Raw genomic sequence first — 57671 nt, forward strand, 5'->3', positions numbered from 1 at the left:
CCCTCGACTGAGCAGGGGCCGCCGATCACGGCGATCTTTTCATGACCGCCGACCTTGACGCCGCTGACGTCGATCACCGAGTCCTGCGGATGGAACATCCGGTTGGCCAGTTTGTATGGAGCGGCAATCCGTGTGACGTCTTCAATCCATTCGTTCGCCATAATCCGCCGCTCATCCAGCTTCGCCGTATCGCCGACCAATCCAAACACGTTGTAATTGGCGCCGGAGATCATGTTGACCTGAACGCCCTGTTTTTCAAAGTTCTGGATCAGCCGGTCGATTTCCGGCTGCGGCGTATTCTTTTTTAATGTGATAATCATGGTTTTATTCCCCCTGTTATTTCAATCTCCATTCGGTCCTTTGATCAAATATAATTCGATCTTTCCATGGTGTGATTCCTTCCATGTCCGTGACCGCTGTTAAGTTTCTCCACTCGTTTTTGCTGTCAGACTTGTTTCTTAGTCCTTCCTTATTCCAATTCAATGAGGGTGGATCCTCGCTTTTATTTTAGTTAATTCTGATCAATCAATCCCGTCGTTTCCATCAGCCAGTCCTGCCATAACCTGCGGGCGGTTTCATCAGCGCTGCCGTTGTTTTCGATCTGTTGGTCGCAGGCTGCCCGGTATAAATCAATCCGCTGGTCATAGAGCTGCCGCAGGGCTTCGCGGCTGGAGCTCAGCGGCCGGCTCGGATCGGTTTCCAGCTGATCCAGACTGCGGTCCAAAAAATAAACCTTGCCGCTCTGCCGCAGCCGTCTGACGTTTTCCCAATCCTTGACAATGCCGCCGCCCGTGGCGATAATCTGCCCTGTCTGCAGCGTGACTTCCGCCAGAATTTCCGCTTCGATCTGACGGAATCGGGCTTCGCCTTGTTGGGCAAAGAAGTCCCGGATCGGCATGCCGATCCGCTCAACGATCCGCTGATCAATATCAACTGCCGGACGGCCGCTGATTTCCGCCAATTTCCGGGCGATCGTGCTTTTGCCGCAGCCCGGCATCCCAATTAAGACGAGATTCATTTTCTCCCGCGCCAGTTCCGCCGTCATGCGCAGAATGGATTTTGGAGCGACCGGCTTGCCGATAAACGCTTCAATCGCCTCGGCAGCCTGCGCCGTTAACATGCTTAATCCCGTCGCTGTCCGACAGCCGCGTTTCTGTGCTTCGACAATCAGGCGGGTGCGGTGGGGATTGTAGATCACATCCGCAACGCTTTCCAGCTGAGGGAACCGATCCAGCTCCACGGGAATGCCTTCCTGAGCCGGAAACATGCCGACCGGACTGGTATTGACGATGACCTGCGCGCCGCTGTGATCGCGGTACGCTTCTTCGTAGGTCAGTGTTTCCGGCGACGGATTGCGCTTGACCTTGACGATCGCCGCTGCGCCTAAATCCTCCAGCACCGCCTGTACGGCCTGCGCCGCCCCGCCGTTGCCTAACAGGATCACTTTCCGGTCCTGAATTTCAATGCCCGCTTGTTCCAGCATGAACCGACAGCCGTAATAGTCGGTATTTTTGCCGATCAGGCGGCCGTGGTCATTGACGATCGTGTTGACGGCCCCGATCCGCCGTGCCCGTTCATCCAGTTCTTCTAAATAAGGAATCACAGCTTTCTTATAGGGGATCGTGACGTTCAGTGCCGCGAAATCCTTGTTTTTCATCCAGGCGTCCAAGTCCTGGGGAGCCACCTCAATCAGCTCGTATGGATAGCCGCCCAGCGTTTCATGAATCCGTTGGGAATAGCTGTGACCCAGATGTTCACCGATCAGTCCTCGCCGCATGGCCGTTCTCCTTTCCACCACAGAATACCGAAGCGTTCAGTCAACAGATCCGCCAGCCCGAAAGCGATCAGACTGTCGACGACGACCCGCGCCCGATGCAGAATCGCCGGATCGTGCCGGCCTTCAATCTGCAGCGTCGTCGGTTCGCCGGTTTTCAGATTTACGCTGGACTGCGGTTTATAGATCGAAGGGGTCGGCTTGACGACCGTGCGGATGCGCAGCGGCATGCCGTTGGTAATCCCGCCGTTAATCCCGCCGTTATGATTGGTCAGAGTCCGGATATGCCCGTTGTCGATCGTGATGCCGTCGTTGGCTTCGCTGCCTCTTTTTGCGGCAAAATCGAAACCATCGCCGAATTCCACGCCCTTCACGGCGCCGATGCTGAACAACAGGTGCGCCAGCCGGCTCTCCACCGAATCAAAGAAAGGTTCGCCCACTCCGGCCGGCATGCCGACAACCGCGCTTTCCAGAATCCCGCCCATCGAATCGCCCTGGGCCTGAGCCTGTTCGATCCGCTGCTGGATCGCTGTCCGCGTTGAATCGCTCAAACATGCCAGATATTGATCCTCTAAGCCTAGTAGCTGCGCCCGCAGCTCTGCTTCCTCGTCCGCAAACGGAGCGTCTGTTAATTCCTGCATCTGCGCGACATGCGTTCCGACCTCAATGCCTTTCGCTTTCAGCATCTGGAGGAAAATTGCGCCCGCTGCCACTAACGGCGCGGTGATCCGGCCGGAGAAATGACCGCCCCCGCGGTAATCCTGATAGCCTAGATATTTAATCTCGGCCGTGTAATCGGCATGCGAAGGGCGCGGAATATACCGTGTTTTCGAATAATCCTTGCTTCGCATATTTTCGTTGCGGATAAGAATGCACAGCGGTGTGCCCGTCGTCCGGCCTTCAAAGACGCCGCTGACGATTTCCGGAACGTCTGCTTCCTGCCGCTGAGTCGATATTTTACCTTTAGGTTTGCGTTTCTCCATCTGCTTGCCCATCCAGACTTCGTCGATGCGGATGCCCGAAGGCAGACCCTGAATCACGACGCCGATCGCTTCACCGTGGCTTTCGCCGAACAGCGACAGCTCGATACACTGTCCAATCGCACTTTTCATCGTTTGATCTCCTTGTTTTTTTCTGGCTTTTTTGTCGTCTTTCCTTGTTCTGCCCTGAACGCAGAACAACTTGTTTTCCTTATATTCTTTTCATTAAAAGAAGTTTTCGATTACAAATATTCTTTGATCTTCTCCGTCGGGATATCTTTTAAATACGCTTCGCCGATCTTCCGCAGCAGTACGATCGTTAACGTTCCGCCGTCGATCTTCTTGTCTTTGGTGATAAAGTCGTAAACCTGTTGGCGGTCGTAGTCGATATCTTCTTTCAGATTCAGCCGCTGATAAATCGGATGCAGCCGGTCGCGGATCGTTTCATCTTTGATCATTTTCATCATGCCCAGCGCAACCGCTTCGCCATGGTACACATCGTGCAGATGGTAATAGCTCTCGATACCGTGTCCGATCGTATGTCCGAAATTCAGGATCCGGCGAACGCCGATTTCCCGTTCGTCAATCTCCACGACCTTCTTTTTCATCATCAGCGACTTGTATAAAATCTTCTCGATGTGCTCCATCGGATCGTCCGTTTCAAACAACTCAAACAAAGATTCATCGCGGATTAAACCGGCTTTCAGCGCCTCGACCAGACCGTTGTTGATATGCCGCTGCGGCAAAGTGGCCAGTACGTCCGGATCGATCAGTACCATTTTCGGCTGCCAGAACGCGCCGACGCAGTTCTTGATGCCGTCCAGATTGATCGCGACTTTCCCGCCGATGCTGCTGTCAATCTGCGACAGCGTCGTCGTCGGGATGTTGATAAACTCAATCCCCCGCATATACGTCGCGGCGACAAACCCGGACAGATCGCCGATCACTCCGCCGCCTAAAGCGACGATCAGATCTTTGCGGGAAAACCGTTCTTTCAGCATCCGCCGCAGAATCTGTTGGTAGACTTCCATGCTTTTAGCGCCTTCGCCCTGAATCACGCGTTCAACATAACCCTGGCCGCATTGCGCCAACACACGCCGGGCATATTCCTCCGGCACCCCCTCGTCCGTCACGATCATCACCTTCCGGTGACCTTCAAGATACTGTCCCACCTGATTCAGAAGTCCCCGCTGAATCAGAATCGGATAGCTCTTGTCTTTGAGATTGACTGTGATTTTTTTCATCATATTAACTTCTCCCCTCTCACACAACCTGCAAAAAAACCGTACAGGCTTATCCTGTACGGTTCAGCATTTCTTTTCGCATTCCCCTTCAGAATTAGCCTGATTTCAAATCAAAACGGGCTAATGTCCAAAGTGAACCAGCCCTCTATCTAAAGGTAAAATAAAAGTAAGAAGAACTCGGATGTTCAATTTTTTCGCAGATATTTTTCAGCATACTCAACACCTCGATGTTTTTACTATATCACAATTCGATTGAAATGCAATCTTTTTCTGAAACTTCAATCCTTTGTTACAACCTGAGAAAACGATTATTTCACAGATCCCAAATCCAGATAATTAAATTTAACGCCGCTTACTTCCTTTGACGTAATCTTTCCGGTAAAAGTAGTTCCTGAAGAATTGCCGATGGGATTCTGATCTTTATCGTATTCATAGACCACCCCTTGAACTGAATCTCCTACTTTCATATCCGAAATTCCATCAAAAATATAAACGGAATACGTGCCATTGTTATTTTTCATAACGGTGAAATCAAAGTTATCGGCATTTAAACCATATTTCTCCGCGATTCTCTGCTTAAATCCTTTTCCAAAGTTCGGCCCTGTAGAGTCCAGCTGACCGGTTTTATTGCTTCCATAAAATTCACTAACTGCCATTTCCAACATATCTTTGGAATAATTCCCCAGAATCTGTTGTTCTGAACCGCCGTGCTTGGAACAGGTGATTGAAAATTTACTTGGATCCACAGGATCAACCAGAACGGTGATTGTTCCGCCAGTGGGACATAATTTTTCATGATCTCCTAATTTCTCGTCAATCGCATCCTCAGCGGATTTCTTGGTAAACGGTTTGTCACCTAAAGTATATTCCATGACCATGATTTTATACGCGTTGGCCTGATTGGCGTGGCAAACTGTATCTGACGCCGTTTCGGTAAAACCTGTCAGTTTCGGTACCAGCATCAACATCAAAAGCACTAAAATCGCTACAACGACAATCAATTCAATTAATGTAAAACCCTTTTTCCGCCGTTTCATCGTTTATCCCTGCCTTATCTTGTTTCCGACGATCAACATTGTCGGAACTCCATATTCATTATATCATTACAGCTTCAATAACCGAATCTTTTTGTCTTGTAGAAATCCAGAGTTTTAAGCCGCAGAGGTCAACTTTTTTATCATCTCTGTATAAATTTGCTTCAGCTCTGCCTGTTCCGCTTCGCTCATCGGCGCGGCATACGGATCGTGTGAATCAACGGTCGCGATGTGATTGGCCGCGACCCGGCCGTTAACAATCAACGCGACGTCCGGCACATAAAACCCTTCTTCGCCTTCCTCGTCCCTCAGCAGCCAGCCTTCAAAAAGCGTCATGATCTTTTCAATCATCGCTTCCGAGTAATTTTCAGGCTTGCTTGTGTCGACATAATAAACAACTGCGCCGTTTTCCTTGGCCGCTTCATTTAAAACCGGCACTGCTTCGATACACCATGGACAATTCGGCTTGCCATAATAGATCATGAACGATTCGCCCTGTTCGATTTTTTCCAACGAAGCTTCCAGACTGATTTCAACGAAAGCATTCTGCTCATCCGCGAAGCCTTCATAAGCGCTCAGGTCTGCGGGCTTGTCGTTCAGCGTCTGATCGGGAGTCGCCATTGGCGAAGACGACGATGTCGGCGTCTGTTCTATTTCCGGCGAAGGCGTAAGGGACGGCATGGGTTTCACTTCCGGCGCACCGGCGCATCCGCTGAGAATCAGCGCGCTCAACAGGATCACAATTTTTCTTCTCATAACAGTTCTCCATTAAACGCCCGTTTGTAGCTGCCCAGAACTTTAACCTCCAGACAATGCTCGCGAACCTCGGCAATCGCTTCCTGCGTCTTTGGCTGAAGCAGACTGCCGTCGAAATCAATATAGAAGCAATACTCAAACATCCGTCCGCGGATCGGCCGGGATTCCAGTTTCAGCATGTTGATGCCACGCTGGGCGAACACGCGGATGACCTCGTACAACGCGCCCGGTTCATGATTGACCACGAAATACATGCTGATCTTATCTGCCTCCTGGACGGCCTGTACGCCTTTTGCAACGCAGAAAAAACGCGTAGTATTCAGCTGATTATCCTGAACCCGTTCTTTTAATATAGGCAGATGATAATATTCCGCCGCCAGCCAGCTCCCCAGCGCCGCTTTCGACGGATCCTGACACTGCGCCACATATTCCACGCTTTTCGCCGTATCCTGATAGGTCACCGGTTTGATCCACGGGTGCGCCGCAAAGAAACTGGAACATTGATCAAGCGGTTCCGGATGGGAATAGACCTCGCGCAAATCCTCGATTCTGGTTCCCGGCAGACCGATCAGCTGTTCGTCAATCCGCACTAAAATTTCACCGACTGCGAAGATATCGCTGTCCTTCAACAAATCATAAGTCCGATAAATAATTCCCGTCGTCGTATTCTCAACCGGCAGCAGCGCGTAATTAATCACGCCGCTTTCCACATCGGCAATGATGGATTTGAAATTGGTATAATTGCATGCTTCGAATGCTCTGTCCTTAAAAAATTCCTGAACCGCGATCTCACTGAAGGTGCCGTGCGCTCCCTGATATCCCACTTTTATTTGTTTATTCATGTTCATCCTCCGAAGTGGTTTTATTGTATCATACTTTTTTCCGCTGCGAAGTCTGGATTTGAATTGCCTTGTGCTTTTCGCTATAATGAATGCATGAAAAAACAAGCTTCTTCTTTCGACAAAACTGAATTGCTGGGCGGCGTATTATTTCCATTGTTCACGTTATTTCTGATCCTGCGCGACGACCCGCTGAAAACCAATCTGTCCTGGATTGGAAACGGCCTGGGTTATCGCCTGCTGATCTTGATCTGGGCTGTGGCTGGCGCGCTTGTTTTCCGCGCGATGATCCGTGCGTTGGCAGAAGCCCTCCATGTTTCATTAAAGCGCCGGGAGGATTTAACGTTTCTTCTGATGGTGCTTTCGATGGTCGTGCCTTATCTGCCCGAAACATTTCCTCTTCTGGCGCAGCTGCATATCCTGATCAGCAACCTTGCCTTCATTGCGCTGAATCTCTTAATCCTGCGTGTCTTCTATCAAGGACAAAAACGGCGCTGGTCGTTAGGCCGCCGGGGAATGGAAATGACCGCAGTGATTCTGGTCATCTGCGCTTTGATCTATATGCGCTTTCTCAGCGTCAATTCCCTGCTGGAAATGTTTTATACCACAGCAATGGCCTGGCTGCTGCTCAGGACACGCCGTCAATGCGCCGCTTAGCTTCAGAGAATGAACAAGAAGCTTTTGCGCTCATCAAATGCCAAAGCTCCAGCGTACTCACGCCCTGCATCAGACTCTTTTTGAGTCTTTTTTTATGATGCCAATAAGGGCTGCAGAGTCTGTTGAGGCGGACTGTCTTTGCCGCTGAGCCTTATTCTTGAATCCCATCGAACCTGAAGATTATAATAAAGACAAGCTCAATCTCAGCTATGAAATAAGGTGAATGTTGTGGAAAGCAAAGAATTTTATACCATCACAGAGTTTGCAGAGATGTTTAATCTGACTCGGCAAACATTAATTCATTACGATAAAATCGGTTTATTCAAGCCCGCCCGGGTCAATCAAAGCGGCTATCGTATCTACACGCGGGAACAAAAGCCGAAAATGATCGAGATCATGCAGCTGAAAGATTCAGGCATGTCTTTGTCCGACATCATGCGGGTGATGGAAACAAAAAGCGCTGATTCCATTTTATCCATTTTCGATGCGCAGATCGCCAAGCTGGATGAACAAATCGTTCAATTCCAGATGAACAAACTCATTACCCACCACCGGAAAATGTATTATCAATCATTATTTGGAAAATATGAACTCAATAAAATATTTATAAGTGAAGAAAAAGAGAGAACCGCATTTTACGCACCTTTCGATTTATCCCTGGACGAGGACCCGATGATCGACGCGGCCTACCGCCGGTGCGTAGAATTAACGCTTCAGTATGCGAACGTCCAGTTTCAGGGCTGCGGGATCGTATTCCGGAAAGGCGCATGTCACAGCGACGATCCTTACCGCGGCAGCGGTGTTTTCTTCATGATCGACAATCTTTCTGCCGATCATCCGAATCTGATTACGCTTCCCGGCGGGTTAAAGATTAAAAAATATTTCTATGGCAATCCCGGACAGTTTGATCTTATCTGCGACGTCATGCATTATATTGCGGACCATCATTACGAAGTAACCGGCAGTCTGGTTTTTCATAATATCGTTGAAAATCATTATATCGTCGGCAAAAATGATTTAAGCCTTCTGGAAGTCCCGGTTCGAAAACTTGATTTTGAAAAATAAGACGCACATTCTTATAAGCGTTGCGCCTGCAAGCAGTACAGCCCTTTTACGGCTGTACTTTTTTATCGGAGCAGTTCATTTTAGAAAAAAAAAACTTGTTCAAAGTGATGTCAGCCTGACAGAAAGGCCGCTTCGATATCCGAGACCTGGAAAAAAAGATTCAGTAAACTTGATTATTCAAAATTTAACAAATTGAAATAACTTGACTGTATTGCAGCAATACAGTTTATCGTAAAGAGCACAGGATGCTTATAAGCATAGGAGGTAACAGACAATGAAAAAATATTTATCCTTGTTCTTAGTCTTGGCGTTGCTTGCAGGATGCAGTGCACCTGCGGAAAAAGAGCCGGCAAAAACGGCAGAAACAACGCCAGCCGCAGAAACCAATGAAACGGAAAAGGAAATGACGACGCACGGAACGTATATCGTGAATAATACGACAGGCGAAACAATTACTGAACTGTATATTTACAAGACCGGGTCAGAAGACAAAGGCAAGAATTACGCTGAAGGCGGTCTTGCGGATGGACAGAGTGTGACGATTGAAGTCGAAGCGGAAAAAGAGGAAGCCGAAGGTTATGCACAGACTTTGGAATTTATCAACGAGAGCGGACATGTTGAAAATAACTTCCAGACACTTCATCTTGAAGACGTCACCATCAACCTGCTTGCGGAAGGAGCGGACGCTTACACGTCGGCAACGCCGTTCCAGTTTGTCACTGGCGCCAATTAAGTTTTTATCCGGTAATGAAAAAGAAGCGGAAATTTACAGGTTGGCTGTACTCTTCCGCTTCTTTTTTTATTGTCCTTTACAGCTTTTATGATCTCTTTTTTTAAAGCCTTGTCTGTCGATTTCTCATTTTCGCATTGATTTTCCGCTAAGACAGCGCTTCCCGCAAGCTCTGACAGGCATAATCTGCGGCCTGGGCAGCGGTAATTTTCAACTGCGGGTTAGTGATCTGGAAGCAATACGCCTGCATGACGCCGATCAACACAAAGCGCTGGTATTCCCGCGGCCGCTGCGGCTGAATCCATCCGTCACCCTGCGCCTGATCCAGCAATAAATCAATCAAACGAATCATCTGGCGCATAATATTTTCCATCGTTTCTTCACTGACATATTGTTTTAGTTCCCGCTTGCCGACGCTGGACAGCAGCGTCTGAAACGGCGAAAACTGGCTCAGCGCTTTTTCCATCGCCGCCAGGATCTGACGAAAGCCGGCCTCGAAGCCCTGATCGAATTGAAGCAGGCCGCAGAAGCTGTCAAATTCCTTATGAAACGTATACAACAACGTTTCCCGGATAATTTCCTCTTTTGAAGAAAAGTATTCATAACAGGTGCCCTTGCCGATCCCGCTGGCTTCGGCAATTTCCGAAACCTTCAGCTCATTGAGCGAGCGGCCCTGCTGAACCAGGCTGATCACGCCGAGATAGACCTGAATCTTTTTCTCCTCACTCATGCGCCGGTTCTGCCTTTGCTTTTTTGCGGTCCTTGCGGCGGCTTGTCACTTCGATCATGATCGGCACGACAAACAGCGTCAGCACCGTGGAATAGGTCAGACCGCCGATCGTGACGATCGCCATGCCCTGCATCATATCGCTGCCGGTGCCGATTCCCAGCGCCATCGTCGTCATCGCCAGAATCGTCGTCAGCGCTGTCATCAAGATCGGACGCAGGCGGGTCCGGCCGGTTTCAATGATCGCCTCGCGGGTGGCATAGCCTTGTTCCTTCAGCTGGTTGGCATAGTCGATAAAGACGATGCCGTTGTTGACGACTACGCCGCACAGCACCAGAAAGCCCAGCATCGCGACGATGCTCAATTCCTGACCAGTGATCAACAGGCCCAGGAAACCGCCGGTAAAGGCCAGCGGGATCGTAAACATGACGATAAACGGGGATAACAGGCTCTGGAACTGAGCGACCATGATCATGTAGATGAACGCGATCGCCAACAGAATCATCTGGATCATCGTGACCATCGTTTCCATAATCGTCTCATTTTCACCGCTGAATTCCAAGCTCACCGACTCCGGCAGTCCGCTGGTATCCAGCTGCTTCTGTACTTCCCGGCTGACGATTGTTACGTTGTAGCCCTCCTTGATCGTGCCGCTGACGTTGACGAAGCGGCGGGAGTTCTCGCGGTAAATGCTGTTCATGCCGGTGCCGTTTTCGATATCGGCAATCCGCCACAGCTCGACTTCCTTTTCTTCCTGATTTTCGGTTCCCTTCAGCTTCATGTCCTGCAGGTTATCCAGCTGGGTTAAGGAAGCGGCGTCCTGGACGATGACGACGGGATAGTCCTTGTCCTGAATTGCCAGGGTCGTGCTGGTCGTTTCTTCTTTGATACTGGAAGCGACGCTCTGATAAACCTGCGCTACGGTCAGGCCGTATTTCATCGCTTCGTTTTTATCGACGATGACGCGGACTTCCTTGACCGGATCCTGCTGGCCGTCGTCCACAACGTCGATGCCGTCGATCTGCTTCAGCTGATTGCCGATCTGGATTGCGGCCTCCTGCAGCTCGTCCAGATCATCGCCATACAGCGTCATCGCGACGCCGCTGCCGCCCAGCACGCTCAAATCCATATTGCTTGTGGAAACTGCCGCGTCAACAGGCAGATCTGCCAGAACCTGCGGAATTTCCGCTTCCATTTTTTTCGTGTTGGCTTTCTCTTCCGTGATGATATAGAAAGTCGTGGAGGTCTTGCCGCCTCCGCCCATCATCGTGGACAAGCCGCTGCCTCCGCTGGTAACACCGACGGTCTCGACGCCTTCCACCTGCATCATCCGTTCCATGACCTGATCGTACATCGCGAAGCATTCCTGATCGGAAGCGTCTTCATTCTGCATCGTTACGCTGACCGACATCTGGCCGGAATCCATCGTCGGAATCAGCGTCATCCCCATATTCATCACGCCGATCGTACTGAAAATCAACAACGCGATGACACCGCCCATGACGATCAGCTTGTGACCCAGCGACCATTTCAACAGCCCGGTATACCCGCTGACCAGCTTCTCAAAGAAGCCGTGCTTCTTTTCATTCTGCTTTTTCAGCATCTTGCTGGCAAGCATCGGCACCAAAGTTAAGGCGACGATCAGTGAGGCGAGCAGCGAGTAAGCGATCGTCAGCCCCATATCGACGAACAGCTGACGGGCCAGACCGGTCGCAAACACAATCGGCAAGAAGACGCAGACCGTCGTCAGCGTCGAAGCGATGATCGCTCCGGCAACCTGTTTGGCGCCTTCAATCGCCGCGTCGATCAAGCCGACGCCCTCGTTGCGCATCCGGTAGATGTTTTCAATAACAACAACGGAGTTGTCGACAAGCATCCCGACGCCTAACGCCAGGCCGGACAGCGAGATGATGTTCAACGTCACGCCGCTGAAATACATCAGCACCATCGCGAACATCAGCGAGATCGGAATGCTGAGGGCGATGATCACCGTCGGCTTGAGATCGCGCAGGAATAAGATCAAAACGATAATCGCCAGAATGGCGCCGTACAGGAAATTCTCCAGAACGGAATTGACGATCATGTCGATATAGACCCCCTGATCCATCAGGGTTGAAAAATGCAGACCTTCATATTGCGTGCCCAGCTTGTCAAAGGTTTTATGCAGGGCTTTGCAGACGTCAGCGGTCGAGGCGGTCGAGCTTTTCTGGAAGGAAAGCATGATGCCCGGATTGCCGTTGACGCGGGTATATAATTCTTCGCTGTTATCAACGATCTGGACGCTGGCCAGATCCTTCAGCCGGACTTCTTCCAGCCCGTCGATATCCATTGACATAAGAAGCAGATTTTCCACTTCTTCCAGAGAAGCGAACTGATCCCCGACCTTGATCAGCAGCGAATCGTCATTGGAGGCGATATAGCCGGCCGGCATCGAGAAGTTTTCCGCCGTCAGCATCGTCGAGATCATGCTCGGCGAAAGGGCTTCGGAAATATTCGCTTTTTTCAGCGCTTCATCACGCGCGTCGGCAATCTGTTTCAAGCCGTCCTCAATCTGCGTCTTGGCGGATTCCAGCGTCGTCTTGGTCGTGGAGATCGTCATTTCGCCCTTGGTGATCTCACCGGCCGCGGTCAGTTTGCCGGATTCCAGCTTGGATTGCAGGCTGTTGAGGTCGGAAACGTCGATCCCGGCCTGAGTTAACATACTGCTGGCCGCCTGCTTCACGCCCTCGGCCGTCGCGATTTCGATTTCAACATTGCTTAACTTGACCTTCGCATCGTCGTACTTTCCTACCATCTCTTTCATGGCGTCTAAATTGGACGAAAGCGCATTTAAAGGGGTTAAAATTTGATCTATAGTTGCTACAGCGTTTGACAAAGCGGCTTTAACCTCTCCATAATTTGTTATTTTAGTCAAATTAACTTTAAATTGGCTTAAAATGAAAGTTATTTCCTCAGGTAATGGCTGATCAGCTAACGAAGTATCATCTGATATTTCATTAATAAGAATTTGATAGTTTGCAAGTGCATCTTTACTTTGTGTCAACATAGCAATTTTTGCAGGCAAACTTTCTAGATATTCTATTAATTCCTCATTTGTAGCATCTGGATTATCCGGAACCTGTGTTCTTAACTGATCCACACCGCTGACGATCTGTTCAAAGGCCGCCTTCTCCGCTTTCAGCTGGATGATCTGCGAATCCATCGCGATCAGGTTCGTCGCCGCCTGTTGCAGCTGGACGGAAGACTGCGCCAGTTTGTCATAAGTTTCATTTTTCGTATTGGACAATTCTGATTCCCCATCGGCGATTTTCTGCAGACCGTCGTTGACCTCCTGCAGCTTTTCCCGCAGCTCCCGCTCCGACTTGGCCAGCTCGGAATCAACGCTGTCCAGCACCTTGTTGTTGATCTGGTCGATCTTGTCATGATTGAGCACGATCTGCACAGTTTCTTCCAACAGCCCGGTCGGATCGACAGATGCGACACCCTTGGTCTTTTCCAGCTCCGGCACGACCTTCTCATTGACAAAGTCGCTCAATCCCTGCAGGTCATGACCATCATAATCTGCCGTTGCCATCATGATCGGCATCATGTTCGGGTTAATCGCCATCAGCGTCGGACTGGAAATCGTTTCATCCAGATAGCCCTTCACCAGATCGATCTTGGCGTTCAGATCGAGCATCGCCGTGTCCATGTTGGTATCATCGGCAAACTCCAGAATAATTAACGATAAATTGTCCGAAGAAATCGAACTCATATTCGACAGGTTTTCTGTCGTGCTGACGGCGGATTCCAAAATCCGGGTCAGACTGGTTTCTACTTTTTCGGCGCTGGCCCCCGGATACGTCGAATAGATAACGACATAGGGCGGCTCCATTTCGGGCAAGAGGTCAGTTGTTGAATTCATAAATGAAATCACGCCCAATAACAGGCACATAACCACGCCCACAATTACAGTATAGGGTTTTTTAACACTAAACTTAGAAAACATAGGCCTCTCCTTTTATCCGACCGACTGGTCGGTCACTTCGCTATTGTATTCCTTTCCGCTTAAAAATACAATCAACAAACAGGAGAAATTATCGTTTTCCAAGCTTTCCAACCGGTCTTTCTTACACAATGACCTTTGCTTCTGATCGTAACGAACAGAAACAAATTTATCCAGAAGTCGGATCGATACAATTTTCCGTTTTCTCTTCCATTCCGCTCAAACTGCGCAGTAAAAAAGGATTCAGGCACATCTTGCGAACAGGAAAATCCATTTCGAATGCGGCCTGATTTGCCAAGCTGGAAAATGGTTTTCAATGATCTCCGCTTATTTCAAAGAAAGTCTTGATCAGATTTGCGTCTTTTCATTATTGAAGCCTCAGTAAGTACGCATGCCTGCACTGCACGTTTACATTCTTCATCAAGGTATTCGCAGGTAAAGAAATATCATTTTCCGATCTTTTAACGAGGCGGCGATACCTTCTGTAAAGCAGTCCATGAACCTGAAGTCCGTTGTCCTTATTCCTTACATGCCAGAATATCCAATTTCTCATCACAAGAAAAAGAAGCGTCGATTTCTTACTCAGTTCAGGGCAGACATGGAATTTCCATACAAAAAAGCAGGCAGAATAATATGTTATCTAACGCTTCATCCTGCCTGCCTATTTGATCGTTGTCCAAATTCGAGTAAGAACCGCGCTTCCCTCTGCGCTTCTTTTCTGGTTTCTGACTTCAAGTTTTCCTTGCCGCTCAAAACTCTGGGAATTGATTTAAATGCTTAACTGTCTCAGGCTTCGACCGGATTGTCGTCCTCGGTATTCGCCTCCAGCAGCTGTGCCGATTGGGTCGGATCCAGCTTATCGACTGCCTTCAGTTTACGCTGAATCATCCGCGTGCGCGTGCCGACAAGCTTGTCAAGTTCATTATTCGCCTGATTCAGCCGCTGCTGGGTCATCGCCAGCACATCGTGGAACTTGTCGAATTCGGTTTTTACCGCGCCCAGAATTGTCCAGACCTCGCTGCTGCGCTTCTGGATTGCCAGCGTCCTGAAGCCCATCTGTAAGCTGTTGAGCAGCGCCGCCATCGTGCTGGGTCCGGCGATGTTGATGCGGTAATCCCGCTGCAGCGTTTCGACCAGTCCGCGTTTAACGACTTCGGCATACAAGCCCTCAAAGGGCAGAAACAGGATTGCGAAATCGGTCGTGTAGGGAGGCTCGATATATTTATCGTGAATGTCCTTGGCGAACGAACGGATCCGCTGCGACAGTACGTTGACCGCCTGCGTCACCGCTTCCTGATTGCCTGAATCATAGGCGTCCTGCAGATTGGCGTAAGCGTCCGCCGGAAATTTGGAGTCGATCGGCAGCCAGACCGGCTGATCGTCATCGCCCGGCAGTCTGATCGCAAACTCGACGACGTTTTTGCTTCCCGGCACCGTTGCAACGTTGGTGGCATATTGTTCCGGCGACAGAATTTCTTCGAGGATCGCGCCCAGCTGGATTTCCCCGACGATGCCGCGGGCCTTGACATTGGACAGCACTTTTTTCAGATCACCGACGCCGACCGCCAGCGTCTGCATTTCTCCCAGCCCCTTATAGACCTGTTCCAGACGGTCGTTCACCAACTGGAAGGACTGCGTCATTTTGTCTTCCAGCGTCTTCTGCAGTTTTTCATCAACGGTCTGGCGCATTTCATCCAGCCGGCGGTTGTTGTCCTGCTGGATCGCAGTAAGCTGCTTTTCTATCGTCTGGCGCATGTTTTCCAGTTTTTGTTCGTTGCCGGTTTCAAAGGTTTTCAAACGGTTTTCCAACACGCTGAACTGGTTGGCCATCGCGGTGTTGAGCGTATTCTGCTTCTCTGAGAGCGACTGGCTGATCTCGGAGAACTTCCGGCTTTGCAGCTCGGAAATCTGCTGCTGATTGGAGCTTAGCAGCGCGCTTAAAGATTGCAGCATTTCACGCTGGGCCGCCTGCTGCTGCAAAACACTGTGATTCATCGCGTCCAGCTTCTGACTTTCCGCCTGAAAAGCAGTCTGCTGATTGGCGCTCAGCATTTCACCGACCAGCCGCACGGCGTTCTGCGCGCCATCGACGATTTCCTGCCGGCTCTGCCGGTCCTGTTCCGTCAGCGTTGTCTGCAGCACAGTCAGTTTCTTATCGAAATCCTGCGCTTCAAGCTTTGCCAGTCGGCGGTTGAGGGCGGTCAGCTGAATCCCGCAGAATAACGCCAATCCGGCGGCGATGGCTGCCAGAATGAATATCCCTGTTTCCATGTTTGTTTCCCCCGCTTTCTCATGCAAACTGCCGGACTTCGCCGGCAGCTTTCTGATCTTAATTATACACAAAACGCAGTTTGAAAACCACTGCGGTGGCGGAACTTTAATCTTTCACCACAATTAAAATTCCGGTTTCAGCCCGCTGTTACGCAGGCTGAAGTTAAACTTTTTCCTTAAATTTCTTTATTTTTGGCAATGCTGATTCATCCAGTCGGTGATCTCGCGCAGCCGCTTGAAGCGGTGCATCGGCTTGCCGCTGCGGGAAAGTTCATGATTTTCGCCTTTAAACAGACAGGCGCGAGCCTCGACGTTCAGCACTTTTAACGCCGTGAACATTTCCATCGCCTGTGACACGGCGCAGGTATAGTCCTCGAAAGAATGAATAAACAACGTCGGGGTACGGCAGAAATCCGCGTATTTCAGCGGCGAATGATCCCACATCTTTTCCATGTGATCCCATGGCTTGCCGCCCTGGTGCAGATCGTCGTCATAGCTGATCCCGGAAGTACCAAAATCGCTGATCCAATCGGCGATACTGCGCTGGCTGGCCGCCGCCGCAAAGCGATGGGTATGCGTGATGATCCAGTTGGTCATATAGCCGCCATAGCTGCCGCCGGTCACGCCTAAGCGCAGCGGGTCAATCTGCGGATTCTGCGCCAGAATATGATCAGTGAATTCCATGATGTCTTCATAGTCGATCGTACCGTATTTCAGCCGCAGATCGGCAAAGGCATCGCCATAGCCATCCGAGCCGCGGTGGTTGCAGAAGAACACATAATACCCTGCGCTCGCCCAGACCTGCATTTCATGAATCAGCAGTTCGCCATAGGTCGTACGCGGCCCGCCATGGATGTCAAGAATCGCCGGATAGGTCTGATCCGGCTGCCAGCCGACCGGCTTGATCAGCCACCCGTCTATCGTCTGCCCCGCGGCGTTGACAAAGCCCGCGTATTCAACCGGCTGAACGGCCTTATCCTTGAGACACTGTTCGCTGATCTGTGTGCGGCCGGTGACCGCACCTGTCATGTCGGCCGTATAGACTTCCTGCAGCCGGCCGGGTTCCATCGCGCAGAACACAAAACCGGATTTCGTGATGTCAAAGCCGCTGACAGCGCCGTTGAACTCGACCGCTTTTTCCACCCGGTCCTCGTGCAGCCGCATCAGTTCCGTACGATAGCCGATCGTCGATGTAAAATAGAGCACGCCGTTGTTCAACATGAATGTTTTGCCTGATCCGTAACGAACGTCGCTGTTGACGCAGCCGCCGATGGAATATTCGTAATCCAGCACTTTGCGGACTGCTCCGCTCGTTAAATCGCAGCGGTAGAAATCGCAGCTGGTTCCGTTGCCATAAGCCTGCATGTCCGTCGCCATGAACATCAGTTCATCGTTTTCCGCAGCGATCGCGCCAATCCGCAGCTGTCCCTGCGGCACAAGCGTGCGCGAAGTCTGCTTTTCCAGATCGTAACAGACCAGTTCGGATGTTTTCGGCTGGACGTCGCGCCAGTTTTTCCCGGTATAGATCACCTGATGACCGTTGACGATCACCCTTGCGCAATCATAGCCCTGCGGCGTAATCCGCAGGTGCCGGCCTGTGCATTTATTCCAGATCAGACAGCCGCAGCGGTCTGAGTCGATGAATCCGGCGCCGTTGGCGACAAACGGGACTTCGTGCAGAATCACATAGTCCTGCGCGTCGTCGAGTTCTTCCTTTGCCGTGGTTTTGGGATCCAGGGCATGCAGATTTTCCTGAATTTTTAAAACGACCCAATCGCTGTCCGCTACCGGCGTCATCTGCACCACGGCATAAGGGACTTCAAAGGCTTTCTGAGCCTCGCCCTGATTCAGCGTCAAGCGGTAATAAACAGTTTTCTGTTCATTGGGTTCCGGTTTGTCCTGCGGCTTGCGCTCCGCCGCAAACAGGATTGTTTCTTCATCCTCAAAACAGAATGACGAAACCTGACCGTCGCTGATCAGCGGCTTCAGCTGCATCGTTTGCGGATCGACTTCCATCAAGTTGGTACGGTAGCTGTTTTCCGCCTTGTCCATCTGAGTTTGCAGGCACAGGACATGCGCTCCGGAAGCAGCCAGACTGTGCACGAAACGATAGTCTGTTAAGTCTTGAATTTGTATTTTTTCCATGTTGTTTCCCACCTCACTATGAATTGGTTACAGGATACCGCACTTTCCGTTCCCCGGCAAGTCCTTTCCGATTTTTTGCCGCCATGCCCCAAGCACTGTGCGGAATTCGTTTTCATCCAGACGCGCGGAAGGCCGGGCGACGACTCGGGCGGCCATTGCGTTAGCCAGATCCACCGAAACTGCCAACGGCCATCCTTGTTTCAATCCCGCTAACACGGTTCCTGCATGACAATCGCCGGCGCCGATCGTGTCCACAACTTCACTCTTGACCCCCGGAAGCGCTTGATAATTGCCATCCGCTGAGCAGCATACCGCGCCCAGTTCACCCCGGGTGATGATCACGGCGCTGCCGAAGCGGCCGCGCAGCGTTCTCGCTGCCGCTTCAACTGACTGGTTCCCGCTTAACCAGCAGGCTTCCGCTTCGTTAAGATGCAGGATCGGCCGGCATGCTTCGATCGCCTGCCAGCGCGAAGAGTCCAAATGCATGAGCCGGGCTCCTGGCGCAAAGAAAACCTGCGGTCCGGGATGCTCACGCAGCCATTTCAGCATTGCCAGCCCGGTCGGTTCCTCCAGTTCAATCCCGCAGACATACACGTAATCCAGCTGCGCCGAATCCAGATCTGCCAGCCATTCTTCGCAGAAGCCATATTCCGCGCCGTGCGTGGACAAAAATGTGCGCTCGCCGCTGTCTTCCACCAGACACAGGCAGCAGCCGTTATCCCATCCCTTCACCACGATCGCCGGCGACAGTCCCTCCTCGCTTAAAAGCTTCCCGGTTATCTGGCCGAAAATACCGTCGCCGGTGGGCGAACAGTGAAACAGCGGCAGCCGGAACAGCCGCAGCATCCGCGCTGCGTTGTACGCACAGCCGCCCAGCGCCATCGTCATGGAGCGCGTATTGATATCCTCCTGGGTTACCGGCAGATGCGGTACCCGGACGATCATGTCGATCACGGTTGATCCCAGTATCAGTGTTGTTTTCATTTCCCTGTCCCCTTATTTTTTTCCGTTGGTTTTATCATACCACGCCGATCCGCAAAACGAACGGCAACCTCACAGAATTAAAAGAAGAAGTGAAAAACAGGTCCGAGACAGCGAAATAAAACGATATATGGAAACGCATCAGTAAAAGACGCAGCTGTTTTTCCCCTGGCGCTTGGCCTGATACATCGCCGCGTCGGCTTTCAGGAATAATTGCCGGTACGTCGTTCCCTGCGCGGGAAAGAAGGCGCAGCCAATACTGCAGGAAATTTTCGGCAGCGCAGCCGGCGCCTGACGCAGATGCTGCAGCTGCTGGCGAATGTGATCCAGACGCGCGCCGACCTGATCGCGTGTGCCTGCTTCCTGCAGTAAAACGACGAATTCATCGCCGCCGATCCGTCCGACCAAATCCTCCGGCGCAAACAGAGCGCGGATCTCGGCCGCCGTCCGCCGCAGCGTTTCATCGCCGCAGTCATGCCCATATGCATCGTTGATCTGCTTGAAATTGTCGATATCCATCACCGCCAGCGTCATGCTTTTTCCCACCGGAGCCTGCCGCAGCGCTTCCTCAATCAGCTGCTGAATCTTAAATCGGTTATATAATCCGGTCAGACAGTCCTGATGGGCCAGATGGCGCAGCCATTGGAGCTCGCGCCGCTGCTGATCCATATCGCTTAACAAGCCCAGAACTCTGACCGGCTCACCTTGCGCATCCTTTTCCAACGTCAGCTCCAGCCGATACCAGCGAATGCCTTCCTTTCCGCATTCCAGACTGAGATCCACAGTCGGAACCAGATTCCCCCGCTGCAGCTGGCTGCGGATTTCCGCAATCTGAGCGGCGGAGGGAGAACGTCGATGGCTGTCAGGCAGATCCTGAACCTGTCCCACAAGCGAAGGCTGGAAATGAAAATGCGCAAACCAGTTTTCTGACACCTGCAGCGTATCCTGACGGATATCCCACTCCAGCCAGAATTTCCGCGTTTGCATCAGGAGTTGTTCCAGAGGGGCGGACCGGCTCTTTTCCAGACTACGATTTTTATTCACTGCCGGTTCTTCAACCAGCGTCAGATGGACAAGCTGATCCAGAAGTACGTCGATCACAAGCAGATACCGCAGTGTTTTTTCTTCGCAGAGAACCTGTCCCTGCTGCAGCATCAGCTGCCCGGAAAGCATCTGGACCCTCGGATTGCCGCGGACGGTAACCGGCGGTTGTTCCCGCAGCCACCTCGCGGCCACTTCCCGGCCATAAATTTCAAGATCACCGCTCAGGATAGCTACTTCCGGCCGCAGCCGATGGTGAAGCTCCGTCAGCTTTCCCATTTTGATCAGCTGCATTAATTCTTCTAAAAAACAAGCGTTTCCCTTCATCAAAATTCCACCTCGTATCAGATTTATTGTAGTGGCTGATTGCGACGAAGATTGTCGAATTCTGCTGCGCGCGGACCGCTGAGCGCATTGCGGCCCTTTTTCAAATGGAGGACGAATAGCTTCAAAAGCCGGACTTCCTGCATTCATACGGTTATTCTTTAAATTTAACCCTTTTTTGAGCCCTTGTCAGGAATCTGTAATAAATTGTTAAGCTGCACTTCATTTCCCTGACCAACGGATATGATATAGTAAGATCAAGAATAAAAGAGCGTCTGGCGCTTATGCTGAAAATAAAAGGAGGGATTCCCCAATGCCAAAAAAACTGACTGCACTCTACAAGTTAGCCGCTATTCTGATCGTGATCGCCTCTGTTTTCTATTTTTCATCCGGAGCGCTGAATCAAACGCCGAATTTAAACGCTCCGAACATGCCGCTGTCGCAGATTTTAATTCCTGACTGATCTCTGATTCTCTGAAAACGCCAAAGTGGAACGTCCTCCCTGCTTTCTGATCTGCGGCGTTTTTTTTGTGATTTCCGCTTTTTACATGAATAAAGAGAATGATCCCGGTTTGTATGAATTTATTCCGCCGCTTTCGGTTCGAGGATCAGCCGGCGGTTAGGATAATCCAGGCGCCAACCGCGGCCTGCCAGCACATCCGCGCCCAACAAGCCGGCGACAGCCTCCCCCTGTACGGGATATAATGGGCGGTTGATCACCGCTATGCCGTCAAGGATGATTTTTGCATTGCCGATCCGCAGAGAAAGCGCCGGCAGCCGGCGCGCGGGAACCTGCGTTGAACCGTCGACGCCTGTCAGCGTTTCAAATTCCAGCGGCAGCGAATCGGGCAATCCTTGATCGAGCAGGGGGCCGCCTGTAGTATCGGTATTGCCGCTGTCAAATCCCCAGCGCATGAGCTGCCCTTCTGTTTCCGCCTGCACCATGGGCATATTATCCCAGCCGATCAACTCCTGCTCAGCACTTGGATCCGCAACCGAAGGCCTCACTGACAACCGCTGACGTTTCTCATCCCATTGCCAGCAACATAATTGAAGGACGTCCCACCCCAGCAGTCCGTCGATTTTTACGCTCTGTCCGGCCGCCAGCTCCAAGTCGAAAGCCTCATCCCTCAGCACCATCCAGGTCTGATCCATTACCAGAAGCGGCCCGATCTGTACGGTCTCCGCCCGCCATTTTTCTGCCTGAATCCGCCCCAATCCGCTGCCCCCGCCAACGACTTGTTCATGCAGCGACCGCAGATTGGCCGCCTCGGCGATGGATCTGCGCACAGCGCTGCAGGAGGCGCCGGTATCAAACAGAACCACTGCGGGATAACCCTGAATCAGAATCGGAATCGGAAGTACGTTGGGTAAGCCCCGATCAATCCGGGTCAGCACCGGACCTGCATCCTGCCATATCAGTTTCATCATTTCACCTGCTTTCTGCTTTCTGCTTTCTGCTTTCTGCTTTCTGCTTTCTGCTTTCTGCTTTCTGCTTTCTGCTTTCTGCTTTCAGTATACCAAAAAGAAAAAGCAGCGGCTACTTTTCGGTCAGAATTATAAAGTTTTTGATTATGTTCGTTGATCTGACAAAAAAGAATTGACTTGGAGTGAACTTCAGGCGTTACAATAAAGCCACGGGGAAACGAACTACCCCGTCTGCAAAGTAAGGGAGGCACATCCAATGGAAAAATCTAAGGTCTATTTTACCAAAATCATCACTCCGGAGAAAATGATCGAAATGGAAGAAATTCTCGGCCGGCAGCTTAAAGGCAAGGTCGCGGTGAAGCTGCACAGCGGCGAAGTCGGCAACCAGAACTTTCTGCGTCCGGAATTCATGAAACCGGTGATCGACAAAGTAAACGGCACGGTCGTGGAATGCAACACCGCTTATGAAGGACAGCGCAATACGACGGAAGCCCACTGGCACACGATGGAAAAGCACGGCTGGTCCAAACTGTTTTCCGTCGATATTCTCGACGAAGACGGCGATTTGGAACTGCCGGTGAATGGCGGAAAGGTAATCCAGAAAAACTTTGTCGGCGATCATCTGAAAAATTACGATTCCATGCTGGTGCTGACGCATTTTAAGGGCCATCCGATGGGCGGTTACGGCGGAGCGCTGAAAAATATTTCGATTGGCCTGGCGTCCAGTTATGGTAAAGCTTACATCCATGGGGCTGGCGTCGCGGAAAACATCTGGACCGCGGATCATGATCAGTTCCTGGAATCCATGGCCGACGCCGCAAAGTCAATTTTGGATTATGAAAAAGAAAACATTGCATTTATCAACGTGATGTGCAACATGTCGGTCGACTGCGACTGCTGCGCAAAAGCGGAGGATCCGAAGGTCAGAGATATCGGTATTCTGTCCTCACTCGATCCGGTTGCACTGGATCAGGCATGCCTCGATCTTGTTTATCAGTGCGAGGATCCGGGAAAGAAGGATTTAATTGAAAGAATTGAATCCCGCCATGGAATTCATACCATCGAAGCGGCGGCCGCGTTGGGGATTGGTTCGCGTGAATACGAACTGATCGACGTCGATCATCTACAAAAATAAACCCTTGAAAGCTTAAACCTGAAAAGAGGAACTCCGGGATTAGAAAGCGCATGTTTCGTCTGGCGCCCTGCCTGGAAATTCCTCTTTTTTGATTAGGCGTGCTGTTCGTCCATCAGCTGATTCCATCGCAGAACGGAATTGACGGACGTTTCCAGCCAGTAAAGAAAACGGGTGCCCGGCAGACGCGGTTCGCGCTTTTGCATCGCCTGGACAAGCGGCGCGCCATCTGCCGCATTGTGCCACAGATCGACAAAGATTGTATCGGCCTCGCCGGGTTTCAGACGATCCACCACAGCGAAAGCGTCGTCATGGATGATTGTTAATTTTTCAGGATTCTCCCATTGGGGCAGGATCCAGCGGGTAAACCAGGCGATCACCGCCGCTTCCTTCTCAACCACAACAATTTGTTCAACGTCTGCTTTGCGTGAAAGGTGATAAGCGAAATAACCTAAGCCCAGTCCGCAAACCACCACTTTCCCGCTGGCTTGTTTCAGCAGCGGCCGCATCGTGTTGATCTCGCTGGGAATCACGCTCATCCATTCAACGCCATTCTCATAAACACAGGGATAACGGTATTCCGTATCGAAATAGCCCAACTGCGGACATTCCGCCCCGGTTTCATCCACGCGGTAATCGTCATAGATCAAAATTTCAAACGGCTGATAGCATTCCCAGCGCACCGTCCAGGCGCCTTGCGTGCTGTCCGGGAAATGAATGTTGCGCAAATAGGCGTCAGCTTCATAGTCAGCCGCGGACAAGTGCCGGAATCCCGGCTTGAAATATTGTTCGGCCAGCATGCGGTGCTGGGGATTTTCGTCAAGATCCAGCCCTGCGATAATACAAAAGAGAGTATAGACGGCGTCTGTCTGCGAGAGTCCGCAGCCAGAGCACAGGGACTCCACCATTCTCCGCTCAATGGCGCAGGGATTTTCCTGCAGATAATCGGCAACGAGTTGGGTCATCGCGGAATTGAGTTCCATCCGCTTAACTTGTTGATCTGTCATTGTGTTTCCTCCTGCATTATCATCCGCCTGTTTCAGTCCAGCACAGTCCGTTGCTTCTGCCGTTTTTAATAAAAGGGAGAGAGCCAGCTGCATTTTGGTTCTGCTTTCTGCTTTCGAATCTCAACACTGTTATCAGTTTCTTGACCTGAGATGTAATTCACTTTAGCTAAGATTGCAGCAACGTACAGCGATCAGCCGGGATCGCCGGGCTCATTCGGAATCCTTCCGCGCTTTGTCTGCCGTTCATTTCGCTTTGTCCCCGATAACAAAAAAACCTGTCCAGCGACAGGATTTTTAGTAAGTGGTGGTTCCAGCCGGGATTGAACCGGCGACACATGGATTTTCAGTCCATTGCTCTACCAACTGAGCTACAGAACCATTGGTTGCGGGGGAAGGATTTGAACCAACGACCTCCGGGTTATGAGCCCGACGAGCTACCAGACTGCTCTACCCCGCGATAACTAAGTATGAAATTTTCAATGGCGGAGGAACTGGGATTCGAACCCAGGCGCCGGTTTCCCGACCTACCGGTTTTCAAGACCGGACCCTTCAACCACTTGGGTATTCCTCCAGAATGACTTGGTGGACCCTGTAGGACTCGAACCTACGACCAGCCGGTTATGAGCCGGCAGCTCTGACCAACTGAGCTAAGGGTCCGCAGATCCTAAACAATCAAATGGTAGCGAGGGTGGGACTCGAACCCACGACCTTCCGGGTATGAACCGAACGCTCTAGCCAACTAAGCTACCTCGCCATAAATTTAAATCATGGTCGGGATGACAGGATTCGAACCTGCGACCCCTTGATCCCAAATCAAGTGCACTACCAAGCTGTGCTACATCCCGAAATATAAGTTCCCAATGGGAACTGTTTTTTTTAATAAAATGGCGCGCCCAGTAGGAATCGAACCCGCAACCTTTTGATCCGTAGTCAAACGCTCTATCCAGTTGAGCTATGGGCGCGTATCTTGCTGTTCTTATCAACAACACTTTGTTATTATAACAGAGTTCGTGTTGATTTGCAACAACTTTTTTTATTTTTTCACAGCTTGATTTTTAGGATTGGTGGGGATGACGGGACTCGAACCCGTACGATGTTTCCATCACCGGATTTTAAGTCCGATGCGTCTACCGATTCCGCCACATCCCCAATTTTATGGAGGTACCTGCCAGATTTGAACTGGCGATCACAGAGTTGCAGTCTATTGCCTTACCACTTGGCTAAGGTACCATTTCGCTGTGCTTTATTATTATATATGAACTCCTATCAAAATGCAAGGCTAAAATGAAACGATTTTCGGCGTTTTTCAAAACGGAAAAGGCGCCGATTGCGACGCCTTTTTTCATACGCTCAGTCCACAAAGACTCAGCTTTTTAACTGTTTTTAACTTTGATCCACAGATCTGCCAGTTTCTTTTTTAAAACCTCATTGTGCTTGAATACTTCATCCTTCGGATAACCAACGCGCGGCAGATACGCCGGATTCCCATCATATTCTCCACCCGCGGCGCTCATTTCTTCCAGCACATTCTTGTTGCTGGAAGCATAGCCGACCGTGCTGGAGTTGTCATAGGAAGCATCGTCAGACAAAATGTAATTGATGAATTCATTGGCCAGCTTCGGACATTTCGCATTCGCCGGGATGACCATTGCGTCGCTCCACAGGTTCGTGCCTTCCTCCGGCAGCCAGTAAGCCATGTCCTCATTTTCAGACAGAATATAAGCCGCGTCGCCGCTGTAAACGACGGCGATATCCTTCTCGCCGGTGACCATGCCGTCGATAACTTCGTCCGTCACATAAGAAGGATCGACCTTCTTATCCATGTCCAGCAGCCATTCATACGCCGCCTGAATCTCATCTTCACTTTCCGTGTTCATCGAATACCCCAGCGCCTTAAACGCCATCATGAACGAATCCCGCTCGGAGTCGTAGACAAACACATGTCCCTTGTATTTCTCGTTGCGCAGCACGTCGAAGCCCTGCGATTCCACATCTGCCGGATCGACGTTGTTCTTGTTGTAGACAATGCCGACCATGCCCCAGAAATACGGCGCAGAATAGGTGTTATCCGGATCGTAGGACAAACCCTTGACGCCGTCGGCCAGGTTCGCCAGATTCGGAATCATCGACTTATCCAGCGGCTGAAGCATATTTTCGTCGATCATCCGCTCGATCATGTAATCGGAAGGCACCAGCACGTCATACTGACTGCCGCCCAGCAGCTTCGTATACATTTCCTCGTTGGAGGCAAACATGGAGTAATTGATTTTAACATTGTACTGTCTTTCAAAGTTGGACAGGACGTTTTCCCCGACATATTCGCCCCAGTTGTAGACGTTCAGCGTGCTGCAGCCGTAGACCTCCTGCGGATCAATGTCGCTCTTGCCGCCACCCCCGCAGCCGCCAAGCGCAACGACCATCAGGCCGCACAAACCCAGTTTAACCCAGTTTTTCATTTTTCTTCAATTTCCTTTCTTTCATCAGCGGAACGACGTTGACCAGAATCAGAACGACGGTGATCATCACCACAATGATCGTGGACAGCGCGTTGATGCTCGGATTGATCCGCTTGTACATCGAATAAACGTAAATCGAGATGTTGTTGATGCCCGGACCGGTTGTAAAGAATGAGATGACGAAGTCGTCAAACGACATCGTGAAGGCGATCAAAGCACCGGAAACGATGCCAGGCATGATCTCCGGAACGATGACCTTCGTCAGGGCCTGCCATGGGGTCGCGCCCAGATCCAGCGCGGCTTCCGGCAGGTTGGGATCCATCTGGCGGAGCTTGGGCATGATGCTGAGCATGACGTAGGGAATACAGAATGCGATATGCGCCAACAACAGCGTCATGAAGCCGGTTTTAATATTTAACGAAGTAAACAGAAGCATCAAGCCGATCGCCGTGACGATTTCCGGGTTCATCATCGGCAGATTGTTGATCTGCAGCGTGAGTTCCTTGACGATCCGCCTGGATTTGGACAGACCGATCGCCGCGATCGTGCCGACGATCGTGGAAACCACCGTTGCGATGACCGCGATGACCACAGTGTAATAGATCGACTCCATAATCGTGCGGTTGGCGAACATCTTTTCATACCACTGCAGTGAGAAACCGGTGAATTTGCTTAACGACTTACTGTCGTTGAAGGAGAAGACGATGACATAGAGAATCGGCAGATAGAAGAATGCGAGAACCAGTAACAGATAAAACCGGGAAAACAAGGATTTCAGTTTTTTCATGCGCGGGTTTCCCCCTTATTCTCATAGTCGACCTTCTTGGTGATAAACATCGAGATCATGATGATCACCGCCATGATCAGCGAAATCGCCGAGCCGAAGTTCCAATCGCCGGTGGAAATAAAGTAATTTTCGATCAGGTTGCCGACCAAAACGTAATCACCGCCGCCCAGAAGCTTCGGAATGAAGAAGCTCGATACCGCCGGCAGAAAGACGAGCGTAATGCCGGAAATGACGCCCGGCATTGACAGCGGCAGCGTGACGCGCAGGAAGGTCTGCACCTTGTTGGCGCCCAAATCCTCCGCCGCGGTTAACAGGCTTTGATCCATTTTAGTCAGCGACGTATAGATCTGTAAAATCATAAAGGGAATAAAGTTATAAACCATGCCGACAAACACCTTGAATTCGCTGCTGACCGGAAAGTTCAGAAGGATGCCGCGCCAGGCGTAGGTTCTGACAAGCATGTTGATCCACATCGGCAGCGTGATCAGCAGAACCATGATCGCTTTGCGGTTGCCGTCGAGCTTGGCGATGAAATACGCCGCCGGATAGCCTAACAGCACGCAGATGACCGTCGTGATCAGCGCGATCTTTAACGACCGCCACAGCACGTTGGGAAAAATACTGTCGGAGAAAAAGCGGGCGAAGTTATCGAGCGTAAACTGCAGCGTCAGTACGGAGTTGCCCTGCTTGGTGAACGCGTACAGCACGATCAGAAGCATCGGCGCCAGAATCATGATTGCGATCCAGATCAGATAGGGATACAGCATGCGCGCAAACGATTTCATAGCGGCTTACACTCCCATCTTGGACATGACGTGAATGTCCTCCGGCGCGAATTTGAGATCGACTTTCTTGCCTTCCTCCTGGAAATCCGTGGTGTGGATCTTGAAGATACGGCCTTTGGTCGCAAAGGTGATGTCGAAGTCGCCTTCCGTGATCGTTTCCGGATCGAAGTCATATTTCACTTCGCTGATCTCGATCGGACTGTCGTCCTCCAGATCCCAGGCTTCGGCGCTGGCCCACATTTTCAAATCGGTGTTCAGCGCGACGCTCTCTTTGATTTCATCCGGTGTTTTATAGAAGTCAAAGGCGGTAATGCCGATGTTATGCTTGTTGTCCTCGACATACTTCGGCTCGACGACGCTGATTTTAATCGTGATCGAGGTGCCCTTGGAGGTGCCGAAGGTTGCCGGATAGGTGCCGGGCTGCGGCTTGATGTCATAATCGACGGTGGACAGAGAAATAAATTCATCTTCCTCATCCCAGGCCTGCGCGTTGGCGCGGGCGATGACGTCGGCGTCGGTCATCTCCGCGACGTCCTCCAGGTCCATCGTGAAGTCGTTGGCAGAAATTTTTTCATGCGCTTCCGGATTCACTTTATCATGGTTGGCCAGAACGTGCATCTTGACCGTCTTCGCGGTACCGGATACCGTCTGGACCATGATTTCGTAATGGACGCCCTTAAACAACAGCGACTTGACCTCGCCGGTAAGGATCCCCTGACCGCGCGGCACGATGTCGATGTCTTCCGGGCGGATCACAATATCGACGTTTTCATTCTTTTTAAAGCCGAAGTCCACGCACTCATAGATCTTATCGTCAAACATGACGCGGTAGTCTTCCTTCATGACCCCGTCGATGATATTCGATTCGCCGATAAAGCGGGCGACGTATTCGTTTTCCGGTTCGTTGTAGATTTCTTCCGGCGTGCCGATCTGCTGGATTTCGCCATCCTTCATGACGACGATCTTATCAGACATCGTCAGGGCTTCTTCCTGATCGTGGGTAACGAAGATAAACGTGATGCCGACTTCCTTCTGAATTTTTTTCAGCTCGTGCTGCATTTCCTTGCGCAGCTTGAGATCCAGCGCGCCTAACGGTTCGTCCAAAAGCAGAACCTCCGGCTCGTTGACCAATGCGCGGGCAATCGCGACACGCTGCTGCTGACCGCCGGAAAGCAGGGTGACGTTGCGTTTTTCAAAGCCTTCCAGACCGACTAAGGAAAGCATCCGCATGACCTTCTGTTCGATGACGTCCTTGGACTGCTTCTTGATTTTCAAGCCGAAGGCAATGTTTTCATACACGTTCATGTGCGGAAACAGCGCGTACTTCTGGAACACGGTGTTGATCTCCCGTTTGTAAGGCGGCACCTGGCTGATATCCTGACCGTCGAAAATAATCTTTCCTTCTGTCGGCTCCAGAAAGCCGCCCAGAATTCTGAGCAGCGTCGTCTTGCCGCAGCCCGATGGGCCTAGCAGCGTGACGAACTCGTTTTCATAAATATCCAGATTGACGCCCTTCAAGACAATCTGGCCGTCGAATTCCTTCACGATATTCTTAAACTGAATTAGTTTTTTCATCCGTAAATCCCCTTTCTCTAATGGCTTAAAAGATCGGCGGCGTGCAGATCCACAGCACGCGGGCCGGCTGCGCCGAATCGTTTTTCAGACAATGGCTGAACGAACCCTTGATGTAAAACGTCTGCCCTTTTTTGACGATATAGACTTTCCCCGTATCCAGATTGACCAGCTTGATCCGTCCGGACAGCACGTAGCCGAATTCCTCCCCTTCGTGAACAGCGACCTCGTGTGACCGGCCCTGCGGCGGCAGTTCCAGCAGAATCGGCTCCATTTCGTTTTTCTGGGCATTGGGCACAATCCAGTGAATCGTACAGTCTTCGCGCTCGTCGACGAAGTAGTCGTCGTCGGTAAACACCAGTTTTTCCTCTGTTTCTTCCTGGAAAAACTTCGCCAGCGTCGTGCCCAGCGCTTCAACGATATCCTGCAGCGTTGCGATCGAAGGCGAGGTCAGATTCCGTTCCAGCTGCGACAGAAAACCCTTGGTTAACTCGCAGCGGCTGGCCAGTTCCTCCAGCGTCAGGTTGTTTTTCGTCCGCAGCTGTTTAATCCGATATCCGATATCCATCCAACCCCTCCTTTTCTGCCTTGAAGTTTAGTGTTGCTAAACTTCCCGGAAGTATTTAATAAACACAGATATTATTATACATACGCGCCTGTAAAATTCAATAGTTTTAAACAAAAAGATTACTGCGGTTAAACTTTTTTCTGAATTCTACCGCGGCTGTCATGCCGCGCTGGCAGGGGGGGATAGAAAATCCAAGCGCAGGAAACCTTGAACGCGTGCTGAAACGCATTCCGATTTCAAGGTTTCAAAATGGCCTCTTTCCATTCAGTTTCCCCTCAGAGCGAACATTTCCACTTTTCATGTCTTCCTGCCCCGCTGCCGCTCCCTCCTTTTGATCCCCGGCCGCACTCAAGGCCTATGTGTGCCTGCTTCCTGCTTCGTCTCCCCCTTTTGCCTGTACTCAGTTTTCCCGGATCCAGCAGTCTCATCCCGCTTGGGCGTCCAAACAGACAAACACAAAAAAACCGGATACACTGAGTACCCGGCATTGTGATGACAATCGAAAGTCCTTATCTGTTGAATCAGACCGCTTACAACAAGCCTTCGACCATGTTTTCCAGCATGTTTTTCGGCTGGAAACCAACGCTCTGCTTCACGGCTTTTCCGCCTTTGAACGCGATTAACGTCGGAATCGACATGACGCCGTAACGCTGCGCCAGATCCTGCGACTGATCGACGTTCACCTTAACAATTTCCAGCTTGCCTTCATATTTCGCCGCGACTTCCTCCAGCACCGGCGCCAGCATCTTGCATGGTCCGCACCAATCGGCAAAAAAATCCACGAGTACCAGCCCGTCCTTCGCTGTTATTTCATCAAATTCCTGCGTATTTACAATTTTCATTGTCTTCATCCTCCTGTTCAGTAATCTAAGTATATCACAGTTTTTTCCTTTGCATACCGAAATGCTCACAGCGGATATCGACCGCATTTCCTTGCGGCCGACTTCATTTGCGCCAAAACAAAACAGCCCGGAGGCTGTTTTGAAGTTATTGATGTAAACTCAGAACGGCTTACAGCTTGCTTGCGGCGCCGCGGTCGACGATGACCGTCACATCCGGATGGTTCTGCAGGATGCTGGCCGGGCAATCTTCCGTAACCGGGCCCTTGATCATGGCGTAAATCGCGTCTGCCTTGTTCTTGCCATTGGCAACCAGCAGGATTTTCTTGGCTTTCATGATCGTCGCGATCCCCATGGTGATCGCTTCGGTCGGAACTTCTTCCCCTAATGGATCAAAGAAACGCGCGTTGTCCTGACGTGTTTTTTCCTTCAGAACGACGGTGTGGGTCAGCGTATCAAACGAGGTCCCCGGTTCGTTGAAACCGATGTGACCATTGGCGCCGATGCCTAACAGCTGGATATCGACTTCAAAGTTTTTCATCGCTTCTTCGTACTTTTCACACTCCGCCTGGATGTTGTCACTGTCGCCGACTGGAACGTGAACATTGGCTTCCGGAATGTCCAGGCCGTTGAACAGGTTTTCATGCATGAACGTCCAGTATGTCTGGCTGTGGTCGCGCTTCAGGCCGATGTATTCATCCAGATTGAAGGTAACGACATTCTTATAGGATGTCCCGTTTTCCTTATGATCCTTGATCATATTCTGGTACAGACCGATCGGGCTGGAGCCTGTCGCCAGACCCAGAACCGGATTGGACTTGGATGTGATGACTTCCTTCATGACTTCAAAAGCTTTTTCGCTTAATTCGTCATAGTTTTCCGTCACAATAATTTTGAACATTTGAAATTCCTCCCTTTTACATCTATAACAATAGCACGAAAACGGTGTAAACTCAACGCTTCGGGCTGTTGTTGCCAAATTAAAATCAGCCGATTTCGATCGTGTAGGACGTCGTGAAGCTGGCGTTTTCACGCAGCTGAATCGTGCCTTCGCGTTCTTCAAACGGAACGTGAACTTCCGCAAAATCGCCGTGTCCATGCCATGGCTCGATGCACAGATACGGAGCGTTCGGCTTGGTCCAGAAAGCCAGCCAGCGATAGCCCGCGACGCTGACTTTAACGCTGTTTTTACCGTTGGTCAGGGTAACGTAAGGCGAGCGCAGATGCTCGAACAGAAGCGTCGGGATATTGTTGAAGGTCGCGTAGTCCAGCGCAATTTCCTTTTCTTCCTTTAAGCACAGCGACGCGTTGGAGCTGGCGGTTGTCTGCGTTTCCGGGCATGCAAAAACGATCTTGTAGTCTTCAAAGCGTTCCCCCGGCGCCATCGGGCAGTTAAACGCCGGATGCAGACCGAAGGAGAACGGCATCATCCGCGGCGAATGATTGTCGATCCGGTAGGTGATCGTCAGCTTCCGGCCGGACAGCCGATAGGTCACCGTCAGTTTGAATTCAAACGGATACTGCGCGCGAGTTTCCTCATTGTCGCTTAAAGATAAAACGATCGTGTCTTCGCTCACGCTTTCGACGGTGAATTCGCTGTGACGGGCAAACCCATGGTTGCCCATCTTATAGGTTTTTCCGTCGATCTGATAGTCCTTGGTCCAGGTGCTGCCGACCATCGGGAACAGGATCGGATTGCGCCCGGCCCAGAACTGCGGGTCGCCCTGCCACATGTGTTCGATATTCTTTTCTTTGTCATAAAAGCTGGTGATTTCCGCCGCCAGCGTTTTTACTTCCACCGCGGCGACTTCATTTTCAATTCTCGGCATGATTTTCCTCCTCGATCAATCCAAAGTGCAGACAGGCTTTGTAGACGCCGTCACGATCAATGTCGTCAGCGATGTAGTCGGCCGCCTGCCTGGCTTCATCGCAGCCGTTGCCCATTGCGATGCCCAGCCCGGCCCGGCGGATCATTTCCACATCGTTGTAGCCGTCGCCAAACGCCACTGTTTGAGGTTGATCAAAGCCCCAGTGCGCCGCCAGTTCCAGCATTCCGCTGGCCTTGTTCGCATCCGCTGCGGTGACTTCGTTGGCGAAATGCATGACCATCAGATGGGAATTGTGCAGTAACGGCCGGATCGCGTCGACATGTTGGGCTTCCCGGGTATAAAAGATGATATTGACTAACGGCTGGTGCTTCCACAGCGTCTGGCCGGGACGCATCTTATACAGAAAATAGAACAGATCGCTGATTTCCTGGGTGTAGTGCAGATCGTGGCTGTTTTCACCATGGACGCCGCTGTAACGCACGACTAAATCGTTGCGGCGGCAGTAATCAATCACCCGTTCGGCATCGCCTTCATCAATGATTTTAGAAGCGATGATTTTCCCATGATCCATAATGATTCCACCCTGAGCGCAGACGACCCCGTCCAGCAGATCCGTCAGCTTCGGCGGCAGATTGACCAATTCCTCCACCGCCCGGCTTGTGCACAGCGCGATCTGACTGCCGTTTTGCTTCAGCCTTTCAATCGCGGTATACGCCGAGGCGGGAACATCGTGAAGGGTGTGGGAGAACAGCGTGTGATCGATGTCGAAAAAGACGGCGCGGGCTTTACTCATGCAGCATGGCCTCGCCCAGCACCCAGGTTTGGGCTACGCTGTAATCGTCATTGAGCACGCACAGATCGGCGTCATAGCCGGTTTCGATCAAGCCCTTGTTGGCAAAGCCCATCCGCGTGGCAGGATTGATTGTCGCGGCGTTGATCGCCGTCGCCAGCGGCAGCTTCATCATTTCGATCAGGTTGCCGACCAGCACGTTCATGCGGTTGGAGCTGCCTGCCAGCTTACCGTTAGGCAGCCGTCCGCAGCCATCCTCGCCGACCGTCACGTCGCGGCCCTTCATGTGATAGAAGCCCGGCTTCAGGCCCTTAATTGATACGGAATCGGTAACCAGAATCAGTTTATCCTTGCCCTTGACGCGGCCCAGCACACTGGCGACGGCCGGATGCACATGCACGCCGTCGGCGATCAGTTCGGCGTAAATGTCCTCAAAGAACAGCGCGGCCCCGGCGGTTCCCGGTTCGCGGTGATGCAGGCCGAGCATGCCGTTGAAGGTATGCGTGAAGCTGTCGGCGCCATCTTCGATCGCTTTGGCGCATTCATCAAATTTCGCTCCGGTATGCCCCATCGCGACTTTGACGCCCTGGGAAACACAGTAGCGGATCAACGCGTGATCGTCATCTTTTTCCGGCGCGATGCAGATCATCTTGATCTTACCTTCAGCCGCCTTCTGGTAACGGTCAAATTGTTCAATGTTGGGTTTCTGAATTAAGTATGGATTATGCGCACCCTTGAATTCATGGGAAATCTGCGGGCCTTCGACGTGGATGCCCTGAATTTTTGCCCCGCGGTGATCTTCGTCAATGATCTTGCTGATAAGCGCGAAGGATTCCAGCAGATTGCTTTCCGGAGCGGTCGAGGTCGTCGCTAAAAAGCTGGTGACGCCGTCCTGCGGCAGATATTCAATCCAGTTCAGCAGACCTTCGCGGGTCGCATAGTTGCAGTCCAGTCCGTTGTAACCGTGGCAGTGAATGTCGATCAGACCCGGAAGGATCCGCTTATCGCCGTAATCCACGTCGGCTTTCTGCGCATCATAGGATTCGATGGCCGTGATCTTTCCGTTGTCAAAAACAAGCTGAGCTGGAACGAATTGTTCGTTCAGCCAGACGCGCGTACTTTGAATTCTCATATTTGCTCCCTCTTTTCTTTGGAGTTTGTCTCTATTTTGTACTCTTATATGCTTTTATAATGGAGATAAATTGAAGCTGGACAGGCTGTTTGTTTAAGACTTGTGAAAATGGAAACGCATCTTGGAATTAAAATCAATCGCTTATTCCAATGCGGAACGTTATGGAAGCAGTTTTTTCTGCTTGAACAAAAACCTTCGCCATCGCAGAGCGCGGAAGGAATCTGAAAGCGGGGGAAAAACAGAAATCCCCGGCAGCATTCGCTGCAATCTGTCCCGTTTTTCTGCTCCGGCAAAGTCCAACTACAAAGAAAAACCTGAAAGGTTCAGGTTTTTACAGCATTTCTTTTCCGAGGCAGTATGTCTGAACCACGTCGTAATCGCGGTTGAGAACAACCAGATCGGCGTCGTAGCCCGCCATGATTTTACCCTTGCGGTCGTCCATTTTCAACAGACGGGCCGGGTTGAGGGAAACCATGTTGACGGCCCAGTCAAACGGCAGCAGCGCCTTTTCAACCAGGTTCTGCAGACCGCGGTTAAACTTCAAAGTGCCGCCGGCCAGCGTGTCGGTGCCATGCAGATAAGCGGAGCCGTTTTCACGGATATCAATCTGATTGCCGCCCAGTTCATAGTAGCCTGGTTCGCAGCCTTTTGCGCACAGCGCGTCGTCGATCATGACGGCATAGTCGCGGCCCTTTGCGGTAACGTAAGCATTGACCGCCGCCCAGTTGACATGGTTGCCGTCGCAGATGATTTCGCCATAGGTGTCGCGGCAGCGCATCGCGGCGCCGACCAGATTCGGTGTGCGGTGATGCAGACCATTCATCCCGTTAAAGACATGCGTCATGGAATTTGCGCCGTTGGCAATGCCCATCAGCGCGTCTTCATAGGTTGCGCCGGAGTGACCGATGGATACGCAGACGCCATGGCTGGAGGCGTAGCGTGTTAAAGCCCAGTCCGGATCCTTTTCCGTTGCCAGTGTGATAACCTTGATCATGCCCTTGGCGGCTTCCTGATACTTCTTGAACTGCTCAACATCCGGCGTAACGATAAACTGTTCCGGCTGCGCGCCTTTGTTTTTCGCGTTGAGGTATGGGCCTTCGAAATGAATGCCGAGGATTTCCGCACCTTCGTAGCCTTCGTCAACGACTTCTGTGACGTTGATCAGCGCTTTGGTCAGCACCTCTTCACTCTGCGTGACTGTGGTCGGCAAAAAACCGGTGATGCCTTCCTTCGGCAGTCCGGCAGCCCAGGTCCGCAGACCTTCATGATTAGCGTCATTCGTATCAAAACCCAGACCTCCGTGGCAATGAATATCAATCATGCCCGGCAGGATCCGATCCTCGCCGTAATCCTTATCGACCGGCTTGGTTCCATACGGGTAAATTCCTGTGATCTTCGCGTCTATGATCTCCAGCTGCGCTTCAATGAACGTACTGGAAACCCAAACCTGCTTACTTTGAATAATCATCTTTTAGTCCTCCCTTGATGTTCTTATTATATCCCCTTTGAAAATTGAATTCAACAATAGCACACTGTAAAAATGGCTTTTTTATTCATTGATCAATCAATAATTTGTGATAATAATTTCAGCAATGAAAGCGGTTTTGTTTTGCCAGGAAAAATACCGGGAAACAGGCGGCAAATCGCGGATGAGTCGCCGCTGAATTCCCGCTTTTCAAATTCAGTTTTTGATTTGCAGCTCAGAGTACAGGAGGGATCTGCGGCAGTCTGAATGTCCGGCATGCGATTGGATGAATCGTTTCAACCACGATCTTGCGATGCAGTGGATAAACAAAAAATCGACGGCAGCTGTTTCTGAGAAGACCCGAAGGCAAGCCTCAAGAAAACGCCGCGGGGTGATTGCGGCGTTTTTACTTGCTTTATTTAATTTCTGTTTGTCTGGATATGGATTATCCCCGGCGTTTGCCTTGAGATGAAATCGAGCTTTTGGACGTTTTCCCACGCTGATCAAAACGCTTGTCTGAGGCGGCCTGCTTTTTTCCATCAGCAGCGGCTTTCTCACGCCCCTTTGCCGGCTTTTGCGAGCGGCTTCCAGACCTGGAGTTCCCACTGTTTCTTCCCGACCGCTTGCTTTCTTCCTTTGCGCCCCGTCCCGTTTTCTGCCGACTGCCTGCCTCCTGTTTTCCCCAGGGAACAGGCGGAATCAAACAGTCGCGGCCATAACCGATCAGATCGGTCCGGCCGGCGCGGGTCAGCGCTTCATGCACAAGCTTATAATTCCGCGGGGCGTTGAATTGTATTAATGCCCGCTGCAGCTGCTTCTCATGCGGATCCCGGGCGACATAGACCGGTTTCATCGTCATCGGATCCAGCCCTGTCCAATACATCGTCGTGGAGATCGTCGCCGGCGTCGGATAGAAATCCTGCACCTGCTGCGGAATGTGATTGATCGACTTGAGATAACAGGCCAGCTCGATCGCGTCGTTCAGATCACAGCCGGGATGCGAGCTCATCAGGTAAGGAACGAGGAATTGATTCATTCCATATTCCTTGTTCAGCGCCAGATACTTCTCTCTGAATTTTTCATACAGGGCGTGGTTGCATTTGCCCATCGTATCCAGCACCTTATCGCTGACATGTTCAGGCGCTACCTTCAGCTGACCGGAGATGTGATACTGCACCAGCTCGCGGAAAAAGGTATCGTCTTGATCGTACATCAGATAATCGTATCGCACGCCCGAGCGCACAAACACCTTTTTCACGCCCGGCAATACCCGCAGATCGCGCAGGATGCTGAGATAATCGCGATGAGAAACCTCAAGATTTTTGCATGGCTTGGGATGCAGGCATTCCTTGCCCGGACAGGTTCCGCGCTTCAGTTGATCCTGACAGGAAGGATGGTAGAAATTAGCGGTCGGGCCGCCGACGTCATGGATGTAACCTTTGAAATCCGGATCCTGGATTATCTTTTTCGCTTCCTCCAGAATCGACTGCTTGCTTCGTGAAGAAATCACCCGGCCTTGATGATTGGTCAGCGCGCAGAAAGCGCAGCTGCCGAAACAGCCGCGGTTGGCGATGATCGAAAAGCGGACTTCATCAATCGCCGGGATGTGATGATACATCGGATGAAAGGTTCGCTTATAGGGGAGTGAATAGGTAAAATCCATCTGCTGCTGCGTCAGAGGCAGCGCCGGGGTATTGGCGACGACATACCAGCCTTGATACGGCTCGACCAGCACCGTGGCATTGAGGGCGTCGATGTTGAGATGCTGGATACGGAAGCTCTCGGCATATTTGCGCTTATCCTGCGACACTTCTTCAAAGGAAGGCAGCAGCTTATGCTCAAACAGATGATCGATCGTCTTGCATTTGTAGACGGAGCCTTTAATCCAGATGATGTCCTGAATTGGCAGGCCGCCGTCCAGTGCTTCCGCCAGCTCGATGATCGAATTCTCGCCCATGCCGTACAATACGAGATCGGCGCCGGAATCTAAAAGGATCGACCGCCGGACTTGATCATCCCAATAGTCATAATGGGCTAACCGCCGCAGCGATGCCTCAATCCCGCCCAGAATCACCGGCGTCTTGGGATAGAGTTGTTTGATTTTCTGGGAATACACGATCGTCGCGCGGTCCGGGCGTTTGCCCATCTCGCCGTTATCCGTGTAATTATCTTTATCACGGCGGCGTTTGGAAACCGAATAATGATTGACCATCGAGTCGATGTTGCCGGAGGACACCAGAAAGCCCAGCCGCGGCTCGCCGAATTCCATAAAGGGTTTGTCATGCGTCCAGTCGGGCTGCGGGATCATGCAGACCTTATAGCCGTAGGCTTCCAGCATGCGCGTGATGATCGCCGGGCCGAAGGACGGATGATCAACATAGGCGTCACCGCTGACATAGATGAAATCGGGCTGGGTCCAGCCGCGTTGTTCCATTTCTTCACGGGTTACAGGTAAAAAATCAGTCATTGTCTTCCTCCTTGGCGGGTTGTTCCGCGTTGCTTTGCCGCCTCACAGTCCAGTCTGAACTCCATTTGAATTTCTTTCAAACGACTTGTTCATTTTAATTGTACTTGAATTTTGTCGTTTTGTCTTCCTCGGAGACGAAGAAAAAGCGCCGATCAGCGCTTTAACTCAATTAACTTTTCCCAGGCGCAGTCGCTGCGGCCAAAGTGACCGTAAGCGGAATAGCGGCTGTAAATCGGCTTTTTCAGATCTAACTGGCGAAGGATGCTGGAGACGCGGAAATCGAAATTCTTATGGATAATTTCCAGAATTTCCTCGTCGCTGACCTTGCCGGTACCAAAGGTTTCGACATAGATCGAAATCGGTTCGCTCTTACCGATAGCGTAAGAGACTTCAATTTCCAACCGATCCGCCAGACCGGCCGCCACCAGGTTCTTGGCGACGAAACGGCTGTAATAGGCCGCGCTGCGGTCAACCTTGCTCGGGTCCTTGGAGCTGAAGCAGCCGCCGCCGATCCGTCCCATGCCGCCATAGGTATCGACGACGATCTTACGGCCGGTTGTGCCGCTGTCGCCGAATGGTCCGCCGACGACGAAGGATCCGCTTGGATTTACGAGGATCTTCGTGTCCTTGTCGATCAGGTTGGCGTCGATCACCGGCTTGATGACCTCATTGATGATCTTGGCCCGGATTTCTTCCTGGGTCGCTTCAGCGATATGCTGCGTGGAAACGACGATGGTGTCAAGCCGGACTGGTTTGTTATCATCATATTCCACGGTGACCTGAGTTTTGCCATCGGGTTTCAGGATGGAGTGGGCTTCCTGCTTGCGGACTTGTTCCAGCCGTTCCGCCAGCCGGTGAGCCAGCGCAATCGGCATCGGCATATAGTTTTCTGTTTCGTTGCAGGCGTAACCGAACATAATTCCCTGATCGCCCGCGCCCATATCAGCTTCATCATGCATGACCGCTTCATAGATTTCCGCCGACTGCTTCGACACCTTGGTCAAGACTTCAAATTCTTCTGTGTAGCCGATTTCGCGGATTTTGTCCTTCGCAATTTTCTCAAACGGCAGATCGGCGCTGGTGTTCGCTTCGCCATAGATAAAAATCAGATTGTCTTTGATCGTCGTTTCCACCGCCATCTTGCTGGCAGGATCCTGACGAAGTGCTTCGTCCAGAATCGCGTCGGAAATGGCGTCGCAGATTTTGTCCGGGTGTCCGCTGGTGACGGATTCGCTGGTAAAAAATTTTTTCATAGATTATCCTCCTTGTCTTTTTTATCAAGGCAGATATGACGCATAAGAAAAGCCTTCAGAAAGAAGGCTTCATGATTCATCGTCCTGCTTTCTTATCGTTGCCAGCATTACCACCTTGCTTTCAAGCAGGTTGGTATGAGTTCGTCGAGCTGACTCTCTCCCTCATTCTTGATAAAAAGACCAGGAATAGTAAACCATACCTGGTGGTAAAAAGCAAGGATTTCTCTACATAATCCGCAAATTCCAGACATTTCCGGCTTTCTGACTGAGCTTGATTTGAATTTTGCGAAGCTTGCCACCCATTTGTATTTTCAGGCTTGTATTCCTTCGGCGGCTTTGGTATCATAGTTAGAAAATATTCTGAAAGAGGAGGATTTTTGTTTATGAGTTCAATTCGCCTGATCGCCACCGACCTGGATTTCACCTTACTGAACGAACATTTTGTCTTAACCGAAACCACAAAGGAAATTCTCAGCCGGATTTTGGACAGCGGCGTGGAATTTGTGCCATGCAGTTCCCGGCCCTTAGGGGAGATTCCGCAATGGCTGCGGGATCAGAAAAAAATCCGCTGGATCGTCACGGCCAACGGAGGCTTGATCGTGGATAATCATACGGGAGAAACCTTGGTTTCCAATACGCTGCCTGCGGCCAGAGCCAAAGCGTTGTTGACAAAGGCGGAACCGATGAATCCACATTGGAGTTGTTTGATTGAAGGCCGGCTTCACAGTCATCTGGCGATTCTGGACGACCGGAAGGCGTTGAAGATCGACGGTTCTTATTTGGAAAATATTTTGAAAAACCGGATTTGGGAATCGGGGAAGGATTTCTTGGATGCCCTGCCAGACGCGCAGATCGCGAAGATTCATTTTATTACCAGCCGCGATTATCCGGAAAAGAAGCAGGCGTTGATCAATCTGTTATCAGATGAAGAGGGAATTGAACTCACATCTTCGCATCCGTCAAACCTGGAAATTCTGCATCCGCAGGCGAATAAAGGCGAAGCGTTGAAATGGGTCATGCGGCAACTGAACTGCACGCCGGAGGAAACGGCGGCATTTGGTGATAACGCCAACGACCTGCCGATGTTGAACGTCGCCGGACACAGCGTCGCTGTCGCCAACGCGACGGAGGAAGTGCTGGCAATGGCGCGGCATCATGCGTTATCGCATAAAGAAGACGGGGCTGCGCGGATGATGGAGCAGCTGGTGTTTCAGTAGGGAGTAAAGAAGAAGATTTTTCAAAGTATGCCCATCACGGTTTATCCTTGTCTGTCAGAATACATGAATAGAAATTAAAATCAAATATAAGAGGCCGGCTGGCAGAGACTATCTCACTCTGCTTTACCGGCCTTTTTCTTATCCTTTTATAATTAAAACATTTACCCGGCTGATTCTTATTCAATCATTCAAATTACAATGGCTATAACATCATTTCTCGTCAAATTTAATCTTTTATGGGAACTCCTTGCTTTCCATTCATCTCACAATACTTATTTTTCTTCTTTTAACTCAAATATCGTAAACTTAAACATTATCTTGAATTGAAGTTTTATCCTCTTGATGCGTCTTTTTAAAGTCCACAATGACCGCTAAGAATCGTTGTCCATATTTTTGTAGTTTATTAACACCGACACCTGCGATATCCAACATCGCCTCTTCATCAAGCGGCAATTTAATACACATTTCAATCAGGGTCTTATCATTAAAAATGATATAAGGTGGTAATCCTTCCTCCCTCGCAATATCTGTCCGAAGTTTACGCAAAGCATCAAATAAAACATAGCCGGCGGAAGTAAGCTTGTCTGTATTTCTTTGCTTACTCTTTAATTTTCCAGCTTCCTGTGTTTTTTCTTCAGTGACTTTTAAAATCACATGGGTATTCTCATCTTGCAGCATCGTGATATCGCCTAGTTTCAAAACTCCATATTGGTCTTCTGACTGAATCAAATATCCCTGATTAATGAGTTCATAGATGAGCTCTCGGATCTGTGACTCAGAGTATTTCTTTAATGCTCCATAGGTTTTGTAACGATTCGTGCCTACCTCTTTAAGTCTTGCACGATTTGCACCGATTAAAGTTCCCAATACAATTGTTAATCCGTACCGGCCTCTTGTTTCTGCAACGCAATTGATAACCTGTTTCGCTTCTTCAGTCATATCAATTTTTTTATAGTCTTTCATACAATTGCCGCAGTTATCGCAAGGTTTTATTACTTTTTCCCCAAAATAATCTAAAATGGTATTTCTTAGACAACCATTGGTTCTGCAATAATTCTCCATAATTTTAAGACGCCTGGCATCCCGTTGTTTTATAATCTCAATTTCCTCAGAAGAAAGATCTGAAAAATCTTTATTTTCCAGCAGGAACTTGTTGATCATGATATCTTGGGCAGAAAATAATAGGATGCATTGTGACGTCTCACCATCCCGGCCTGCACGACCTGCTTCTTGGTAATAACTTTCCATGCTTTGAGGCATATTATAATGGATTACATACCGGACGTTCGACTTATCAATGCCCATCCCAAAAGCATTCGTTGCCACAATGACCGGAATTCGATCATAGATAAAATCATCCTGATTTTGCTTTCTTTCTTCTTTGTCTAATCCGGCGTGATAGCGGGTGACAGAAACACCTTGTTTGGAAAGCAACATAAAAAGGTTATCTACGTTTTTGCGAGTCGCGCAATAGATAATTCCGCTTTCTTTTGCATGTTTCTCAACATACTCTATAACAAAATGGTCTTTATCTTTTCTTTTTTCTACACTATAAAATAAGTTTTTCCGATCGAATCCAGTCACGACCACCTCCGGTTCAATCAGATTTAAAACACAGAGTATATCTACTTTTACTTCTTGCGTTGCGGTTGCCGTAAATGCACTGACAATCGGACGTTTTGGCAAACTTTTGACAAATTCGATAATTTTCAAATAACTTGGTCTAAAATCCTGACCCCATTGAGAAATACAGTGAGCTTCATCAACGGTAATCATGGAAATATCAGCTTGACGGGCAAAATGAATAAAATCGTGACTTTCTAATCGTTCCGGAGCGACATAGATAATCTTATAGACTCCTTTTTCAGCAAGCAGTAAGGCTTTAGTAATTTGAGCTTCACTCAGGGATGAATTAATAAAAGCTGCACGAATTCCCGCTTCATTCAGGGCCTTGACCTGATCCATCATCAGCGATATCAGCGGTGAAATTACCAGCGTAATCCCAGGCAACATCACAGCAGGAATTTGATAGCAGATTGATTTTCCTGCCCCTGTCGGCATGATTGCCAATGCATCGCACCCAGCAAGAATTGCATTAATGATCTTCTCCTGACCTTCTCGGAAAGAATCATAACCAAAATATTTTTTCAGGTTCTGTCTTGCGTCCATCAGACGTCTCCTCAAATCTAGTTAAATAAACCTATACCAATGATACCACAGATATTTAATAACCTGTCTAGGTATTTTATTTCTTTAAACCTATATAAAATGTTCTATAATAATCTAATTATTTAACGTCACTGCCTGAGTTTAATTCATAAGAGATTCATTCTTTCAAATAGAATTCGTCAAATCTTATGAAATAGCAACATCCATATCAACCTAATACAAAATCCTACAAATAAGCTTAGGAAAGAAAATGTTGACAAAGATCTTTTCATTAAGAAACTGTTCAACGATTGGAAGATGGTAATATCCTGTATTATCGAGAATAATACGGTCATCGTCCGACCTTGGCTGTAAAAAATTCCCTCAGCGTCTTGATTGGATTGACTTTGGCCACACCTGTACGAATTTTCTCATTGTGGATTCAATCCCTGAAGTATAATCCTAGGAGATACAAACACCTTGATCTTAAGCCTGGTTTCAACTTTGGCATATTCTCGCAAGTCTTATGGCTGTTCTTTATTACGATAAAGCTTTTGTTTATTAAAAGAGACATGCTACTCAATTTCCCAGATATAATTCGCAGTGTCTTTGACATGAATAGAATCCGGTTCCATCTTCATATACTTTGTTTTTGGAGAAGAATCATACGAATACTTCTGCATAAAATCAATATTTGTCTCTGAATAGATGTTAAATTCTTTCCAGTCATAATCAATCATTAGCAACTGTCCCAATTTCACACCTGAAGCTTCACATAGTAGCACCGCTTTGTGTTTCGCATTCATCGTTCAATGCAGCTGTATCCTTTATTGTAAAGGCAATGTTTAGCTCAGGACATGCCAAACACTTTGCAAGTGTAGACAAAACTTGTGCTAATTTGTCCAAATCTAAGTCAAATGATAATTTTAGCTGATGTTTGCATACAAATTCACTGAATACCCATATGATATTTCCTCTAATATCCTTGCGACGCTCTTGATTTGCCTGTATGTCAAAATCCGAGGTTTTTAAAGAATCTTTTTCAAAACCGATCGCTTCCAGAGCATTATTCAATCGGGATAATTGTTCAGTCGCTTGTTCCATTACTTTGTCATACAACTTACTCTTGGCTTCTAATTTCATAGTAATTTCAATATAGTCTGGTTTGACCGTTACCTTGCTTACGCCTTTAACAGTAATTGTTCTCATTGCTCATTCCTCCTCTTTATCAATCGTTTGTATAATGTTCTTTTCACTACTTGTTGATTCAAAAATTTTCAAAGTCACGATTTTTATATTACACGTTCTGGTGATAAAACTTTTCTCAGAAGATCATCCACAGTGCGGTTGCGCTCAATGTGCCGGATTTTTCATTCCGGGCATGCTGGGCATTAACATGGTCGACATAGTGATCATAGTAGTACATCCGTTCAATTTCTTCAAAGCTAAAATCCGGCTGCTCAGGGTTTTCCCGAAATTCGTGGGTGGTAAAGCCCCGGTAGCAGTCCCAGTACACATTTTGTCTGGCACGCTCAGCGTCAATGTGTTCGCTGTTTTCTAAATCGAACCGGCGGTCATTGTGCCGGGAATTGTAAGTGCAATGCTTACCGGATTGACAATTGTGTCTTGTTAATTTCAAACATTTTTCCTCCTTCCTGCAAAAATGTTCCGAGCTGGAGAGGACGGCAAAGCCGCCAGACCTGCGAAGTGTTGCGTCAGGTAATACCCTGTACAAGTTGACGCAGGCATCAGCTTTCTCTGGGCAAGGCGTTTCACCCTTGACCCCAACAGGGTGTTGCACACCTGTACCCGGCACCTGAAAAACCGGCCTCTACCTCTGATAATATGGTGTCTTCCAGTTTTCCGGCTCCGTATTCATACATCTACATCAATCCGCAGAAACTGGATACGGAATACACCTGCGGAAATTGCCGTTCAAAACATAGGGTGCAGACCTGATGTTTTTTCGTAAATCGCCCTCAATTTAAGCAATTTTTTCTTCTGTTTGTATGACCTGAAAGCCATGTTCTTTTGCGTACTCCCTTGTAGCCGCCAGCCGTTCTTCGCTGTACGGGGGCACCAGCCGAATCGAAAGACGAGACTTGTCCAGTACATAAGTCACACTACCTTCCGGCGTGCTACGCTCTAAGCGACACAGCGGGGGATACTTCCGACTAAAAACCTCCAGTCTGCGTTTCAAGTTGGCATTAAAGGTGTAGATACTGGCAATCGTCACGCCCTCATTCCAGTTGATGATTGTTTCTTTTTCAAATTTAGACAGCTTCCTCAAATAGTTTCTCCTCATAATCATTGTTTGCTTTCAGCGCACTCAGACTGCGTCTGATCCGGCAGTATTCGTCCATCTCCATACGCAGATGGTGATAAAAAGCTTCATACCACATTTCATCTGTCTCTGTCTCAATTTTACGAGCAAGATGAAGCATCCTTTCGCCTCCGGGTCAACAGTCGATGCTGTCAGCCCTTTCAGCCTTGTCACTGTGTTGTGAGGGCTGGGGCAGGCATAAGCGTAAAGAATTTTCTTTACCTTCATATTCAGTTTCATAATGATCTACTTCCATTCATTTGGTGCGGTATGTCCCGCATCAATTATTTTTCTGTCTGACGGTCTGTCTGCAAAATATTCCTGCCAGGATTTTTCCCAGCGTATTGTCCTCTTTTATGCGCTCTTATCATGGCGGCACTTCCCCGGAAGTCATCTTCCTTGCAGCCGATCATTAATTTTTCAAGGTTTTATGTCTCTTGACAAGAACCAGTTTACCGAAAAAAGAGAGCTGCTCCCGTATGTCCAAGACGCAGGAAAAACACATGATACCGCATATTTCCACGCTCTCGGAAATGTGCTATATGGAAAACAAAAACCGTTGGCAAGAAGGTGCTTTGATAAACACAAAACTGTCGATCCCGGAACGGCTTAAAGACCTGCGAGTGGTGGATAAGCACCTAATGCTGGAACAGCTGGCAGAACAGACCGGCCCGTCTAAGTCTGCACTAGGGAAATATGAGAGCGATGACTACAAAGACATCAGCCCATTTGCGATTGCGACACTGGCAAAGTTTTACGGAGTGTCCACTGATTATCTGATGGGCATGTCGGAAAATAAAAATCACCCAAATACAGAGCTTCAAGCTCTGCATCTGAGAGACGCTATGGTAGAACTTTTAAGCAACGAAAAGATCAACAACCGCCTGCTTTGTGAACTAACGACTCATCCGAATTTTTTGCGGCAGATGGTTGATATGGAAATCTATATTGACCGGATCGCTGATATGCGGGTGAACCAAATGAATCTGATTCTGGAAGCTACCCGGTAGACCATTCTTAAAGAACATTCTCCAGTGGAGAATTACCTTTATATCCGAACACTGGAACAGGACAGATTCAGGAAAACGACTTTTTCAATCATATTCTGCATGATGATCTGGACATCATTGTCCGTGATCTGCGGAAAAAACACATAAAGGATAAAATAACAGCTGATCCACAGCCTACATTGGGCGATGTGAAAGGAAAATTTGAGCAGGCCATGCAAAAAGGCAGCAACGAAGAAATCGTGATACACGAATTTTGCAACAAGATGAAGATTCCTTTTGAAAAAATTTTATCAGAAGATTTTTCTGCTTTCCTGCGGATACTAATCCTATCTAAGCTACTCAAAAACCCGAATAATATGCCGGGGGCCGCAATAACCCAAAATTCAAAAGAAGATTAAAGCAAATACCGCTATGTAGAATTAGCCCACATAGCGGTATCTATTTTTTACTTCAGAGCAATTTGTAATATACTTGCGAGTCATACTTTTAAGGATACTATTCTTCTCTTAATTTCTTATAAATATCATCCAAAAACACCTGCATCAGTTCGCGCTTCTTCTCGTCATTATCAAGCAGGAGAGCAAAAAAATCTTGGTTCTGCTCATACCCAGCAATCAGAGCGTCCTGTACAGCATCAAAATAAGCGAAGCCGAAATCTTTTAGCGAATTATTCCGTGCGCTATCCCGCAGATGTCCGTTCTTCAGTAGAATATCTCTCATTTGCAGAGCGGATTTGGAAGCCACATCAACATCGAACTTTTTGTTATACGCTGCATTGATCTCATCAATGATCTCGGACAGCTTCTTTTTCACAGCTTCATCCATAAAGACCTCATTGGGTGTCGGCAGGCTGACCTCCGGCTTGGATTCTATCTTGTGTGTGTGTTCCCCAGTTTTTTTCTGACGGAAATTAGAGGCAGTGATTTTGTCAGCAATGTTAAAATCATTTCCACAGCTGCCCACTTCGACTTCCTTAATCAGGTACGAAAGAAAATTGTACTTCTTGTGCAGATCCACGCTTTCAAAACAGGTTGCCTGAATCAGGAAACTGTAAAACCGCAGGAAACGCTTGATCGTCGCACGAATCTCCAGCTTTTCCAGTTCCGGGTGGTGATTAATGATTTGTAGGGATTTATCCAGCAACGCCCACATCTGAGCCTTTTCTTTGGATGTTCGCTTATCCTGATACAGATATCCGTTGAATTCCTCAATATTGTCAATATCAAGAAAATTATACTGATCCACTTGGGCTTCCACCGCTCGGATATCCGAAGGGGTGATGGTCTCGTTCAGAATTGTCTCGGTATAGAACGGGGCAAATGAAGCTTGAATATCCTCATATTCGTTTTTGAAATCCAGCACAAATATTTTCTTATCATAGGGTGCACAAATACGGTTCAGGCGAGAAAGAGTCTGAACAGCATTGACTCCCTTCAGTCGCTTGTCCACATACATGGCGCAGAGCTTCGGCTGGTCAAAGCCGGTTTGATACTTATTCGCCACCAACAACACCTGATAGCTGTTGCTGTCAAACACTTCCGGCAAATTTTCTTCCTTAATGCCGTTCATCACCGCTTCGGTGTATTCGTGTCCATCAAGAGAGACCTTACCCGAAAACGCCACCAGTGCACGAATACCCGTGTACCCATGCTTGGAAATATAGGTCTCAAACTCGTTCCGGTATTTGACTGCTGCCCGCCGTGACGAAGTAATGACCATGGCTTTTGCTTTGCCGCCTAACTCCTGCATGATTCTATTTTTGAAATGCTCGATAATGATCTCCACTTTCTGAGCAATATTGGTATCATGCAGTTCAATATACTTGGCAATCTTACGCTTTGCGGCAATCGTTTCCAGCTCAGGATCGTCCTCAATGGCCTTGTTAATTTCAAAATAAGTCTTATAAGTCACATAATTTTGCAGTACATCCAGAATGAAACCTTCCTCAATCGCTTGCTTCATGGAATACAGGTCAAAAGCAACCTTTTTTCCTTCTTCATTCAGGCAGCCGAACAGCTGTAAAGTGGTTGGTTTCGGGGTTGCGGTAAAGGCAATCATGGAAACATTGGGTTGCTTTCCGCTGCGGGCAATTTCGTCCTCGATGATATCGCCCATAGATTTTTCTTCTTCAGACACATCAACAGGGGTGGCCTCGCTCAGCTTGCGGCTCTCCGAAAGAGCATACGTTACCGCTTCCATAGCAGTTCCGGCGGTAGAAGAATGCGCCTCGTCGATGATTACGGCAAAAGTCTTGCTTTTCAGCTCCCGCACAAGTTCCTGAATGTACATAAACTTTTGGATGGTGGTCACAATGATTTTGGTATTGCCGTTAAGGGTATCCGCCAGGTCTTTGGAAGTGCATTTTTCATCCATGACCTTGATTAGACCGGCCTTGTGCTCCAGTGAAAGTACTGCTTTCTGAAGCTGACGGTCTACCACGATACGGTCAGTGATGATGCAGACCGTATCAAAAATGACTTTGTTTTCCCTGTCGTGCAAAGAGGCGAGACGGTGAGCCAGCCATGCAATGGTATTAGTTTTGCCGCTGCCTGCCGAGTGCTCAATCAGATAATTTTTCTCACTGTGGTGTTCTACGACATCTGCCACTAGCTTGCGCACGGCATTGAATTGGTGATATCGGGGGAAAATCAAGGTTTCTTTAGTGACACGCTTACCGGTATCCGGGTCTTTCTTAGTCTCCTTTTGCAGGAATATGATTTTATCAATCAGATACAGCACTGTATCTTTTTTGAGAATATCTTCCCACATATAGGAAACATTGATCCCGTTTTCATTGTGCGGGTTGCCCTTACCGGAATGAATACCAACGCCACAGCCCCTATTGAACGGCAGGAAAAAGGAAGATTTTCCTTTTAGATTGGTGCACATATAGACTTCGTTCAAGTCCATGGCAAAGTGAGCCAGGCAGCCTGCCTTGAATTTCAGCAGGCGGGTCTTATAATCCCGCTCAAACTTATACTGACGGATCGCATCCTCATAGTTCTGCCCGCTGGTATTGCATTTCAGCTCAAAGGTGAAAATGGCAATACCGTTGAGGAAGATTACAAGGTCAATGCGCTCGCCCTCTTTGTGCCAGACTTCCTCCATCACCGAGAGGACATTTTGCTGATACAGCGCCTCCGCCTTTTGATTGAAGGTGGTGGCAGGCTTGCGGTACATGAGGGTCAGAGATACTCCGTTATCAAACTCCACGCCGTGCTTCAGTACATCCAGCAGGCTGCGGTTTTTCTTATTGACCTCATTGTTGATGTAGTTGAGGATGGTCTGGCGGGTCTTGTCGCCATAGAGCTTTTCCAGCCGTGCCAATGCATCCGGCTGGGTGGCTTGCAAAAAGGAGAACAGCAGCTCCACATCCATGCCGTAGCCGGGATCGTAGGCAGTAGAGGGGCGCACATGATAGCCGTTTTCCTCCCGCAGCATTTCCAGAATGTACGCCTGATAATCTGCACGTTCCTTTAATTCTCCTGCTTTGATGACCATCTCACTGCACCTCCTTTACTTGTTTTTTGCCGGTGACATATTCGTAGATGAGAGATTTTTTGTGTTGCATCAACAGATTCAATTGTTCCTGTTTATCATTTAAGATTTTATCAATGTAACGACATTTATAATTCAGAAAAGCTACAATTGTTTTTTGCTCCTCAATAGGAGGAACCATAATCTTTAGTGATAATAGAAGTTGATTATCAACACTCTCTACTGTCGTTTTGTCTTTAATAATCACCGATAAAAGTGCATCATTTTCTCCCTGTATGTAGTATTTAAAATAAGCTGGAAGCATCAAATGGTTGAATTGAAATGCCTTAATGTCCTGGTTGATTGTGGCGGGAACACCCAACAACGCAATCGGTATAGTGTGCTGTAAGATTCCGGAACGTACAACCATTACCAAGGTACCAGCTGGCATTAGTTGTGTAGAGCAATTATTAATTGCTTCTTCACTTATATGAAGACTTGTATCCTCAATAATATCGGATTTTACTTCTTGTGATGATACCCAAGGAATATTACCTTCCCAATAGGACAATACATCCTTGCTTGGAGTTGCTCCACTGCAAAGACTGGCAAGGTGCCTCACCCTGCTAATTTTCCAATGTTCGGGAATTTTCCCAATCCACTCAACCCCACTATCCTTCATCGGCACAGACTTGTCCATCCCCTTAGTTACCGCTTCGGTAATCAGGGATTTTTTGTATTGCTGCAAAAGCGTAATCTGCTTTTCCAAATCTGCGGCAATGCTGTCAATCTGAGCACATTCTTTGTCAAGAAAATCTGCGATAGCCTGTTGTTCTTCAATATTTGGAAAAGCAAGCCAAAACTGTCCCAGTTGGCTTCGACTGATTCTCGACATTGTTGCACCACGGGCAATCATATTGGCGTGTTCAGCATATCCATCAGCATTCATTCCATACATAATAAACTTTTTATTATAGTTGGCATTTGGACGCAAAATAACGTTATCAACAGCCACAACATAACGGGATTCAGTATTCGGAATAATGCAAGCTCTTCCAATCGGTTCATTAAGCCGTGAAATCATCAAATCACCTGGGTACACATTCAAGCAATGTAATTCTGAGAAAGTCTTTTCGGAAATGTATCCGCATCCTTGCTCCTTATAAAATCCAGCGCCAACGTTTCCGGTAGTTAGATAACGAATACCACTTTCTTCTATTACATCGCTTTCTATCCAGTCACCATCAAGAAACAAAGTTCCAGGCTCCGTTGCCAAATATTTGACCTTATTGATCTCCCATGATGATGGAATATCCTTAATCCACTCAATCCCACTGGATTTCATCTGCTCTGCCATTACACTCCCTCACTTTCTTGCAAGGCTGCAATTTTTTCGGAGAGGGATTTTTCCAGTTCCATAAACTGTGCCAGCAAATCATCTGCCTTTTCCGGCTCCTTGTATTCGTAGAAGAATCGGGTAAACGGGAATTCTGCACCCAGTTTTTCTTTATTGGTAGCGCTCTCCTTTTTCTCCGGGTCAAATTCATAGGCCCAGATAGCGTCAGGTACATGGGGATAGACTTCCGCCTCAAAATATTTCTCTGGGTCCTGGGTGAGCTTGATGATTTCGGTGTCCTTGGTAGTAGTATCCTTGATCATTTCGCCCTTGCGATCTTTCTGAACCACGGCAGTTTTGTCTATCACCGCCAGCACCCTGGCAATGCCGGTCAACCGGCTGGCAGACATCCCTTCAACCTTGCCCAGCAGTGATTTCAGGTGCTTTTCAAACTCGCTGTAATCCATAAACACATGGTCAGAACAGTTGGCTTCCAGGATGGTCAACACATCCGCCACAAACTGCTGCCCCGCTAGATATTTCTGATATTTCTTCTCATCGGCAGCACTGCGAGGTTTCATCTCTTTCAGCTGTTTAAAATCCGTCTCATTGAAAATGCTGGAGTTGCTGGTAAAGTAGCTGCTGGTCCGCAGCCGCTCAATGCTCTCCGCATCCAGCACACCCCGGCGCTGCAACGGCTGGTAGACCGCATACTCCTTGTACATAAACTCTTCGTTCGGGAAAATCTTGCAGTACTGATTTTCCTCAAAGTTGGAGTACAGCTCGGTGATTTTCACCATGCTATCCCGATCAATTTCACGACGCTTTTTGCCCAAAGATTTGCGCAGGGGCTTCCACATATCCACCGCATTGATCAGCTGCACCTTTCCACGGCGGTCAGGGCGCTTATTGCGGGACAGAATAAAGATATAAATGCCGATGTCGGTGTTATAGAAAAGCTGGGTAGGCAGGGCAATAATGGCTTCAATTAAATCTTCCTCCAGCATCCAGCGCCGAATCTGGCTTTCACCGCTGGTGGTTCCGCCGGAGAAAAGAGGCGAACCATTGGTAATAATCGCTGCACGTCCGTTTTTCTCATCCAGCTTATTGATGGCGTGCTGCATGAACAGCAGCTGGGCGTCACCGGTTCCGGGAAGACCGTACTCAAACCGTCCGCCCTTCTTGTTTTCCTCACGAACTTTCTTCTCCTGTCCTTCCGGTGCATCTTTGCCTCCCCAGGGCGTACCAAACGGAGGATTCATAATCACCAGCCGCATCTTCTGATCCGGAAAGCAGTCCGTTTTCAGGGTATTGGCTTCCTCATCACCCATGATGTTTTTCACATCTTGGCCTTTGATGAGCATATCTGCCAGACAAATGGCGTAGGATTCGGGGTTGATTTCCTGTCCAAACAAACGCACATCCACATAGGGATTTTTGCGGCGCAGGAAGTCATAGGTAGTGGACAGCATACCGCCCGAACCGCAGGCGGCGTCCAGTACAGTGGCGATCTTACCCTCATCGGTCAGCAGGTCGTTGCAGCCCTCTGCCAGCAGTACATTGACCATCAGACGAATCACTTCACGGGGCGTATAGTGATCACCGGCCTCGGCGTTTTCAGAAAAACGACGGATAATATCCTCGAAAATGTAACCCATCTTCATGCTGTCTACATGAGCGGGGTACAAATCCAAATCAGAGAACTTTTTAACCACGCTGTAAAGGCGGTTGCTCTTATCCATTTTGTCGATCTGGGTGCTGATTTTCAGCAGCTTTTCCAGAATCAGCTGGATGTTGGCGGAAAAGCCTTCAATGTAAGACTTGAGATTGGACGCAATGCTGTCGCTGTCATCCAGAAGGCGTTTCAGGGTAAATTCATTGGTGTTGTAAAAGGGATATTTGGAAATCTGGCAAAGAAGCGCAGCTGGGAGGTTAGGGTTCTGCTTGTACTTTGCTACAACTGCATCTTTGGTAGACTCTAAAGCGCACTCAAACCGGCGGATGATGACCATGGGGATAATAACGTCCTTATATTTATCCGAGGTATAGGCACCACGGAGGGAGTTGGCAATGGACCAGACCAACCCAACTTCCTTGCTTACGTCAATGGACGTATCATCAAACATTACTTCGTAAAAATACTTATCTCTCATTTTGTGGGTTCTCCTTCTCTATTCTCTTGAAAAGACGCAAACAGGGCGGCAACACTTTTGATCTGATCAGGAGTCAAATTGCAGCCTTCCAGCTTTCGCATTGCATCTACTAAATCCTTGTTTTGTATGATAGTTCGGCAAATATCTGGTGGAGGAACTTTCCGAATCGCCATATACAGACGATCCATACGCTGGCGTGTCTGCAAATCTGGTTTTAGCTCCTTAATCAGCTTGTCATAGACCTCCGCTGTTGGAGCGTTAACACCGTCTTCTATATATTTCATGTTAGAACGGGGAAGACCAACCCTTTTGGCTAATTGGGATTGGCTGAGCGTTCCACGGCATCGCACGATTAAAGCACCAAGGTTCTTCTTGGCTTTTTCTGAAGATTTATCAGCAGCCACTTTTGCGGGCAATTCGGCTCCTCCTTTCTATAATCGTTCTACGTTCTATAACACAGAACAATTATACTACATTTGCTGATTGTTAGTCAAATTATCGAGAGTCATCTTTAGTAATCGGGTAGGAAGCTAAGGAAGCCAATTCTTCCTTAGCTTAGCTCCTCCCACACCACCGGAGATGCCGTTCGGCGTCCGGCGGTTCAAAGTACCAACGTGATTGGTTGAAATGTATGAACTTTTGTGTAATGGTCTACTAAACTGAGTAGACCTTTTTGTTTGAGTACCTTGTTCGTTATCCATCTCCCTAGCCATCTCCCTGTCCTGCAGTATCCCTTTCGTGTGTTGGCATATAGCCAGCACCAGTATCTTGGCATGCCCAGAAAATAAAGGTGGTTCGCTCGGTTTTTGACTGTCTTCCATTGTTTCCAGTAACACATTCGGATATGAAATCGGATTTTGTCTTCTATTCGGGTCAATATCCTTTTCATATCCGCAATTCGATAGTAGTTAATCCACCCTCGGGTTACCTCATTAATCTTCTTCATTCGGTATTCCATTGATACTCCCCAATTCCGCTTTAACAGCGGTTTCAGTTTGTATTCTAGTTTCTTCACCGATTTGATATGGGGTTTCGGCTTCCATTCTCCATTCTTCTGGTAGAAGCTAAATCCCAGATATTTGATCTCCTTCGGTCTGGCTACTTTCGTCTTTGTCGCGTTCACTTCTACACGCAGGTGTTCTGTTAACCATTTTGTGACTGAGCTCATGACTCGATTCGTTGCCGCTTCACTTTTTACGCAGATTATGCAGTCGTCCGCGTACCGGACAAAATGCAGCCCTCTCGACGTTAGCTCTTTGTCAAATTCATTCAAATAGATGTTTGCCAGAAGTGGACTGATCGGGGATCCTTGTGCTGTTCCGATCTTCGTTTCTTCATAAGTACCTTCTACCAGTACGCCTCCCTGTAAGATTCGTCTTACTAAGGATTCTGTATCTGGATCTTTGATCACCTTATGAACCAGAATCATCAGAATATCCTGATTCACATTGTCGAAGAATTTAGAGAGGTCCAGATCCACGATCCAGTCATACCCATCGTTCATGAATTCCAGTGCTTTAATTACCGCTTGTTCCGCTTTTCTTCCCGGGCGGAATCCGTAGCTGTTTTCTGAGAATTCCTTTTCAAAGATGGGGGTTAGTACTTGGCATACCGCTTGTTCTATCCACCGATCTTTGACTGCTGGTACTCCCAGGTTTCTCTTGCTTCCGTCCTCTTTTGGGATTTCTACACGTCTTACGGGTAAGGGTTTGTATTTCCTTCGCCGTATTGCTTCACACAGTTCTTCCCCGTGCTCTTCAATAAACTTCGGTAACTCACTGGTCTTCATGCGGTCGACCCCCGCACTTCCTTTGTTACTCATCACTTTACACTTGGCTTCTTCCAGGTTTTCCTTGGATAGAATCCGTTCTATCATTTCTGTTGTCATGTCTGCTTTTTCCTTTCCGTCGCTTGTTATCCCCCAATCTTCACAACCCTGGAGGCTGAACACAGATTGTTCTGAGGGGATAACCTACATTCTTGAATCTCAAAGCTGGTTCTTTGTTCTGCCCTTCGCTCCCTTCCCGTTACGGAACTTCTTCGCTACTATGGCTTCTGCTGAGAGTCTGCCCCCTTGGGCATTCCTTATCGTTCGTTGTTACTACGTTTCCACTGCGTGACGTTCTTCACCTCGTTTCCACGTCGATAAGGTCTCCCCGAAGAAGGTGTGATAACTTTCCTCTCGTGCAGCCTCCGAATTTACTGTTTCGCCATGTTCGGCAACTTGGACTTCTCTTTGTTGTGCAAGGTCGTCCCGGCTAGCAGCCTCCTATTCGATTTCTGTTCGTAAGCCCGAGATTTTGCCCGTTGGTTTTCCCAACATCCAGCTTCCTTCAGCCATTACCTCACGATAATCGCCTTGCCTTCGGCTAGCGCTTTAATGCTTGTTGCCACAACCGCGCAACGGACTTTCACCGTCTAGTTATCACCCATGTCGGGTGTACAGAAAAAAGCACACTAACGACTAAGTCGCTAACGTGCTTTTAATCATAAGTTTTTCGTATTTATATTATATTGAAATACTTTAGTGCTTCCATAATCGCTGCCTGTTTTTCAACTGGGCACTGTGGCTGCTTTGCATACCCAGATTTCGGTTTATTAAAATTTTCACGCTCAATGATACCACATTTATACTTCATCTGAGTACTAATACAGGCTACTGACTTTCATACCGCTATGCTCCAGCACATCGCCTTAATTTCTTCATAGGTAGCCTTGCTCTCCGCAGCAGTAAGATCCAACTCATCCATCTTAATCTCAACCTCGATATGCTGCTTCGTATTTAGTTTGGACAATAAGCATACCGTTTCCACATGGCTTGAAAGGCCCTGATTGATAACAACATAATCGTGATATTTCGGAATAGTCCGTTTGTCTACGGAAACATATCAACGGTTTTTACAATCCAAAATATACCTACACTATTGCTGTTCATTTTACTGTCTAACCCCCGTTTGCAACAGGGAAATGGTCAGCGTTTTTCTTTGTATTTACTATTATAGTGACGACTTCAGCAGCCAGCAATCCCCGTTGCCTCAACCCTGGCGGTTTCGTGTGCAGGGGATAGGTCAACGGCATTTTCACAAGATTTAGAACTGTGTAAGTCCCATGCACTCGACCTTGTTATGCCTGAAAATCCGGCATTGAAAAAGCAAAGCAATTTTATTACTTCTTCGCATTTTCTTCCAATTCCAGCATGTACTTATCAAAGTCAGACATAAATAATCTGTCCTGAATGACTCGATACTTTTCAAATTCAGTCTCCGCTTTAGCCTTGGCAATCTCTGCTGTGATTTTGCCCGCATCCTGAAGGACCTCTCTGTCATCAGCCATCAGGAATAGATCCAAACGCTTTGCCCAGTCCTCCATTGTCATCGGGATGTGACGTTCTGCACGGTCCTCTGCCAAGTCCAGATATGCCGAAACGATACGCTCTAATGAACGCATTTCCTTCTCAGAAAGATAATTCTTTGCAACACTCACATCACTTTTTACAATCTTGCCTTCCGGTGCGGCTGCCCAAGTGGCCAGTCCCATATGTGGCTTATCTGCATCAGCTCGCTCGTAAATCAACTCTGCTGCCGTGTGACCGTGAACTGCATAATGCATCTTATTCTGCACCTTGGCAAAGAACTGCTTTGTCGTTTTTGCTGTGCGATCATAATCAAGAGCAGTAGCATAAATGTCCGTTATCTTCTGATAGAACCTACGCTCAGACAAACGGATCTCACGAATTTGCTCAAGCAAACGGTCAAAGTATTCTACCGTAAGCACCGATCCACCATTTTTCAAACGCTCATCATCCATAACCCATCCCTTGATGGTATAGTCCTTGGCAATTTGATTGACCCATTTACGAAACTGCACCGCACGCTCAGAATTTACCTTAAAGCCTACTGCAATAATCATCTCTAAGGAATAGTGATTTGTGCTGTAGCTTTTTC

45 protein-coding genes, 9 tRNA genes, 1 pseudogene and 1 riboswitch (1 of these 56 running past the window's edge) are annotated in these 57671 nt (G+C 48.9%); of the genes and pseudogenes, 7 read left to right on the plus strand and 48 right to left on the minus strand.

From position 1 onward, the window contains the following. From I2D94_RS04805 to pheA, 7 genes and pseudogenes are all read right to left on the minus strand, one after another. Positions 1-320 (minus strand): annotated as a pseudogene (locus I2D94_RS04805) (3-deoxy-7-phosphoheptulonate synthase); the annotation flags it as partial. 191 nt (positions 321-511) lie between these two features. Further along, complete coding sequence (locus I2D94_RS04810) at positions 512-1777, minus strand: shikimate kinase (RefSeq protein ID WP_195395803.1); 1266 nt, start codon at positions 1775-1777, stop codon at positions 512-514. Further along, positions 1762-2886, minus strand: coding sequence for a chorismate synthase (aroC, locus tag I2D94_RS04815; RefSeq protein ID WP_195395804.1), 1125 nt, complete (start codon positions 2884-2886; stop codon positions 1762-1764). Before aroC ends, I2D94_RS04810 begins: the two co-directional genes overlap by 16 nt. Before the next feature lie 110 nt (positions 2887-2996). Then, positions 2997-4001 carry a 3-dehydroquinate synthase gene (gene aroB / locus I2D94_RS04820; RefSeq protein ID WP_195395805.1) on the minus strand — a complete coding sequence of 335 codons (1005 nt, stop codon included), beginning with the start codon at positions 3999-4001 and terminating at the stop codon, positions 2997-2999. A 305-nt stretch (positions 4002-4306) separates the two neighbouring features. Next, positions 4307-5035 (minus strand): prepilin-type N-terminal cleavage/methylation domain-containing protein, encoded by a 729-nt coding sequence (locus I2D94_RS04825; protein WP_195395806.1) that lies wholly within the window; start codon positions 5033-5035, stop codon positions 4307-4309. Between the two features lie 114 nt (positions 5036-5149). Continuing rightward, positions 5150-5788: a thioredoxin family protein gene (locus I2D94_RS04830; protein WP_195395807.1), complete on the minus strand. Its 639-nt coding sequence runs from the start codon at positions 5786-5788 to the stop codon at positions 5150-5152. Beyond that, complete coding sequence (pheA, locus tag I2D94_RS04835; protein WP_195395808.1) at positions 5785-6630, minus strand: prephenate dehydratase; 846 nt, start codon at positions 6628-6630, stop codon at positions 5785-5787. The genes I2D94_RS04830 and pheA overlap by 4 nt, the downstream gene beginning before the upstream one ends. Positions 6631-6723: 93 nt before the next feature. On the opposite strand from pheA, the gene I2D94_RS04840 reads away from it, so the two are divergent. The 3 genes from I2D94_RS04840 (at position 6724) to I2D94_RS04850 (ending at position 9082) form a co-directional block, all read left to right on the plus strand. Beyond that, positions 6724-7284 (plus strand): hypothetical protein, encoded by a 561-nt coding sequence (locus I2D94_RS04840; RefSeq protein ID WP_195395809.1) that lies wholly within the window; start codon positions 6724-6726, stop codon positions 7282-7284. 228 nt (positions 7285-7512) lie between these two features. Next, positions 7513-8349 carry a MerR family transcriptional regulator gene (locus tag I2D94_RS04845; RefSeq protein ID WP_195395810.1) on the plus strand — a complete coding sequence of 279 codons (837 nt, stop codon included), beginning with the start codon at positions 7513-7515 and terminating at the stop codon, positions 8347-8349. A gap of 274 nt (positions 8350-8623) precedes the next feature. Continuing rightward, on the plus strand, positions 8624-9082 hold the full coding sequence (locus I2D94_RS04850; protein ID WP_072684901.1) for a lipoprotein: 459 nt from the start codon (positions 8624-8626) through the stop codon (positions 9080-9082). 145 nt (positions 9083-9227) lie between these two features. On the opposite strand, the gene I2D94_RS04855 is transcribed toward I2D94_RS04850, so the two are convergent. The 6 genes from I2D94_RS04855 to I2D94_RS04880 all read right to left on the minus strand — a co-directional run bounded on the left by I2D94_RS04855 (position 9228) and on the right by I2D94_RS04880 (position 20556). Then, positions 9228-9809 carry a TetR/AcrR family transcriptional regulator gene (locus tag I2D94_RS04855; RefSeq protein WP_072684900.1) on the minus strand — a complete coding sequence of 194 codons (582 nt, stop codon included), beginning with the start codon at positions 9807-9809 and terminating at the stop codon, positions 9228-9230. After that, positions 9802-13794: an efflux RND transporter permease subunit gene (locus I2D94_RS04860; protein ID WP_195395811.1), complete on the minus strand. Its 3993-nt coding sequence runs from the start codon at positions 13792-13794 to the stop codon at positions 9802-9804. Before I2D94_RS04860 ends, I2D94_RS04855 begins: the two co-directional genes overlap by 8 nt. Before the next feature lie 783 nt (positions 13795-14577). After that, on the minus strand, positions 14578-16062 hold the full coding sequence (rmuC, locus tag I2D94_RS04865; protein WP_195395812.1) for a DNA recombination protein RmuC: 1485 nt from the start codon (positions 16060-16062) through the stop codon (positions 14578-14580). Between the two features lie 186 nt (positions 16063-16248). Next, entirely contained in the window at positions 16249-18207 is a 1959-nt protein-coding gene (locus tag I2D94_RS04870; protein ID WP_195395813.1) for a S9 family peptidase, read from the minus strand. 27 nt (positions 18208-18234) lie between these two features. Next, complete coding sequence (locus I2D94_RS04875) at positions 18235-19191, minus strand: carbohydrate kinase family protein (protein WP_195395814.1); 957 nt, start codon at positions 19189-19191, stop codon at positions 18235-18237. 138 nt (positions 19192-19329) lie between these two features. Continuing rightward, complete coding sequence (locus I2D94_RS04880; RefSeq protein WP_195395815.1) at positions 19330-20556, minus strand: GGDEF domain-containing protein; 1227 nt, start codon at positions 20554-20556, stop codon at positions 19330-19332. A 310-nt stretch (positions 20557-20866) separates the two neighbouring features. Here I2D94_RS04880 and I2D94_RS04885 point away from each other — a divergent pair, with 310 nt between their 5' ends. Further along, positions 20867-21016, plus strand: coding sequence for a hypothetical protein (locus tag I2D94_RS04885; protein WP_159432807.1), 150 nt, complete (start codon positions 20867-20869; stop codon positions 21014-21016). Between the two features lie 119 nt (positions 21017-21135). Here the strand turns inward: I2D94_RS04885 and I2D94_RS04890 are convergent, their stop codons facing one another. Next, positions 21136-21984: a retropepsin-like aspartic protease gene (locus tag I2D94_RS04890; protein WP_195395816.1), complete on the minus strand. Its 849-nt coding sequence runs from the start codon at positions 21982-21984 to the stop codon at positions 21136-21138. A 253-nt stretch (positions 21985-22237) separates the two neighbouring features. On the opposite strand from I2D94_RS04890, the gene I2D94_RS04895 reads away from it, so the two are divergent. After that, on the plus strand, positions 22238-23116 hold the full coding sequence (locus I2D94_RS04895) for a DUF362 domain-containing protein (protein WP_195395817.1): 879 nt from the start codon (positions 22238-22240) through the stop codon (positions 23114-23116). 92 nt (positions 23117-23208) lie between these two features. Here I2D94_RS04895 and I2D94_RS04900 read toward each other — a convergent pair whose 3' ends face one another. The 23 genes from I2D94_RS04900 to metK all read right to left on the minus strand — a co-directional run bounded on the left by I2D94_RS04900 (position 23209) and on the right by metK (position 40063). Beyond that, positions 23209-24120: a hypothetical protein gene (locus tag I2D94_RS04900; RefSeq protein WP_195395818.1), complete on the minus strand. Its 912-nt coding sequence runs from the start codon at positions 24118-24120 to the stop codon at positions 23209-23211. A gap of 302 nt (positions 24121-24422) precedes the next feature. Continuing rightward, positions 24423-24498 (minus strand) — tRNA-Phe (locus I2D94_RS04905). Between the two features lie 2 nt (positions 24499-24500). Continuing rightward, positions 24501-24577: transfer RNA gene (locus tag I2D94_RS04910), tRNA-Met, on the minus strand. Positions 24578-24600: 23 nt separating this feature from the next. Beyond that, positions 24601-24691: transfer RNA gene (locus I2D94_RS04915), tRNA-Ser, on the minus strand. 9 nt (positions 24692-24700) lie between these two features. After that, a tRNA-Ile gene (locus I2D94_RS04920) sits at positions 24701-24777 on the minus strand. A 20-nt stretch (positions 24778-24797) separates the two neighbouring features. Beyond that, a tRNA-Met gene (locus I2D94_RS04925) sits at positions 24798-24874 on the minus strand. 14 nt (positions 24875-24888) lie between these two features. After that, positions 24889-24965: transfer RNA gene (locus tag I2D94_RS04930), tRNA-Pro, on the minus strand. A 40-nt stretch (positions 24966-25005) separates the two neighbouring features. Continuing rightward, positions 25006-25082 (minus strand) — tRNA-Arg (locus tag I2D94_RS04935). 100 nt (positions 25083-25182) lie between these two features. Continuing rightward, a tRNA-Leu gene (locus I2D94_RS04940) sits at positions 25183-25269 on the minus strand. 7 nt (positions 25270-25276) lie between these two features. After that, positions 25277-25350 (minus strand) — tRNA-Cys (locus tag I2D94_RS04945). Between the two features lie 143 nt (positions 25351-25493). Then, complete coding sequence (locus tag I2D94_RS04950; RefSeq protein WP_195395819.1) at positions 25494-26576, minus strand: ABC transporter substrate-binding protein; 1083 nt, start codon at positions 26574-26576, stop codon at positions 25494-25496. Further along, a complete protein-coding gene (locus I2D94_RS04955; protein ID WP_072684889.1) occupies positions 26560-27363 on the minus strand; it encodes an ABC transporter permease in 804 nt (267 codons plus the stop codon). Before I2D94_RS04955 ends, I2D94_RS04950 begins: the two co-directional genes overlap by 17 nt. Next, complete coding sequence (locus I2D94_RS04960; protein WP_072684888.1) at positions 27360-28148, minus strand: ABC transporter permease; 789 nt, start codon at positions 28146-28148, stop codon at positions 27360-27362. The genes I2D94_RS04955 and I2D94_RS04960 overlap by 4 nt, the downstream gene beginning before the upstream one ends. A gap of 6 nt (positions 28149-28154) precedes the next feature. Beyond that, the gene (gene potA, locus I2D94_RS04965; RefSeq protein WP_072684887.1) at positions 28155-29723 is read right to left on the minus strand and encodes a spermidine/putrescine ABC transporter ATP-binding protein; all 1569 of its coding nucleotides are present in this window, start codon (positions 29721-29723) and stop codon (positions 28155-28157) included. 25 nt (positions 29724-29748) lie between these two features. Continuing rightward, positions 29749-30288, minus strand: a complete 540-nt coding sequence (locus tag I2D94_RS04970; protein ID WP_195395820.1) for a helix-turn-helix domain-containing protein — start codon at positions 30286-30288, stop codon at positions 29749-29751. A 530-nt stretch (positions 30289-30818) separates the two neighbouring features. Next, positions 30819-31139 carry a thioredoxin gene (trxA, locus tag I2D94_RS04975; protein WP_195395821.1) on the minus strand — a complete coding sequence of 107 codons (321 nt, stop codon included), beginning with the start codon at positions 31137-31139 and terminating at the stop codon, positions 30819-30821. 160 nt (positions 31140-31299) lie between these two features. Further along, on the minus strand, positions 31300-32028 hold the full coding sequence (gene nagB, locus I2D94_RS04980) for a glucosamine-6-phosphate deaminase (RefSeq protein WP_195395822.1): 729 nt from the start codon (positions 32026-32028) through the stop codon (positions 31300-31302). Between the two features lie 85 nt (positions 32029-32113). Beyond that, positions 32114-32956, minus strand: a complete 843-nt coding sequence (locus I2D94_RS04985; protein ID WP_072684883.1) for an aldose 1-epimerase family protein — start codon at positions 32954-32956, stop codon at positions 32114-32116. Next, the gene (locus I2D94_RS04990; protein WP_195395823.1) at positions 32943-33749 is read right to left on the minus strand and encodes a Cof-type HAD-IIB family hydrolase; all 807 of its coding nucleotides are present in this window, start codon (positions 33747-33749) and stop codon (positions 32943-32945) included. Before I2D94_RS04990 ends, I2D94_RS04985 begins: the two co-directional genes overlap by 14 nt. Continuing rightward, positions 33742-34878 (minus strand): N-acetylglucosamine-6-phosphate deacetylase, encoded by a 1137-nt coding sequence (nagA, locus tag I2D94_RS04995; RefSeq protein WP_195395824.1) that lies wholly within the window; start codon positions 34876-34878, stop codon positions 33742-33744. The genes I2D94_RS04990 and nagA (I2D94_RS04995) overlap by 8 nt, the downstream gene beginning before the upstream one ends. 331 nt (positions 34879-35209) lie before the next feature. Then, positions 35210-36346: an N-acetylglucosamine-6-phosphate deacetylase gene (nagA, locus tag I2D94_RS05000; protein WP_072684880.1), complete on the minus strand. Its 1137-nt coding sequence runs from the start codon at positions 36344-36346 to the stop codon at positions 35210-35212. A 442-nt stretch (positions 36347-36788) separates the two neighbouring features. Continuing rightward, positions 36789-38810: a YgiQ family radical SAM protein gene (locus I2D94_RS05005; protein ID WP_195395825.1), complete on the minus strand. Its 2022-nt coding sequence runs from the start codon at positions 38808-38810 to the stop codon at positions 36789-36791. Positions 38811-38962: 152 nt separating this feature from the next. Continuing rightward, positions 38963-40063, minus strand: coding sequence for a methionine adenosyltransferase (gene metK, locus I2D94_RS05010; protein ID WP_195395826.1), 1101 nt, complete (start codon positions 40061-40063; stop codon positions 38963-38965). 89 nt (positions 40064-40152) lie between these two features. Continuing rightward, positions 40153-40241, minus strand: a riboswitch (SAM riboswitch). Positions 40242-40446: 205 nt separating this feature from the next. On the opposite strand from metK, the gene I2D94_RS05015 reads away from it, so the two are divergent. Then, positions 40447-41280 carry a Cof-type HAD-IIB family hydrolase gene (locus I2D94_RS05015; protein ID WP_195395827.1) on the plus strand — a complete coding sequence of 278 codons (834 nt, stop codon included), beginning with the start codon at positions 40447-40449 and terminating at the stop codon, positions 41278-41280. Between the two features lie 306 nt (positions 41281-41586). Here I2D94_RS05015 and recQ read toward each other — a convergent pair whose 3' ends face one another. From recQ to I2D94_RS18200, 5 genes are all read right to left on the minus strand, one after another. Further along, positions 41587-43449 (minus strand): DNA helicase RecQ, encoded by a 1863-nt coding sequence (gene recQ, locus I2D94_RS05020; protein ID WP_195395828.1) that lies wholly within the window; start codon positions 43447-43449, stop codon positions 41587-41589. 750 nt (positions 43450-44199) lie between these two features. Next, positions 44200-44637: an SIMPL domain-containing protein gene (locus I2D94_RS05025; RefSeq protein ID WP_195395829.1), complete on the minus strand. Its 438-nt coding sequence runs from the start codon at positions 44635-44637 to the stop codon at positions 44200-44202. 115 nt (positions 44638-44752) lie between these two features. After that, positions 44753-45067: a hypothetical protein gene (locus I2D94_RS05030; RefSeq protein WP_229056762.1), complete on the minus strand. Its 315-nt coding sequence runs from the start codon at positions 45065-45067 to the stop codon at positions 44753-44755. A 345-nt stretch (positions 45068-45412) separates the two neighbouring features. After that, positions 45413-45718 carry a molecular chaperone gene (locus I2D94_RS05035; RefSeq protein ID WP_195395830.1) on the minus strand — a complete coding sequence of 102 codons (306 nt, stop codon included), beginning with the start codon at positions 45716-45718 and terminating at the stop codon, positions 45413-45415. After that, positions 45702-45872, minus strand: a complete 171-nt coding sequence (locus I2D94_RS18200) for a hypothetical protein (RefSeq protein WP_229056763.1) — start codon at positions 45870-45872, stop codon at positions 45702-45704. Before I2D94_RS18200 ends, I2D94_RS05035 begins: the two co-directional genes overlap by 17 nt. Positions 45873-46293: 421 nt before the next feature. Here I2D94_RS18200 and I2D94_RS18205 point away from each other — a divergent pair, with 421 nt between their 5' ends. Then, the gene (locus I2D94_RS18205) at positions 46294-46761 is read left to right on the plus strand and encodes a helix-turn-helix domain-containing protein (protein WP_229056764.1); all 468 of its coding nucleotides are present in this window, start codon (positions 46294-46296) and stop codon (positions 46759-46761) included. Between the two features lie 495 nt (positions 46762-47256). Here I2D94_RS18205 and I2D94_RS05050 read toward each other — a convergent pair whose 3' ends face one another. The 6 genes from I2D94_RS05050 to I2D94_RS05075 form a co-directional block, all read right to left on the minus strand. Further along, positions 47257-50262, minus strand: coding sequence for a type I restriction endonuclease subunit R (locus tag I2D94_RS05050; protein ID WP_195395831.1), 3006 nt, complete (start codon positions 50260-50262; stop codon positions 47257-47259). Between the two features lies 1 nt (position 50263). Next, positions 50264-51595 carry a restriction endonuclease subunit S gene (locus tag I2D94_RS05055; protein WP_195395832.1) on the minus strand — a complete coding sequence of 444 codons (1332 nt, stop codon included), beginning with the start codon at positions 51593-51595 and terminating at the stop codon, positions 50264-50266. Next, a complete protein-coding gene (locus I2D94_RS05060) occupies positions 51595-53727 on the minus strand; it encodes a class I SAM-dependent DNA methyltransferase (RefSeq protein ID WP_195395833.1) in 2133 nt (710 codons plus the stop codon). Before I2D94_RS05060 ends, I2D94_RS05055 begins: the two co-directional genes overlap by 1 nt. After that, complete coding sequence (locus I2D94_RS05065; protein ID WP_195395834.1) at positions 53724-54143, minus strand: helix-turn-helix domain-containing protein; 420 nt, start codon at positions 54141-54143, stop codon at positions 53724-53726. The genes I2D94_RS05060 and I2D94_RS05065 overlap by 4 nt, the downstream gene beginning before the upstream one ends. Positions 54144-54328: 185 nt before the next feature. Then, entirely contained in the window at positions 54329-55615 is a 1287-nt protein-coding gene (gene ltrA, locus I2D94_RS05070; RefSeq protein WP_195395835.1) for a group II intron reverse transcriptase/maturase, read from the minus strand. Between the two features lie 1277 nt (positions 55616-56892). Continuing rightward, positions 56893-57671 carry the 3' portion of a virulence RhuM family protein gene (locus I2D94_RS05075; protein WP_195395836.1) on the minus strand. The gene runs 259 nt beyond the window's last position, so 779 of the gene's 1038 nt are visible here — the last part of the coding sequence; its start codon lies beyond the right edge, outside the window; it ends in the stop codon at positions 56893-56895.

It is taken from the genome of Holdemania sp. 1001302B_160321_E10 (assembly GCF_015552275.1).
Taxonomy (GTDB): domain Bacteria; phylum Bacillota_I; class Bacilli_A; order Erysipelotrichales; family Erysipelotrichaceae; genus Holdemania.

Coding starts and splice junctions, on each gene's coding strand:
- I2D94_RS04880 (WP_195395815.1), bottom strand. CDS start 20,556: ATGAAGGGAAACGCTTGTTTTTTAGAAGAATTAATGCAGCTGATCAAA.
- trxA (WP_195395821.1), bottom strand. CDS start 31,139: ATGAAGACAATGAAAATTGTAAATACGCAGGAATTTGATGAAATAACA.
- metK (WP_195395826.1), bottom strand. CDS start 40,063: ATGAAAAAATTTTTTACCAGCGAATCCGTCACCAGCGGACACCCGGAC.
- I2D94_RS04885 (WP_159432807.1), top strand. CDS start 20,867: ATGCCAAAAAAACTGACTGCACTCTACAAGTTAGCCGCTATTCTGATC.
- I2D94_RS05025 (WP_195395829.1), bottom strand. CDS start 44,637: ATGAGAACAATTACTGTTAAAGGCGTAAGCAAGGTAACGGTCAAACCA.
- nagA (WP_072684880.1), bottom strand. CDS start 36,346: ATGATTATTCAAAGTAAGCAGGTTTGGGTTTCCAGTACGTTCATTGAA.
- I2D94_RS05015 (WP_195395827.1), top strand. CDS start 40,447: ATGAGTTCAATTCGCCTGATCGCCACCGACCTGGATTTCACCTTACTG.
- I2D94_RS04840 (WP_195395809.1), top strand. CDS start 6,724: ATGAAAAAACAAGCTTCTTCTTTCGACAAAACTGAATTGCTGGGCGGC.
- I2D94_RS04855 (WP_072684900.1), bottom strand. CDS start 9,809: ATGAGTGAGGAGAAAAAGATTCAGGTCTATCTCGGCGTGATCAGCCTG.
- I2D94_RS04850 (WP_072684901.1), top strand. CDS start 8,624: ATGAAAAAATATTTATCCTTGTTCTTAGTCTTGGCGTTGCTTGCAGGA.
- I2D94_RS04870 (WP_195395813.1), bottom strand. CDS start 18,207: ATGGAAAAAATACAAATTCAAGACTTAACAGACTATCGTTTCGTGCAC.
- I2D94_RS04810 (WP_195395803.1), bottom strand. CDS start 1,777: ATGCGGCGAGGACTGATCGGTGAACATCTGGGTCACAGCTATTCCCAA.
- recQ (WP_195395828.1), bottom strand. CDS start 43,449: ATGGACGCAAGACAGAACCTGAAAAAATATTTTGGTTATGATTCTTTC.
- nagA (WP_195395824.1), bottom strand. CDS start 34,878: ATGAGAATTCAAAGTACGCGCGTCTGGCTGAACGAACAATTCGTTCCA.
- I2D94_RS05060 (WP_195395833.1), bottom strand. CDS start 53,727: ATGAGAGATAAGTATTTTTACGAAGTAATGTTTGATGATACGTCCATT.
- I2D94_RS04890 (WP_195395816.1), bottom strand. CDS start 21,984: ATGATGAAACTGATATGGCAGGATGCAGGTCCGGTGCTGACCCGGATT.
- I2D94_RS04825 (WP_195395806.1), bottom strand. CDS start 5,035: ATGAAACGGCGGAAAAAGGGTTTTACATTAATTGAATTGATTGTCGTT.
- aroC (WP_195395804.1), bottom strand. CDS start 2,886: ATGAAAAGTGCGATTGGACAGTGTATCGAGCTGTCGCTGTTCGGCGAA.
- I2D94_RS05005 (WP_195395825.1), bottom strand. CDS start 38,810: ATGACTGATTTTTTACCTGTAACCCGTGAAGAAATGGAACAACGCGGC.
- nagB (WP_195395822.1), bottom strand. CDS start 32,028: ATGTTCAAAATTATTGTGACGGAAAACTATGACGAATTAAGCGAAAAA.
- I2D94_RS04875 (WP_195395814.1), bottom strand. CDS start 19,191: ATGAAAACAACACTGATACTGGGATCAACCGTGATCGACATGATCGTC.
- I2D94_RS04900 (WP_195395818.1), bottom strand. CDS start 24,120: ATGACAGATCAACAAGTTAAGCGGATGGAACTCAATTCCGCGATGACC.
- potA (WP_072684887.1), bottom strand. CDS start 29,723: ATGAAAAAACTAATTCAGTTTAAGAATATCGTGAAGGAATTCGACGGC.
- I2D94_RS04895 (WP_195395817.1), top strand. CDS start 22,238: ATGGAAAAATCTAAGGTCTATTTTACCAAAATCATCACTCCGGAGAAA.
- I2D94_RS04990 (WP_195395823.1), bottom strand. CDS start 33,749: ATGAGTAAAGCCCGCGCCGTCTTTTTCGACATCGATCACACGCTGTTC.
- I2D94_RS04950 (WP_195395819.1), bottom strand. CDS start 26,576: ATGAAAAACTGGGTTAAACTGGGTTTGTGCGGCCTGATGGTCGTTGCG.
- rmuC (WP_195395812.1), bottom strand. CDS start 16,062: ATGGAAACAGGGATATTCATTCTGGCAGCCATCGCCGCCGGATTGGCG.
- I2D94_RS04970 (WP_195395820.1), bottom strand. CDS start 30,288: ATGGATATCGGATATCGGATTAAACAGCTGCGGACGAAAAACAACCTG.
- I2D94_RS04960 (WP_072684888.1), bottom strand. CDS start 28,148: ATGAAATCGTTTGCGCGCATGCTGTATCCCTATCTGATCTGGATCGCA.
- I2D94_RS04830 (WP_195395807.1), bottom strand. CDS start 5,788: ATGAGAAGAAAAATTGTGATCCTGTTGAGCGCGCTGATTCTCAGCGGA.
- I2D94_RS04955 (WP_072684889.1), bottom strand. CDS start 27,363: ATGAAAAAACTGAAATCCTTGTTTTCCCGGTTTTATCTGTTACTGGTT.
- I2D94_RS05050 (WP_195395831.1), bottom strand. CDS start 50,262: ATGGTCATCAAAGCAGGAGAATTAAAGGAACGTGCAGATTATCAGGCG.
- I2D94_RS04985 (WP_072684883.1), bottom strand. CDS start 32,956: ATGCCGAGAATTGAAAATGAAGTCGCCGCGGTGGAAGTAAAAACGCTG.
- ltrA (WP_195395835.1), bottom strand. CDS start 55,615: ATGACAACAGAAATGATAGAACGGATTCTATCCAAGGAAAACCTGGAA.
- aroB (WP_195395805.1), bottom strand. CDS start 4,001: ATGATGAAAAAAATCACAGTCAATCTCAAAGACAAGAGCTATCCGATT.
- I2D94_RS18200 (WP_229056763.1), bottom strand. CDS start 45,872: ATGCTTCATCTTGCTCGTAAAATTGAGACAGAGACAGATGAAATGTGG.
- I2D94_RS04860 (WP_195395811.1), bottom strand. CDS start 13,794: ATGTTTTCTAAGTTTAGTGTTAAAAAACCCTATACTGTAATTGTGGGC.
- pheA (WP_195395808.1), bottom strand. CDS start 6,630: ATGAATAAACAAATAAAAGTGGGATATCAGGGAGCGCACGGCACCTTC.
- I2D94_RS18205 (WP_229056764.1), top strand. CDS start 46,294: ATGGAAAACAAAAACCGTTGGCAAGAAGGTGCTTTGATAAACACAAAA.
- I2D94_RS05055 (WP_195395832.1), bottom strand. CDS start 51,595: ATGGCAGAGCAGATGAAATCCAGTGGGATTGAGTGGATTAAGGATATT.